Raw genomic sequence first — 57,039 nt, forward strand, 5'->3', positions numbered from 1 at the left:
CCTGCTTCCTGGTTCCCACCGATACGCCCGGTTACCGCGTGGCAAGTATCGAGCAGAAGCTGGGGCAGAAATGCTCCGACACCTGCCAGATCGTGCTGGAGGATGTGCGGGTGCCCGAGGATGCCATGCTGGGCGCCGAGGGCGAAGGCTACCGCATCGCACTCGCAAACCTGGAATCCGGCCGCATTGGCATCGCCGCGCAGGCCACCGGCATGGCGCGCGCGGCATTTGACGCAGCCCGGATGTATGCAGGCCAGCGCGAGGCCTTTGGCACCGCGATCATCAACCACCAGGCGGTGGCTTTCCGGCTGGCCGACATGGCGACCCGCATCGAGGCGGCGCATCAGCTGATCCTGAGTGCCGCGCGGCTCAAGGATGCCGGCCTGCCCTGCCTGAAAGAGGCCAGCATGGCCAAATTGTTTGCCTCTGAAATGGCCGAACGGGTATGCTCGGATGCCATCCAGATTCACGGCGGTTACGGCTATCTGGCCGATTTCCCGGTGGAACGCATCTACCGGGATGTTCGCGTCTGCCAGATTTACGAAGGTACCAGCGACGTCCAGCGACTGGTGATCAGCCGGGCCATCGCCGGGAATGCCCCGGGAGGCTGACGACGGAAGCTAGGGAAACAGGAAGCAACAGCGTTTGAACCAGGCCAACGAGATTCTTTTTATTGCCTCCTTGTTGGTCCTGGTGAGCATCTTTGCCGGGTCGGCTTCGAGCCGTTTTGGCGTTCCCTTCCTGCTGGTCTTCCTCGGCCTCGGCCTGCTGGCCGGCGAGGGCGGTCCCGGCGGCATCGTCTTCAACGACTACCAGCTCACCTATTCGGTCGGTTCGGCGGCGCTCGGCATCATCCTGTTCGATGGTGGCCTGCGCACACATTTCAGCACCGTGCGGCTGGTGGTGGCGCCGGCCTTCGTGCTGGCCACTGTCGGCGTGGTGGTGACGGCGGGGCTGGTTGGCGTGGCGGCGCATTACGCGCTCGGCCTCGGCTTGCTGGAATCCTTCCTGGTCGGCGCCATTGTCGGTTCGACAGATGCGGCGGCGGTGTTCTTCCTGCTCAACATGAAGGGTCTGGCGCTGCAGAAGCGCGTCAGCGGCACGCTCGAAGTTGAGTCCGGCATCAATGATCCGATGGCGATCTTCCTGACCCTGATGGCGGTCGAATTGCTGCGACACGGCCAGCCGCCCGATACCTTGCAACTTGTCGCACAATTCCTTGTCGAAATGGTGGGCGGCCTTATGGTCGGCGTGGCTGGCGGCTTCCTGCTGGTGGCGCTGTTCAACCGCGTGCCGGTCGCCGGCGGCCTCTATCCCATCGTGGCGATGGCGGCGGCGCTGCTGATCTTTTCCGGCGCCTATTTCCTGCACGCCTCGGGCTATGTTGCGGTCTATGTCGCCGGCCTGGTGCTCGGCAACCGCCGGCATCGCGGCGCGCAGGTGATCCTGCGCTTCTACGACGGCCTGAGCTGGCTCAGCCAGATCGTCATGTTCCTGCTGCTCGGCCTGCTGATGACGCCGGACCAGATGAAGCCCTATCTGGCCGGCAGCGGTGTTGTCGCCGGCATCCTGATCGTGCTGGCGCGTCCGGTGGCGGTGCTGCTCTGCCTGGTGCCGTTCCGCTACAGCTTTCGCGAGATCGGCTTCATCTCCTGGATCGGCCTGCGCGGCGCGGTGCCGATCTTCCTCGCCACCATCCCGGTGCTGGCCAAGCTGCCCAATTCCGACGTCTACGTCACGGCGGCTTTCGTCTGCGTGCTGGCCTCGCTCACCCTGCAGGGCTGGACGATTGCGCCGGTGGCGCGGTTCTTCGGTCTCGAACTGCCGCCCAAGCCTGAAGCCGTCAGCCGCACCGAACTCGACCTCGGATCCACGGCGGATCGCGATGTCGCCAGCTACCGCGTCGAGGCCGATGCACCGGCGCTGGGTTATCGCTTCACCGAGATTCCGCTGCCACGACGTTCGCGCATCATCACCGTGATCCGCGACGGCACGGTGATGGACCGCCTCAAACTCGACCACCTGGAAACCGGCGATTACATCCTGGTGCTGGCGCCGGCCGAACAGTTCTTCTCGCTCGACCGCCTGTTCACCTCACGCGAAACGAGCAAGCGGCGCAAGAAGCGCGATCGCGGCGAGGAGGTGTTCGGCGAATTCGTGCTGACCGGCGATACGCTGCTGGGCGAGGTGGCACTGCTCTACGGTCTTCCGGTCGAGGAGAAGGATCGCGGCGAACCGGTCGGCAGCTACATGCGGCGACGGCTGCGCCACCGCGCCGTGGTGGGTGACCGCGTGCGCTGGGGCCCGGTGGAACTGGTGGCGCGTGAAATCCGCAAGGATCGCGTTACCTCGATCGGCATCGAACTTGAACCGGAAGAGCATCCGATCTGGCGCGGTTTCCGTCGCGCGTTCGGTTTCGACTGACGACACAAAAAGACGAGGACAGCATGGCCGCCCCGCTGGAATTCTATTTCGATTTTGGTTCGCCCTACGGTTATATCGGCGCCCAGCGCATAGAAGCGCTGGCCAGCAAGCATGGCCGCAAGGTCGACTGGCGACCGATGCTGCTTGGTGCGGTGTTCAAGTCGGAGGGCACCCAGCCGCTGGTGCAGTATCCGATGAAGGGCAAATATTCGACCCACGACTTCAATCGCAGCGCCCGTGAACACGGCATTGCCTTCACGATGCCAACGAAATTCCCGCTCGCCACCATCGCCGCCTGCCGCGGCACCTACTGGCTGAAGGCAACCGACCCCGACAAGTCAGTGCCATTCATCAAGGCGGTCTATGCGGCCTACTTTGTCGAGGACCGCGATATCTCGTCCGCTGAAGTCCTGGCCGAGATTGCCGCCAGGCTGGGCGTCGACAGCAAGGCTTTCCTGGCCGGGATCGAGCAGCCCGAGATCAAGGCCCGCTTACGCGAAGTGACCGAAGATGCGATCCAGCAGCGCGGCGTGTTCGGCTCGCCGTTCACCTTTGTTGATGGCGAGCCTTTCTGGGGCGCGGATCGCATTGACCAGATCGACCGCTGGCTGTCGCGCGGCGGCTGGTAACGGATAAGCAAAACATAAAAAGGGAGACGCGCAGTGGCCAAGCAGATCATCTTCTACTGGGACTTCACCTCGCCGTACGCCTATATCGGCGCCAACACGATCGAGGCCGTGGCGCGCAAACACAATCGCAGCGTCGACTGGCGGCCGGTTTCGATTGGTCATCTGTGGAAGGCGATCCCGGATCGCACACCCTTTCCGAAGGTGAAGATGGACTACATGGAGCATGACTGGACGCGCTCGGCCAAACTCGCCGGCCTGCCCATTGTCACCACGCCCAACCCGTTTCCGACCGATGCCAAGCTGCCGCGCCTGCTGTTTTACCGGCTGAAGGAGCAGAATCCGACCAAAGCGGTGACCTTCGCCAAGGCAGCGTTCAAGCAATACTGGGGCGAGGGCAAGGATATCGCCGCACCCGAGCATCTCAAGGCCGTGGTTCATGTGGCCGGCGTGCCCGAAGCCGAGATCGCCAAGGCTGCCGAAGATGCCGCCGCGCGACAGGCGGTGATCGATTCCACCGCCGAGGCGATCGAAGCCAAGGCCTTTGGCACGCCAACCTTCATCGTCGACGACGAGATGTTCTGGGGCTCGGACCGCATCGATCACATCGACCGCTGGCTGTCGCAGAAGAAGTAGCCCGGCATGTCAGAAAAACCAGCCGGCACCGCGTTGGCCGTTGCCGGACTTGTGACCACCGCGCTGCTCTGGGGCATGATGATCCCCATGACGCATGCCCTGGCGACCAGGCATCTCGATCCGTTCTTCGTCTCGGCGGTGCGCTATCTGATTCCGGCGCCGCTGCTGCTTGCGCTGGCGCTGATCTACGACCGCAAGTGGCCGTTCCGCGCTCCGATGCCCTGGGCCAGGGTACTGCAGCTTGGCGCCGCAATGGCGATGTTCTCGCTCTGCTTCACCATCGGCATCATGCTGTCGGAACCGGTGCGGGCCGCCATCGTGATGAGCGCCGGCCCGCTGGTGGCGGCGCTGCTCGCGAAGCTGATGTTGCGGGCACCGCTGGCGCGTGGCTTCTGGCCGGCGGCCATTGCGGCCATGGTCGGCGCAGCGCTGGTGGCGATGGATGCCGTGAAGGCGCGTGCTTCTGCACCGGGGGAGATTGCGTATCTGGGCGAAGGGCTGCTGGTCTGCGCCATGGTGCTGTGGAGCTGGTATTCGATGCGCGCGCAAAGCTGGCTCGCGCCACTCGGCTTCAGCCAGATGCGCATCACGCTGCTGAGTTCGCTGTCCGGCGGCCTGCTGATCTGCAGCCTGTTTGGTATCCTGGCCACGATGCAGCCCGACCGCCTGCCCACCGAACTGCCGGCAGCCTCGGCGATTGGCATGCTGCTCTGCATCGGGCTCGGCGGCGCGGGTATCGCCATCCTGTTCTGGAATTATGGCGTCAGCCGCATCGGCGTGCCGGTTGCCACGCTGTATTCCAGCCTGGCACCGGTTTTCGCGGTGACGGTCTCGGCGCTGTTCTTTGGTGCCACCATCACACTGCAGCAGGTTGCCGGCGGGATTCTCATCCTCGCCGGCATCCTGCGCATGCAGTGGATGCAGGTGCGTGCTGCCAGAGCGGCAGCCCGGGCGGCGGCGCGTCAGAAGATGGTATAAGCGCCGTCGATCACGAAACTGTCGCCGGTGTGATACTGGCTGGTGTCGCTCATGATATACGTGGCGATGCCGGCGAAATCCGAACCCTGGCCCCAGCGCCGCACCGGAATGCGCGGCAGTACATTGCCGCTGAATTTCGGATCGGCCACGCCGGCCGCCGTCATCTCGGTCTCGATCCAGCCCGGCAGGATGGAATTCGCCGTCACGCCATAGCGCGCCATGCCAACGGCCAGGGCACGCACCAGCGAGAGCATCGCGCCTTTGCTGGCAGCGTATGATTCGGCGCGCGCCGCGCCATGCACACCAGCCGTGCTGGCCATGCCCACGAGGCGCCCGCCGGCCTTGTCACCATTCTGGCTGCGCTCGACCATGTGGCGGGCGGCGGCACGCAGGGTGAAGAAGGCGCCATCGAGGTTGACCGAGAGCACGCGGCGCCATTCCTCGGTGCTGAGCTCATGGAAGACGGCGCGCTTCTGGCTGACGCCGGCATTGGCGAAGCAGCCGTCGATGCGGCCCATCTTTTTCAGTGCCTCGGCCATGGCGGTTTCAACCTGTGCTTCGTCGGCGACATTCACCTTCTGCACGAGAACCTTGCGGCCATAGGCGGAGAGTTTCTTTTCTGCAGCGGCATTCTTGTCGGGATTGCCGCCCCAGATCACCAGGTCGCAGCCGGCCTGTGCCATACCCTCGGCCATTCCCAAACCGATGCCGCCATTGCCGCCGGTGACAAGGGCAACCTTGCCGCTGAGATCGAAGCCTTTGCCGGCCATGTTTCCTCCATAGTTTTTGTCGATACAGTGAATAGACAGGGCGCGAAATTAACAGGTTGCCGCGGCTGCCGCATCCTTTTCCGCCGGTGCCCCTTGCAGGCATCCGGGGCGGCTGGCATGGTCAATGGCATCACCGTCCGAGAGCGAGAAACAGAACGCCCCATGAGCGCGCTCACCAGCCAACTCGATACCCGTTCGGCCGCCTTCCGCGACAATGTCGCCCAGATGCAGGCACTGGTTGACGATCTGAAAGCCAAGGTCCGCCAGATCAAACTGGGCGGCGGCGACAAGGCGCGCGAGAAGCATCTCTCGCGCGGCAAGCTGCTGCCGCGTGACCGTGTGCGCACGCTGCTCGATCCCGGTTCGCCATTTCTTGAACTGAGCCAGTTCGCTGCTTACGACATGTATGGCGGCGACATCGCAGCCGCCGGCGTGATCACCGGTATCGGCCGGGTCAATGGCCGCGAATGCGTGATCGTGTGCAACGACGCCACGGTCAAGGGCGGCACGTACTTTCCGATGACGGTGAAGAAGCATCTGCGGGCGCAGGAGATCGCGCTGCAGAACCGTCTGCCCTGCATCTACATGGTGGATTCCGGCGGCGCCAACCTGCCGACCTGGGACGAGGTGTTCCCCGACAAGGAACATTTCGGCCGCATTTTCTACAATCAGGCCAACATGTCGGCCATCGGCATCCCGCAGATCGCCGTGGTGATGGGCAGCTGTACCGCAGGCGGCGCCTATGTGCCGGCGATGTCGGATGAGTCGATCATTGTCCGCAACCAGGGCACCATCTTCCTTGCTGGCCCGCCGCTGGTGAAAGCGGCCACTGGCGAAGTGGTGTCGGCCGAAGATCTCGGTGGCGCCGATGTGCATGCGCGCGTGTCAGGCGTCAGTGATCATTATGCGATGAACGACGCCCATGCGCTGGGCCTCGCGCGCAATATCGTCGGCAATCTGAACACGGTGAAGCAGGTGTCGGGCGATGTGCGCGAGCCGAAGCCGCCGCGTTTCGATCCGGCAGAACTCTATGGCGTGATCCCGAAGGATGGCCGCGTTCCCTTCGACGTGCGAGAGATTATCGCGCGCATCGTGGACGATTCCGAACTGGACGAGTTCAAGAAGCTCTATGGCAGCACGCTGGTCTGCGGTTTCGCCCGCATCCACGGCTACCCGGTCGGCATCATCGCCAATAACGGCATCCTGTTCTCGGAAAGCTCGCTCAAGGGTGCGCATTTCATTGAGCTCTGCTGCCAGCGCAACATCCCGCTGGTCTTCCTGCAGAACATCACCGGCTTCATGGTCGGCAAGAAATACGAGTCCGGCGGCATTGCCAAGGATGGCGCCAAGCTGGTGACGGCGGTCTCAACCGCACGCGTGCCGAAGTTTACGGTCATCATCGGCGGCTCCTACGGTGCCGGCAATTACGGCATGTGCGGCCGGGCCTACAGCCCGCGCCTGCTGTTCATGTGGCCGAATGCCCGTATCTCGGTGATGGGCGGTGAGCAGGCGGCCAGCGTTCTGGCGACCGTGAAGCGCGACGGCATCGAAGCCGGCGGTGGCAACTGGTCAAAGGACGAGGAAGAAGCCTTCAAGAACCCGATCCGCACGCAGTACGATCGCCAGGGCCATCCGTACTATGCCTCGGCGCGGCTGTGGGATGACGGTATCATCGACCCGGTCGACACTCGCATGGTGCTGGCATTGGGTCTGAGCGCTGCGCATAACGCACCCATCGAGCCGACGAAGTTCGGCGTGTTCCGGATGTGAGGCAGCGCCATGACTGATCAGATCGTACTACTCGATATCGATCCGCGCGGCGTCGCCACGGTGACGCTGAACCGGCCGCAGATTCACAACGCATTCAATGACGATGTCATTCTGACACTGACGAAAATCTGGGATGACCTTGCCGCTCGTTCCGATGTGCGCGTCGTGGTCATGAAGGGCGCGGGCAAGAGTTTTTCAGCTGGCGGTGATCTCGACTGGATGCGCAAATCCGGCCAGGCCACGCCCGAGCAAAACCGTGCCAGCACCATGAATATGGCGCGCATGCTGAAGAAGCTGAACGACTTGCCGCAGGCGACGCTCGCGCTCGTCCACGGCAACTGCATGGCCGGTGGCACCGGTCTGGCCTCGGCAGCCGATATCGTGGTGGCGACCGGGGGCGCGCAATTCGCACTGACCGAAGTGCGGCTCGGCCTGACCCCGGCGACCATTTCACCTTATGTGGTGGCGGCCATGGGGCAGCGTCAGGCGCGGCGCTATTTTCTCACTGCCGAACGCTTCACTGCTGACGAGGCCTGTCGCATCGGCCTGATCCATGAGGTGGTGGCCGACGAGGGCGCGCTGGAAACCCGCGGTATCGAGATGGTGAGTATGCTGCTGCAGGGTGCGCCGGGTGCGATCCGCGACAGCAAGCTGCTGGTTGGCCGCGTGGCCGGTCGCAGCGTGGATGAAGAGGTGATGCAGTTCACTGCACAGAATATCGCCGACCGCCGCGCCAGCGCGGAAGGCCAGGAGGGTCTGGCGGCCTTCTTCGACAAGCGCAAGCCGAACTGGGCGAAGTAGAGAGGCTGGGCAACGTGTTCCGCAAGATTCTGATTGCCAATCGCGGCGAAATTGCCTGCCGGGTCATCCGCACCGCCAGAAGCATGGGCGTGGCGACGGTTGCGGTCTATTCCGATGCCGATGCCAATGCACGGCATGTGGCGATGGCCGACGAAGCTGTGCATATCGGTCCCGCTCCGGTGCGCGAAAGCTACCTGCTGCCCGACCGCATCATCGAAGCCGCCAAACGCACCGGTGCGCAGGCGATCCATCCGGGCTACGGCTTCCTCTCTGAAAATGCCGCCTTCGCCAGGGCGTGCAAGGAAGCCGGGCTGGTCTTCATTGGTCCGCCACCCTCGGCGATCGAGGCGATGGGCCTGAAGGGCGCCGCCAAGGCGCTGATGGAAAAGGCCAGGGTTCCGGTCGTGCCGGGCTATCACGGTGACGACCAGACGCCTGAGCTGCTGGCGAAGGAGGCCGAACGCATCGGCTATCCAGTGCTGATCAAGGCGGTGGCGGGCGGCGGCGGGAAGGGCATGCGCCGCGTCGACAGTGCCAGGGAATTCGCTGCAGCTCTGGCCGGCGCGCAGCGCGAAGCCGCCAATGCCTTTGGCGACCAGAAGGTGTTGTTGGAAAAATACCTGATCAAGCCGCGCCATATCGAAATCCAGGTCTTCGCTGACAGTCTTGGCAATGCCGTGCATCTGTTCGAGCGCGACTGCTCGGTGCAGCGCCGCCATCAGAAGGTGCTGGAAGAGGCCCCGGCGCCGGGCATGCCGCCAGAGATGCGCAAGGCGATGGGCGATGCGGCCGTGGCTGCCGCCAAGGCGATCGGTTATGTCGGCGCCGGCACGGTGGAGTTCATCGCCGATGTCTCGGATGGACTTCGGCCCGACCGCTTCTACTTCATGGAAATGAACACACGCCTGCAGGTCGAGCATCCGGTAACCGAAATGATCACCGGGCAGGATCTGGTGGCCTGGCAGCTGGGCGTGGCTGCCGGCGGCAAACTGCCGCTGGCGCAGGACCAGCTGAAAATCACCGGCCATGCGGTGGAAGCCCGTATCTACGCGGAAGATCCGCAGAAGAATTTCCTGCCCTCCGTCGGCACGCTGCATCGCCTGCGCGCGCCGGCAGAGGATACCCATGTACGCGTCGATACCGGCGTGCGCGAAGGCGACTCTGTCACGCCGTTCTACGATCCGATGATCGCCAAGCTGATCGTCTGGGATGCTGACCGCACCTCGGCTTTACGCCGCATGCGGCAGGCGCTGGGTGAATATCAGATCGCCGGTGTCACCACGAACACGACTTTCCTGATCGAACTGGTCAGCCACCACGCCTTTGTCGGCGGCGATCTGGATACCGGATTCATCGAACGCTTCCGCGCCGATCTGCTGCCGCCGATTGAACCGGCACCCATTCATGTGCTGGCGCTGGCGGCTCTCGCCGTGACGCTGGAGCGTCGTGCATCTGTGACGCAGGCAGCCAGCAAGAGTGGCGATCCGTGGTCGCCGTGGTCCGCAGTCGATGGCTGGCGTCTGAACGATCAGGGCTGGGACGAGTTGCTGATGCGCGAGCGCGACAGCGACATCCTATGCCGCATCGAATACCTGTCCGGTGGTGCGCTGCGCGTGCATGCCCGCGATGCCGAAACCGTTGTGCAGGGCGTGATCGACAGCGAAGGCGGACTTGATGCCGTGATCGACGGCCGTCGCCAGCGCGCCGGCATCGTGCGTCGTGACGACGATCTGGTGGTACTGCTGCCGGGTGAAACGCATCGCCTGTCGATTATCGATCCGCGCGCCGCCGGCGATCTGGATGAAGCCGGCAGTGGCCTGCTGAACGCGCCGATGCCTGGCAAGATCGTGCAGGTCCTGGTGGAAGAAGGCGCCAGCGTCGAGAAAGGCCAGCCGCTGATGATCCTGGAAGCGATGAAGATGGAACACACCATTTCCGCGCCGGGCAGGGGCAAGGTCGCCAAGGTGAACTTCAAGGCCGGCGAGCAGGTACCGGAAGGCGCGTCGCTGCTGCAGATCGAGGCGGAGGGCTGAGTATGGCGCTGCCCACAAGAGTTACACTCTGGGAAGCCGGTCCGCGCGATGGCCTGCAGAACGAACCCGGCGTGGTGTCGACCGAGGTGAAGGTCGAACTGATTGACCGCCTTGTCGATTGCGGCGTGACGCATATCGAAGCGACCAGCTTCGTGTCACCGAAATGGGTGCCGCAGATGGGGGACCATGAGGCGGTGATGGCGCAGATGAAGCGCCGTCCGGGTGTGACCTATCAGGTGCTGACGCCGAACATGAAGGGCTATGAAGGTGCGCGCGCCGCCGGCGCCGAGGCGATCGGCGTGTTCGCCGCTGCCAGCGAGAGCTTCTCGAAAAAGAACATCAACTGCAGCATCGAGGAAAGCATCGAGCGCTTCCGCCCGGTGGTGGAGGCCGCGAAGCGTGATGGCGTGAAGGTGCGTGGTTTCGTCTCGGTTGTGGTCGGCTGTCCCTTCGAGGGCGATATCGCCCCGGAGCAGACGGCGAAGGTGACCAAGCAGCTTTACGATCTCGGCTGCGACGATATCGGCCTGGGCGACACTATCGGCGTCGGCACACCGGCCAAGGTGAAACGCATGATCGAGGCCTGCGCCAAACTGGTGCCGCTGGAAAAACTGGGCGGTCATTTCCACGACACCTATGGACAGGCGCTGGCCAATACGCTGGCCGCGCTTGAATGTGGTCTCGCGCGGCATGATGCATCAGTGGCCGGCCTCGGCGGCTGCCCTTATGCGCCGGGCGCCACCGGTAACGTCGCCACCGAGGACGTCGTCTACATGCTGGACGGCATGGAGATCGAAACCGGTATCGACCTGAAGAAGCTGGTGCAGACCGCCTGGTGGATTTCCGACCGGCTGGGCCGACCGCCAGCCTCGCGCGTGGCCCGCGCCCTCAAGTCGAAATGCCTGTGAGCCAAGAAGGTATGAGCCCGTCGTGCCGGTCCATCTGCTGAAAATCGCCGTCGGCATCGACAGCATCGAACATTTCCAGGAGCGCATGAAGGTCCGTCGCAAGGCCGGGAAGACCTTCACGCATTATACGCGCCATATGCCCAAGCGGTCAGAAGAGGTGCTGGACGGCGGCTCGCTCTACTGGATCGTCAAGGGCCATATCGCTGTGCGCTGCCCCATCGTCGGCCTGGAAGAGGCCGTGCTGGAGAACAAGGGGCCACACTGCGGTATCGTGATGAAGACGCAACTGATCCCGGTGCTGCCGCTGCCGCGCCGGCCGCACCAGGGCTGGCGTTATCTCGAAGCCGAAGATGCCCCGCCCGATGTCGCGACTGCAGGTAAGGGCACCGACAAACTGCCGCCGAAGCTGCTGGCCGAGTTGCGCGATCTCGGTTTGCTGTAATACCAAAGCCTGTATTTTCCAGTTGGGTGATTCGATATGACCGTTCAGCGGCCGCGCATCATTGTCGTCGGCAACGAAAAGGGCGGTTCTGGCAAGTCGACCACGTCGATGCATATCCTGATCGCCCTGCTGCTCGAGGGCGGTCGGATCGCCGCCATCGATCTGGATGGCAAGCAGCGCACGCTGACGCGGTATCTGGAAAACCGGCGCGCCTTCATCACCAGGCATAACCTGCGGCTGGCGATGCCTGACTATCGCGTGATCATCGAAAGCGAACTGGGCGTGAAGGCCGATGCAGCGGCGGAGGAGGCGGCGCAGTTCGCCGCCACGGTTGACGAGCTTTCCGCACAGCATGACTTTATTCTGGTGGACTGCCCGGGCAGCGACACAAATCTCGCCCGCATCGGCCATTCCTATGCCGATCTGCTGGTGACGCCGGTAAATGACAGTTTCATAGATGTGGATTTGCTGGCCAGCGTCGACCCGGACACGCTCAAGGTGATCAAACCGAGTCGATATGCCGTTATGGTTTGGGAACAGCGCAAGCAGAGATTCGCGCGCGACCGCCAGAACGTCGACTGGGTCGTGATCCGCAACCGGCTGTCGCATCTCGATGCACGCAACAAGCGTAATGTCGGTCACGTACTTGAATCGCTGGAGAAGCGGATCGGCTTCCGTTTTCTGCCTGGCTTGTCGGAACGTGTTATTTTCCGCGAACTTTTCCTCAGCGGACTGACTTTGATGGACCTCGATCGGGCAGGACCGCAGGGCACGTCAGCGGGCCTGAGCATGGCGCAGGCCGCAGCACGGCAGGAAGTGCGCGCGCTGTTGCTTGGTCTGAATTTGATAACTGCGGACTGAATTGCCTGAAACCGCGGCATGCTGCACTGCACAAGCGGATTTTTTGCGACCACAAGATATGGAAAGCGGGCCGCTTTCCCTTGGAGGAGGCTGCCTATCTGTGCTTTAACGAGCCTGCTATTCGGGCTTGATCCGACCGTATTTTACAGGGGAGAAAACATGAAGACGACACTTTCGCTGCTCGCCGGTGCCGCATTGATCCTGACCGGCACTGCGGTCCAGGCCCAGGACTTTCCGAACAAGACCGTCACGATGGTGGTGCCCTTCGCCGCCGGTGGTCCGACCGACACCGTCGCCCGTCTGATCGGTCAGTCGATGGGCACGGCGCTGAAGCAGCAGGTCATCGTCGAAAACGTTGGCGGCGCCGGCGGTACGCTGGGTGCCGGCCGCGTTGCCCGCGCAGCCCCGGATGGCTACACCGTGCTGCTGCATCACATCGGTCATGCCACCAGCGCCACGCTGTATCGCAAGCTGCCCTATGACACCATCAACGATTTTGAGTCGATCGGCCTCGTCACCGACGTGCCGATGACCATCGTCGCCAAGAAGGATCTTCCGCCGAAGGACTTCAAGGAACTGATCACCTATGTGCAGCAGCAGAAGGACAAGGTGTCCTACGGCAATGCCGGCGTGGGTGCGGCCTCGCATCTCTGCGGCCTGATGTTCATGAGCGCGCTGAAGACCCAGATGACCACCGTGGCCTATAAGGGCACCGGCCCGGCCATGAACGACCTGCTGGGCGGTCAGATTGATCTGATGTGCGACCAGACCACCAACACCACCGGTCAGATCAAGGGCGGCAAGATCAAGGCCTATGCCGTCACCACCAAGACCCGCGTGCCGTCGCTGCCCGACCTGCCGACCATGGACGAAGCTGGCATGAAGGGCTTTGAAGTGTCGATCTGGCACGGCATGTACGCTCCGAAGGGGACGCCGAAGGCCGCGATCGACAAGCTGAGCGACGCGCTGAAGGTTGCGCTGAAGGACCCGATGGTCGTGCAGCGCTTCGCCGAACTCGGCACGGAGCCGGTGGCGCAGGATCGCGCGACCCCGGCGGCGCTGAGTGCGCATCTGAAGGCTGAGATCGCCAAATGGGCGCCGGTCATCAAAGCCGCCGGCGAATACGCCGACTGATCGTCGTATAGCATTCGCGTAAACTTGGGGCGTCCCGCCTTTTTCCGGCGGGGCGCCCCTTGTACAAAGTCTGCCAGTCAGTTGTGTACAGGGGGAGAAAATGTCGGGTTTAGGCATTCGCAACCAGAAGGACTTCTATTCTGGTCTGCTGTTTATCTTGTTCGGGGTGGCCTTCATGTGGATCGCCCGGGATTACAATTTCGGCACGGCCCGCCGCATGGGGCCGGCATTCTTCCCCGTCATCCTGTCCGGCATCCTGATTGCCATCGGTATCGCCATCGCGGTGCGGGGCGTCACCGTCGCCGAAGAACCGATGCGCGGTTTCACGCTCAAGGGCCTGGTGCTGGTGATCATCGGCACGCTGCTGTTCGGTTTCCTGGTCCGCTCGGCCGGCGTGCCGATTGCGACCGCCGCGCTGGTTGCCGTCAGCGCTTATGCCAGCCAGCGCTTCAACTGGAAGCCGACGCTGGTCCTCGCAATCGGCATGGCGGTTTTCTGCACGGTTGTCTTTATCTACGCCCTGGGCCTGCCGATGCCGGTCCGCGGACCGTGGCTTGGCGGTTGAGAAGGATTGAGTAAATGGAACTGTTTGCCAATCTTTATACCGGCTTTGAAGTCGCTCTCACCCCGCTCAACCTGCTCTATTGCCTGGGTGGCGTTTTTGTCGGCACGCTGATCGGCGTCTTGCCGGGCCTTGGCCCGACGGCCACGATTGCGATGCTGCTGCCGGTCACCTTCGGGCTGCCGCCGGTCTCGGCGCTGATCATGCTCGCCGGCATCTATTACGGTGCCCAGTATGGTGGCTCAACCACGGCCATCCTCATCAACCTGCCTGGTGAATCATCCTCGGTGGTGACGGCGCTGGACGGCTATCAGATGGCGCGTCAGGGCCGGGCGGGGCTTGCGCTATCGACAGCTGCGCTGGGGTCCTTCTTCGCCGGCACTGTGGCGACCTTCCTGCTGGCGCTGTTCGCGCCGCCGCTGGCCGAGATCGCACTGAAATTCGGTCCGGCCGAATATTTCTCGCTGATGGTGATGGGCCTTGTGGCCTCGGTGGTGCTGGCGCATGGCTCGCTGATCAAGGCGATTGCCATGATCCTGCTCGGCCTGCTGCTCGGCCTGGTCGGCACCGACGTCACCTCGGGCACGCCGCGCTTCACGTTCGACGTCCCCGAACTGGCCGACGGCATCAACTTCGTGATCGTCGCCATGGGCATGTTCGGCCTCGGTGAGATCATCCGTAACCTGGAGAATGAAGAGACCCGCGACGTCTTCAGTCGCAAGATCACCGGCCTGCTGCCGACCTGGCAGGATATCAAGTCGATCACCGCACCAGTGCTGCGTGGCACCGCGCTGGGGTCCGCGCTCGGCATCCTGCCGGGCGGCGGCGCCATGCTGTCCTCTTTTGCCGCCTATTCGCTGGAAAAGAAGATCTCGAAGAACTCGAAGAACTTCGGCAAAGGCGCCATTGAAGGCGTGGCAGCGCCGGAATCAGCCAACAACGCTGGCGCGCAGACCTCCTTCATTCCGATGCTGACGCTGGGCATTCCTTCCAATCCGGTGATGGCGCTGATGATCGGCGCGATGATCATCCAGGGTATCCAGCCTGGCCCGCAGGTGATGACCGAACAGCCGGCGCTGTTCTGGGGCATCATTGTTTCGATGTGGGTTGGCAACTTCTTCCTGGTCGTGCTGAACCTGCCGATGATCGGTCTGTGGGTGCGTATGCTGACCGTGCCGTATCATCTGCTGTATCCGGCCATCCTGGTCTTCTGCGGAATCGGCGTCTTCTCCCTGAACAACTCGACCTTCGACGTTTATCTCATGGCGCTGTTCGGCATCCTTGGCTACGTGCTGTCGAAACTGGATTGCGAACCGGCGCCGCTGCTGCTCGGCTTCATTCTTGGCCCGATGATGGAGGAATACCTGCGTCGCGCCATGGTGCTGTCGCGCGGCGACCCGATGGTCTTCGTCGAGCGCCCGATCAGCGCCACCATGCTGGCGCTCGCGGTGATCGGCCTGATCGTGGTGTTGCTGCCCTCGATCCGCAAGAAACGCGAAGAGGCCTTCACGGAAGAAGGCTGAATCAGCAGTCAGCCCCGAAATCGGGAACGCCGCCGGTGCAAACCGGCGGCGTTTTTGCTTTGCTGCGATTGTGCAGTTGCGGCATGAGTTGGATTGTATGGTTGTCCGACCACTTTCATCTGGTATTGTTGCCGCGACGGCTGGGAATTTCCCGGGCGTCAGGGAGAGCTAAATCATCGCTAAAAAGCGAGATTCCGCCGCGGCATAGCCGTGCGGCAACCGGAGGAAACACAATGCGATACGCGATTGCCATGATGGCGGTTCTCGCCGTCGGTGCGGCGACCAGCCCGGCGCAGGCCGCCGATCCAATCAAGATCAAGTTCAGCCATGTGGTCGCCGATGCGACGCCGAAGGGCAAGGGCGCCCTGGAATTCAAGCGTTTGGTCGAGGAGCGGCTGCCTGGCAAGGTCGTCGTCGAGGTATATCCGAACTCGCAGCTGTTTGGCGATGCCAAGGAGATGGAAGCCCTGCTGCTCGGTGATGTGCAGTTCATCGCCCCGTCACTGTCGAAGTTCGCCAAGTTCACCAAGAAACTGCAGGTTTTCGATCTTCCCTTCCTGTTTGACGATATCAATGCGATCGACCGCTTCCAGAAGGGCAAGATTGGCCAGGGCCTGCTGACCTCGATGGAAAGCAAGGGTTATACCGGCCTCGGCTACTGGCATAACGGCATGAAGCAGCTGTCGGCCAACAGGCTGATGCGCGTTCCGGAAGATGCCAAGGGACTGAAATTCCGTATCCAGCCATCAGATGTTCTGGAAGCGCAGTTCAAGGCGCTGAATGCCAATCCGCAGAAGATGGCATTTGCCGAAGTCTACCAGGCGCTGCAGACCGGCACCGTCGACGGTCAGGAAAACACGTGGTCGAACATCTATTCGCAGAAATTCCACGAGGCCCAGAAATACATCACCGAGACCAATCATGGTGTGATCGACTACATGGTGGTCACCAACACCAAATTCTGGAAGGGCCTGCCGGCCGATGTCCGCACCGTACTTAGCAAGTCTATGGATGAGGCGACTGCCTATTCCAACAAGCTTGCCGAGGACATCAACCAGGCCGACAAGAAGAAGATCATGGACTCCGGCAAGACCCAGATCATCACCCTGACCAAGGACCAGCAGGCGCAGTGGCGCAAGGCAATGGCCCCGGTCTACAAGCAGTTCGCGCCTGATGTGGGGCAGGACCTGATTGACGCCGCGCTGTCTTCCAACAAGTCCAGCTAGGCGTCGCATATCGTCGCGAGGGGGCGCGACCATATGATCGAAAAGATCATGAACCGGCTGGAGGAGGGTCTGATGATCCTCCTCCTCGTCGCCATGACGCTGCTTACCTTTTCACAGGTCGTGCTGCGTTACGTCTTCAATTCCGGCTGGGGTTGGGCGCTCGAAGCCACCACCTACATGTTCGGGTGGCTGGTGATGATCGGCATCTCCTACGGCATCAAGGTCGGTTTCCATATCGGTGTCGATGTGCTGGTCAAGCTGCTACCGCGACCCGGCCAGCGGATTGCCGGCCTGATCGCAGCCCTGCTGTGCCTGACCTATGCGGTGATCCTGTTCATCGGCGGCTACCAGTATTTCGACACCATGCTCATGCTGGATGTCGAGGCGGAGGATATTCCGCTGCCGCGCTGGTTGCTGGTTGTCATCGTGCCGATTGGCTTTGGCCTGCTTGGTTTCCGGCTTTTGCAGATGACCTGGCGTATCCTGACCGGGCGGCTGGCGGGCTTCAATCTCGGCGACGAGGCGGCCGAGGTGTTGCGGGCCAATCTCGCCGGGCCGGATGCCGGCTCTGACGGAGCAGCCCGATGAACACGCTGTTCCTGTTCGCGGTGCTGTTCCTTCTGATGATGATGGGGCTGCCGATCAGTATTTCGCTCGGCCTCGCCAGCGTGCTGACTGTTCTGCTGTTCGCCCAGGATTCCCTGGCCTCGCTGTCGCTGAAGTTCTTTGCGACAATGGAATTGTATACGCTGCTGGCGATCCCGTTCTTTATCCTGTCCGGCGCCTTCATGACCACCGGCGGCGTGGCCAGGCGGATGATCAACTTCGCCATCAGCTGTGTCGGCCATACCTATGGCGGCCTTGCCATCGCGTCGGTGATTGCCTGCATGCTGTTTGCCGCCGTATCCGGTTCCTCGCCGGCCACGGTGGTTGCGGTCGGTTCGATCGTCATCGCCGGTATGGTGCGCACCGGCTACACCAAGGAATATGCGGCCGGCGTGATCTGCAATGCCGGCACACTCGGCATCCTGATCCCGCCATCGATCGTGATGGTGGTTTATGGTGCCGCGACCGAAACTTCGGTTGGCCGCCTGTTCATGGCCGGCGTGGTTCCCGGCTTGCTGCTTGGCCTGATGCTGATTGCGGCGGTCTATATCTCAGCACGGATGCTGAAACTGCCGCGGCAGGAAAGGCATTCCTGGGCTGAAAGACTCAGCACCGGCAAGGAAGCCATCTGGGGGTTGATGCTGATCGTCATAATCCTTGGCGGTATCTATGGCGGCGTCTTTACCCCGACCGAAGCGGCGGCCGTCGCCGCGATCTATGCTTTCGTGGTGGCCGTGTTCATCTACAAGGATATGAGCTTCTCGCAGGTCCCGCATGTCGTCCTCGAGGCGGCGAAAACCACGGTGATGCTGATGTTTATCATCTGCAACGCCTTCCTCTTTGCCCATGTGCTGACCACCGAGCAGATTCCGCAGGCAATCACCGCAACGATTATCCACTGGGGTCTGCCGCCCTGGGCCTTCTTGATCGTCGTCAACATCCTGCTGCTGATCGCCGGCAACTTCATGGAGCCGTCGGCCATTATCCTGATCCTGGCGCCGATCCTGTTCCCCATCGCCATGGAACTCGGTATCGATCCGGTCCATCTCGGCATCATTATGGTGGTGAATATGGAGATCGGCATGATTACGCCGCCAGTCGGTCTGAACCTGTTCGTCACGTCCGGAATCACCGGCATGCCGATCCTGCAGGTGGTTCGCGCGGCATTGCCCTGGCTGTCGATCCTGCTGGTCTTCCTGATCATCACAACCTATGTGCCGATCATGTCGACCTGGCTGCCTGACCTGCTGTTCGGTCCTGCCAGCAAATAACCCGGCAGTCGCGGTTTTCAGGGGGTTTTGCTTTACCCGGTCCCCCCCTATATCCTTACGGCATGGACAGTAAGGATCGCCTGCCGGCAAAATCCACGACCAAGGAGGTCGAGGCGTTTCTGCGTCAGGCCGCTTTGGCCCCCAAAGCCACTCCTGCCGCAAATGGCCGTGGCCGCCTGGTCTTTGCCATGGATGCCACTGCCAGCCGCCGCGCCACCTGGGATGAAGCGCAGCGCATCCAGGCCGACATGTTCCGCACCACGGCGTCGCTTGGCGGGCTCGATATCCAGCTCGTCTTTTTCCGTGGCCTTGGCGAGTGCAAGGCTTCGGGCTGGGTATCGGAAGCCAATGCCATGCTACGGCTGATGCGGCAGGTTGAATGCGTCGGCGGCCACACCCAGATCGAGCGTGTGCTGAAGCATACGCTGGCGGAAGGGCGCGAAGGCAAGATCAATGCGCTGGTCTATATCGGCGATTGCCTGGAAGAAAGCCCCGATGATGTCGCGATGCGGGCCGGTGAACTCGGCCTGCTCGGCGTGCCGATCTTCGCTTTTCAGGAAGGCGGGGAGCCGCGCGCCAAGGCCTGCTTCCAGGAGATGGCCCGGCTGACGCGCGGGGCCTATTGCAGCTTCGATGCCTCCAGCGCCGCGACATTACGCGACCTGCTGTCGGCCGTCGCCGTCTATGCGGCCGGCGGCTATCGCGCGCTGGAAAATTTTGCCGCCGGGTCCGGGCGCGAAGTACGCGCCCTGATCGGCCAGATGCGATAACACCGATGGCTGCCTTCTTCGCGCTTGGCATTGTTGGTCTGATCCTTTTGCTGCTGGGGGCGCGCGGCTTTCTCAATGCAGATCCGAAATTCCTCGCGAAAGTTCTCAAGATTGCCGGCGCGGTGATCTGCGGCGGTCTTGCCGTGTTCTTCCTGATCCGCGGCCGCATCGACGCCGCCCTTATGCTGGGCGCGGCGGCGGCTGCCTCGCTGGGTTATCTGCCGCGCGGCCTGCTGCCATTCAATCTCGGCAGTCTGTTCGGCGGTCGCGGCCTCGGCAGCGGCTGGCAGCGCGCCCGCACCGGTAACGACGATCTCGACGGCACGACAAGTGGCAGCGGCCAGCAGTCCACCGTCGAAACCGGCTGGCTGCGGATGCAACTCGATCATGCGACCGGCCGGATGGATGGCGATGTTCTGCAGGGCCGCCATGCCGGGCGGCGGCTGTCGTCACTCAGCTTCGAGGAGCTGATTCTGCTGCTGCGCGACTGCCAGAGTCACGACAACCAGGCAGCGGCTTTGCTGGAAGCTTATCTGGATCGCAGCATTGGTGAAGACTGGCGTGAACGCGCCACGCAGGGTGATGCAGGTGAGGCGGCGTCGCCAGCCGCCAATGGCGCGATGACGCGCGAACAGGCCTGGGAGGTGCTGGGCCTGCAGCCCGGCGCCAGTGCTGCCGACATCCGCGCCGCGCATCGCCGGCTGATGAAGAAATTTCATCCGGATCAGGGCGGCTCGACCTATCTGGCCGCGCAGATCAATCGCGCCAAGGATCTTCTGCTCGACGGTTGATCAGCGCAACTGCGTCCGCCAGTCGGCGGGCAGTTCGATCACTGTCGTATCGCCATTCGCCTTGCTGTAGCGGCACAGCAGATGCGCCGGTGCCTGCTTCATATGCGGCTGCGGCCACATACCGCCGACCAGCACCAGAACCACATCGCCGAGATCAATCGGCTGTGCCAGGGCAGCCGCATCGAGCAGGCCGCTTTCCGCCGCGCATTGCCGGCCGGCCTCCGCGAACAACTCCTGCCAGGCTTGCGGAGTCGAAGCTGCGGCATGACCGGTGCAAGCAAGGAAAATGGTCAGGGCGGCGAAGCAGCGGTGAAGAGGCATGGTCCGATCAGAGCTGTGCATTGTGGCAATTTTCAGTTGGCAGGCAGTGTTAACGCGATTGCCGGGATACAATTCCATGATTTCCGTGCCGGGCGCGTCTGATTAAGGTCTCACCATTGCCAGTGGGATCGAGACGCCATGTCAGCCATCGCCAACAAAGCCGTCATCCAGCGTCAGTTGGACGCTTACAACGCCAGAGACATCGAAGCCTTCATGGCCTGCTGGGCAGTGGATGCGAAAATCTACGCGCATCCCGATACGCTGCTGGCCGACGGCGCAGCGGCGATCCGTGCGCGACATGAAGTCCGGTTCCGTGAGCCAAACCTGTTCGGCCGGCTGATCCAGCTGATGAGCGCGGGTAATACCGTGGTCGACCGCGAAGTGGTGACGCGCACATTTCCGGAAGGGCCGGGGCAGGTGGATGTCATCGCCATTTACGACATGGCGGATGGCAAGATTGCCCGGGCCTGGTTCGTCATGGAGATGCCGGTGCTGGACGGCGACCGGGGCGGGACATCAGGAGGAAATGGTGCCGGATGAGGGGATTGAACCCCCGACCTTCGGTTTACAAAACCGCTGCTCTACCGCTGAGCTAATCCGGCTCCCGTCATTGGCCGTCTGTTTACGTGACCCGTCGCGATCCGGCAAGCCGGCAGCCGTATCAGGACAGCGATTCCAGTGCTCCGCAGCACTCACCCTGCCGGAGCCGGCAGGCGAGCGGCAATCTCGGCGGCGGCGGATTTCAGACGGCTAAGATGCTGATCGACCATCTGCTCCCGCGTGGTGGCTCCCGCCGCCCAGGACAGGCTGAGGCTGGCCAGCACGCGTTTGCCCTGCAGCACGGGCACGGCGATGGCGCCGGCATGGCTGCGCTCGGCGAGGCCCCAGCGACCGTAGCCGGCCTCGCGCACGGCATAGCCCCGGGCCCGGTCCCTGGCCAGGTCAGCCAGCACCGCTGATGGGTTGCGCGCCGCGCGATCATAGGGATCGCCGGACCGGCTCAAACGCAGCAGGATCGCCCGGCGTTCAGCGGCGGGGCTGAAAGCCAGATAGATACGTCCCATGGCGCTCATCAGCATGTGGACGCGGAAGCCGATACGGTCGCGGTTCACCATGTAAGGCGTCTGGTGCCGGCTGCTTTCCAGAATTTCCATGACGCCGTCCTTGTAGACGGCGATATCGGACGGCCAGATCACATCGCGGCAGAGCCGGTCCAGCACCGGCGCGGCCTGTTCGGCAATGGCATCCTCCTCGCCGAGATTCTGCCCGAAAAACCGCACGCTGGCGCTGACGCGATACCGCCCGTCGCTGGGCGAGCGGCGTGCGACACCGCCTTCCTGCAGAGTCTTCAGAATGCGCAGCAATGTGGGCTTTGCCAGGCCGGTCTCGTCGTACAGCTCCTGCAGGCTGGCGCTGCGATGCTGGTGCAACGCCTTGAACACCTCCAGCCCGCGGGCCAGCGCCCGCACCGATTTCACCCTGGTCTGCACGCGCACCTCCGTTCGTTCAGTGTTACACCAGGTGAAACATTGGCGGAAGAGAGTTCTGCTTGCCCTGACCCGGGTCCACACTCGGCCGGATAAGCCGCGCGAGACGGCCGCACAGGGAGGAAGCACCATGATCAGTCGCCGATCCATGATGGCGTATACGGCCGCAGCGGCAGCCACGACATCGGTCGCAGGCCGGGCCATAGCCCAGATTGCGGCTCAGCCGACACGGATTGTCTTTCCCTTTGCTGCAGGCGGCTCGGGCGATGCTCTGGCGCGCATGCTGGCAGAAAGGCTACGCATCGGTCTCGACCAGCCGGTGATCGTCGAGAATCGCGCCGGTGCTGCCGGCCGGATCGGCGTGCAGGCTGTGAAGGGCGCCGCGCCCGATGGCAAGACCCTGCTGATGACACCGATCGCGCCCGTCGCGGTCTACCAGCATGTTTATTCGAACCTGGGCTACGATCCGGTGACTGATCTGGTGCCGGTCTCGCAAGTGGCGACGATGGAATTCGCACTCGCTGTCGCGAATAACATCAACGTGTCGTCGATCAAGGAGCTGATGGCCTGGATCAAGGCCAATCCGTCACAGGCCAATTACGGCACGCCGGGCGCCGGCACGCTGCCCCATTTCTTCATGGTTCTGTTCGGCCAGGCTGCCGGCCTTGACCTGCAGCATGTCACCTACAAGGGCTCGATGGCGGCGATGGCTGATCTGGCTGGCGGACAGATCGCGATGGTTCTCACCACGGTGCCGGATGTCATGAGCCTGCACCAGGCAGGTAAGGTTCGTGTCATTGGGGTATCGGGCGAAAAGCGGTCGATTTTCCTCCCTGAAGTGCCGACCTTCATCGAGAGCGGGTACAGGATCAAAGGTGACTCCTGGTATGCGGTCTATGCCCCGGCCAATACGCCGGCAGACATCGTGGCTCGCATCAACAGGATCATGGTTGATGGGTTGAAGTCGCCGGAAATGGCGAAACAACTCATGGCGATTGGCCTGCAGGCAACCGGGACGACTGCGGCTGAGTTGCGCGAGATTCAGAAGCGGGATTCCGCGTTCTGGGCGCCGGCCGTCGTCGCGTCGGGGTTCAAACCGGAAAACTGAGCAGCGCAGAGTACGACAATGAGTGTGAGTGCGTGGTGATGGCTGGCGTGCGGAATATCCTTTTCATCATGGCCGACCAGCTGCGGGCCGACTATCTGTCCTGCGCCGGACATCAAACTCTGCAGACGCCGCATATCGACGGGCTGGCGAAGCGCGGCGTGCTGTTCGACCGGGCCTATTGTCAGGCGCCGGTCTGCGGTCCGTCGCGCATGTCGTTTTACACCGGCCGCTACATGACCAGTCATGGCGCCACCTATAACGGCGTTCCGCTGCGTGCTACAGAACTGACGATGGGCGATTATCTGCGTCCGCTGGGTTACCGCGTCGGGCTGGTCGGCAAGACTCATATGAAAAGCGACGATGACGGGATGAAGCGGCTCGGTGTCGACCCGAAGTCCTCGCTTGGTGTGCTGATCTCCGAATGCGGTTTCGAACCTTTCGAGCGCGATGATGGCCTGCATCCGGATCAGTTGCTGGACCCCGATCTGGCTTACAATGCCTGGCTGCGGGCGAAAGGCTATGCTTCGGAAAATCCGTGGCATGACTATGCCAACGCCGGCGAGGGGCCAGGGGGTGAAATCCTTAGCGGCTGGTACATGCGGAACTCGAATCTTCCCGCGCGCATTCGCGAGGAAGATTCGGAGACGCCCTACATGACCGACCGCGCGATGGATTTCATTCGCGCCTCCGGCGATCAGACCTGGTGCCTGCATCTCAGTTACATCAAGCCGCACTGGCCCTATATCGCGCCGGCGCCGTATCACAACATGTACGGTCCGGGCCAGATGCAGTCGGTGCGGCAAAGCGATGCCGAACACCGCAATCCGCATCCGGTGGTCGCGGCCTTCATGCAGCATGAAGAGTCGGTGAACTTCAGCCGCGCCGATGTGCGCGACATTGTGATCCCGACCTATATGGGCTTGGTGAAGCAACTGGACGATCATCTTGGCCGCCTGTTCGCTTTCCTCGAACAGTCCGGCCGCATGAAGGACACGCTGATCGTGCTGACCAGCGATCACGGCGACTATCTCGGCGATCACTGGCTCGGCGAGAAGGAGCTGTTCCACGAGGAAAGCGTGCGCATCCCGATGATTGTCTATCATCCCGATGATGCCGCCGATGCGACGCGCGGCAAGGTGGACCATGCCTTTGTCGAAGCCATCGATCTGGCACCGACCTTCCTGGATGTGGCAGGTGGCGTGCCGCAGCCGCATCGGCTGGAGGGCGCTTCACTGCTGCCGCGCCTGTTCGGCCAGGCGACGCCGCTGTGGCGTGAGGCGGCGTTCAGCGAGTGCGATTACGCCTTCCGGCCGGCCCGTCACATCCTGGGCTTGCCGCCGGATCGCGCCAGGGCCTACATGGTCCGCACCGATCGCTGGAAATACATCGCCTATGAGGGCTTCCGGCCGCAGCTCTTCGATCTGCAGGACGATCCCCACGAATATGCGGATCTTGGCGAAAGCCCGGCCCATGCCGGGCTGCGTGAAGAGCTGGCGGCGCGATTGTTCACATGGATGCGGCAGCGCCGCATCCGCACCACCCTGTCCGATGCCGATGTCGAAAAGCGCACCGGGACTGCCAAAGCCCGGGGAATCCTCTTCGGCGTCTGGTAGGGGGCACGTTGCCGGGAAAAACCGCTTTTCCGGTATATAAAATTTGCCCTGCCGCTGGCACACGGCGCTTGATAATCATTCGCAAGAAGGCTAGAACTGACCCTGCGAATGATTTGCAAGGACAGGATGCCGCGTGTCGATGCGTGAGTTTGCCGGGACCGAAAGCAGAGTCGAGCAGGGTAGGTCGGGTCACTGGCCGACCAGTATCCAGGAGCTCAGCGAAGGCGAGCGCCTGGTTCTGTGGGCCTTCCGCCGCTGGGTCTCGGGCCATGAGCATCTGCCGATGCTGGCGCGCGAATTCGACCGCCAGTTTCGTCAATCCGAAGCCCGCCCGGCGCTGATCGCGCTGGATGCCGCACTCGTCGGCCTGACGCGCCATGCCCGCCGCACCATCGTCTATCATCAGCCCTGCTGCGCCTGCCTCGGCGCTGACGAGGTCTGCCTGATTTCCATCGTCGCCGCCCTCCAGAATGGCGCCACCACGGCCGCGCGCGCCATGGCGCAGTGGCTGGTGCGCAGCGACGGCGTCGATGCCTTCACCACGGCGCTGGACGATTTCGCCGATTGCCTGAACGGCAGCGGCCACGATCTGCCGTATCGCACCCGTCCTCACAACGGCACCCGCCCGGCACGCCCGGTCGCGATGCTGGTGCACTGAGGCGAGGGCGCGATGTATATCTGCCTCTGCCATGGTTTCACCGACGGCGACGTTCGCGGCGCCATCAGCCATGGCTGCAAGTCGGTTGCCGCCGTCTACCGCCATCTCGCCGATCGCCCGCAATGCGGCAAATGCGTGCCGGACGTGCGCTGCATGCTGCATGAACATCGCGAGGCGCAGCACGGCGCGGCGGCACTGATCCCGGCCGGCGCGATGGCCGTAATGGAAGGGGCCGATTGATGACCAGCAGCAGCACGCTCGAACTCGCCCTGTTTGCCGCAGCCAGCCTTGGCATTGTGCTGTCGTCGCGTGTCGTTTTGCGCATGATGCGCAGTCGCGCGGCTATTGCGAGGAAGTCGCACAGAATCTGAGTTAAAGCACTGTTATCTTTGCGAATAACTCCCAGTTTCACGCATTTTTCTTGAGCCTTTGAAGCACCGGGCGTATGCCTCCCTGCATGCCGCGCACTCGTCAGCGAGTCGCGATGTTTTCAGCATGAGGAGGCCGCCGCATGAAAGGCGACAAGAAAGTTATCCAGCATCTCAACACTGTGCTGAAGAACGAACTGACCGCGATCAACCAGTATTTCCTGCATGCCCGCATGTGGAAGAGCTGGGGCTTCGAGCGGCTCGGCCATCACGAATACAAAGAGTCGATCGAGGAGATGAAGCACGCCGACAAGATCATCGAGCGCGTGCTGCTGCTGGAAGGGATCCCCAACCTGCAGGATCTCGGCAAGCTGAAGATCGGCGAGACGGTTCCCGAAGGCCTGCAGGCCAATCTCGATCTCGAGCGTAAGGGCCGCGGCGATCTCATCAATGCCATCGCGCATTGCGAGAGCGTGCAGGACTACGTCAGCCGCGACACGCTGCGCGACATCCTGCGCGACACCGAAGAGCATATCGATCATCTCGAGACCCAGCTGGGTCTGGTCGAAAAGGTCGGCGTGCAGAATTACCTGCAGTCGCAGATGGGCGACGGCTCGCCGTCGTAATCGCGATTGCGATCAACACAAAAAAGGCCGGAGTTGATCTCCGGCCTTTTTTATTTGGTCGATCGACAGGTGGTGATGTTTAGCTGCGCACGCACTCATACAGCGCGACAGCAGCAGCCGCCGACACGTTGAGGCTTTCCACCGCGCCAGTCATCGGCAGCTTGGCCAGGAAGTCGCACTTCTCGCGCGTCAGCCGGCGCAGGCCGTCGTCTTCGGCACCCAGCACCAGCGCCACGCGACGGATGTCGTGGACTGCCTCGGCCAGGCTCTTGTCGGTTTCCATTTCCAGGCCGACGCGCCAGAAGCCGTATTCGGCCAGCAGGTCGAGCGCGCGCGCCAGATTGGTGACGCGGATCAGGGGCACGACTTCCAGGCCGCCGCTGGCAGCCTTGGCCAGCGCGCCGGTCGCTTCCGGCGCATGGCGGTCGGTCACGATCACGGCGCGCGCGCCGAAGGCGGCGGCAGACCGCAGGATGGCACCGACATTGCGTGGATCGGTCACATGGTCGAGCAGCAGCACGACTTCGCGCTGGGCCTCTTCGTCGGCAACCTCTTTCAGCGATTCAACGCCGGGATCGTCCAGCGGATCAGTCAGCATCGCGATACCCTGATGCACCGCGCCGGGCGGCAGCAGGCTGTCGAGCTTCATCCGGTCGATGATCTCGGGCTGCGCGCTCAGGCGGGGCAGGCGGTCGCTGAGCGCCTCGTGGGCGTCGCGGGTCAGCAGCAGGCGACGGATCAGGCGCTCGTCATTCTCCAGCGCGGCCAGCACGGCATGGCTGCCATACAGCCAGACCGGCAGGTCGCCGCGATGATCCCGGTGGCGGGGCGAGAATGTGTCGCCGCCATGGCTGCGGTTACCGTGACGCTCCGCCCGGTCGCCTTCCTGGTATGTCGCGCGCTCCTGGCGCTCGCGCGGGGGGCGGCCGCCCTCGGGTCGACGGGGCGCGAAATCGCCACGGGGCTGGCCCCCCTGCCGATCATTGGGGCGGTCATCCCGGCGATCATCGCGCCGGTCATCTTTGCGGCCTTCATGGCGTTTGCCGGCTGCGGCCGGCCGGCCCCCACCAGATCCATAGGGAGCGCGCTCGGCCTGGCGGCCGCCGTCCGGGCGTCCACCCTCGGGGCGTCCACCTTCAGAACGGTTGTCGCCGCGGCCCGGTTTTCCCTGGGAACCGTAGGGGCGGGGCTTGCTGCCCGGCTTGCCGCTGGGCTTTCCGCCTGGCTTTCCGGCAGCCGACGGGCCACCGGCACGATTCGGGCGCTGGTCACGGGAGGAGGGGTCCCGGCCGCCACCCTTGGTGGCGGAGCGGGTGGGGTTTCGGGCATCTGGCTTGCGTCTGGACATGGCGCCCCTTATAGTTCGGCCCGTCAGAAGCAACAACATTGCCGCCGGCCCTAAAAGTTCGGGGATCGGGGGGCGATGGTGGTGCTTTTGTCGCGTTTATCCATTGACGGACGGATATCCCTTCAGTAATTGGGGGGCCCGGTTGGAGGGGTGCCCGAGTGGCTAAAGGGGACGGACTGTAAATCCGTTGGCGCACGCCTACGCTGGTTCGAATCCAGCCCCCTCCACCATTCTCTACGCCAGCCAAAAATGCCTTAGGCATCAATGGTTTGGTAAAGTGTCTTGAGGAGTAACGCAAAGCGGCGGGTGTAGCTCAGTGGTAGAGCCCCAGCCTTCCAAGCTGGTTGCGAGGGTTCGATTCCCTTCACCCGCTCCAGCTTGTTGGGCGGACTGAGTTGAGTAGAGCGAGGTCCGCCTCGGCAGACGGTCTGATGAACGGCGCTTCTGATGAGCGCGGCGCAGACCGGATGCCAACTGTCAAAACTGGCCGGGGTTCCGTAGGGAACTTCGGCACCGAAATTTGGTCCGAGAACAGGATAGAGCAATGAGCAAGGCAAAGTTTGAGCGTAACAAGCCGCACTGCAACATTGGCACGATCGGCCACGTCGATCATGGCAAGACGTCTTTGACGGCTGCGATCACGAAGGTCCTTGCGGAGAGCGGCGGCGCGTCGTTCACGGCGTACGACCAGATCGACAAGGCGCCGGAAGAGAAGGCGCGCGGCATCACGATTTCGACGAGCCACGTCGAGTACGAGACCGCGAACCGCCACTATGCGCACGTCGACTGCCCCGGCCACGCCGACTATGTGAAGAACATGATCACCGGCGCCGCGCAGATGGACGGCGCGATCCTGGTGGTGTCGGCCGCTGACGGCCCGATGCCGCAGACGCGCGAGCACATCCTGCTGGCCCGCCAGGTTGGCGTGCCGTCGCTGGTGGTGTTCATGAACAAGTGCGACATGGTGGACGACGCCGAACTGCTCGACCTGGTCGAGCTGGAAGTGCGCGAGCTGCTGTCGAAGTACGATTTCCCGGGCGATGACATTCCGATCGTGCGCGGTTCGGCGCTGGCGGCGCTGGAAGACAGCAACAAGGAACTGGGCCACGACGCGATCCTGAAGCTGATGGCTGAAGTTGATCGCTACATCCCGCAGCCGGAGCGTCCGAAGGACAAGCCGTTCCTGATGCCGGTGGAAGACGTGTTCTCGATCTCGGGCCGCGGCACGGTTGTGACCGGTCGCGTTGAGCGCGGCATCGTGAAGGTCGGTGAGGAAGTCGAGATCGTCGGCCTGAAGGCCACGGTGAAGACGACCGTGACCGGCGTTGAAATGTTCCGCAAGCTGCTGGACAGCGGCGAGGCGGGCGACAACATCGGCGCGCTGCTGCGCGGCGTGCAGCGTGAGGACGTCGAGCGCGGCCAGGTTCTGGCCAAGCCGGGTTCGATCACTCCGCACACCAAGTTCACGGCCGAAGCCTACATCCTGACCAAGGAAGAGGGCGGTCGCCACACCCCGTTCTTCACCAACTACCGCCCGCAGTTCTACTTCCGCACCACCGACGTGACCGGTGTGGTGTCGCTGCCGGCCGGTGTCGAGATGGTGATGCCGGGCGACAACGTCTCGATGGAAGTCGAGCTGATTGCCCCGATCGCCATGGATGAAGGCCTGCGCTTCGCGATCCGCGAAGGCGGCCGCACCGTCGGCGCCGGCGTCGTCGCCAAGATCGTCGCGTAAGCGGCGATCGCGGTCTGACGCGCAATGCAGGGGCGTAGCTCAACTGGCTAGAGCACCGGTCTCCAAAACCGGGGGTTGGGGGTTCGACTCCCTCCGCCCCTGCCAGCGCGGCAGACGTAAACGAGTTAGAGTTTAGGATAACAAGGTAATGGCGAAAGTCAGTCCGATCGAGTTCTTCCGGCAGGTCCGGCAGGAGACCGCAAAGGTCACCTGGCCGAGCCGTAAGGAAACCCTGATCACCACGGCTATGGTGTTCGTGATGGGACTGGTCGCCGCAGTGTTCTTTTTTGTGGTCGACACGATCCTGCGCTACGGCGTGCAGCTGATCCTCGGCCTGGGGAGCTAAAGACGATGACGGCGCGCTGGTACATCGTCCATGTCTACGCGAACTTCGAAAAGAAGGTCGCGCAGGCGATCCGCGATGGCGCGGCACAGAAGGGTATGGCCGAGCATTTCGAAGAAGTGCTGGTGCCCACCGAGGAAGTGGTGGAAGTCCGCCGCGGCCAGAAGGTGAATGCCGAACGCAAGTTTTTCCCCGGCTATGTGCTGGTGAAGATGAACCTGACCGACGAGACCTATCACCTCGTCAAGAATACGCCGAAGGTTACCGGCTTCCTGAGCTCTGGCGGCAAGCCTGCCCCGATCACGGAAGCCGAGGCGCAGCGTGTGGCCAACCAGGTGAAGGAGGGCGTGGAACATCCCAAGCCGTCCGTCACCTTCGAAGTTGGCGAACAGGTGCGTGTGGCCGATGGCCCGTTCACGTCGTTCTCCGGCGTGGTGGAAGAAGTGGACGAAGAGCGCGCCCGCCTGAAGGTGGCGGTGTCGATCTTCGGTCGCGCCACCCCGGTGGAACTGGAATACAGCCAGGTCGAGAAGCTCTGACCTGACTGCTTGAGTACCCGGGCAGAGCATCGCCCGGTTCACCGTGTGGGAGACTGCTAAGGTCCTTGTTCGCCGGACCGACCCGTCGCACCACGCAATCCGCTAACGAGGGACCCCTTCAGCAAACAGGGCGCTCTCTCAGGCAGGAAAGGAAAGAGTATGGCGAAGAAGATTGATGGTTACATCAAGCTGCAGGTTCCGGCCGGTAAGGCCAACCCGTCGCCGCCGATTGGTCCGGCTCTGGGCCAGCGCGGCGTCAACATCATGGAATTCTGCAAAGCGTTCAACGCGCAGACCAAGGAACTCGAGCAGGACATGCCGATCCCGGTGGTTATCACCGTGTATTCGGACCGCTCGTTCACCTTCATCACCAAGACCCCGCCGGTGACCTACTTCCTGAAGAAGGCCGCCAACATCAAGTCCGGTTCGAAGACGACCGGCCGCGGTGACAAGGTCGGCTCGGTGACGATGGACCAGGTGCGCGAGATCGCCAAGGCCAAGATGAAGGATCTCAACGCGCACGACGTTGATGCGGCAGCCCGCATGATCGTTGGTTCGGCCCGCTCGATGGGCCTGGACGTTAGCGGCGAATAAGGGGAGATCCGAACATGAGCACCAAAGGCAAACGTTACATCTCCGCCGCCAAGTCGGTGAACCCCGACCATCGCTACGGCCTTGAAGAAGCCGTGAAGATGGTGAAGGCCAATGCGAAGGCCAAGTTCGACGAGACCATCGAGATTGCGATGAACCTCGGCGTCGATCCGCGTCACGCTGACCAGATGGTCCGCGGCGTGGTGACCATGCCGTCGGGCACCGGCAAGACCGTGCGTGTCGCCGTCTTCGCCAAGGGCGCGAAGGCCGAGGAAGCCAAGAAGGCTGGTGCCGACCTGGTTGGCGCCGACGACCTGGCCGAGATCATTAACACCGGCAAGATCGAATTCGACCGCTGCATTGCCACGCCTGACATGATGGCTGTGGTCGGCAAGCTGGGTAAGGTGCTGGGCCCGCGCGGCCTGATGCCGAACCCGAAGCTGGGCTCGGTGACCATGGATGTCGCGGGCGCCGTCAAAGCGGCGAAGGGCGGCCAGGTTGAGTTCCGTGTCGAGAAGGCGGGCCTGATCCAGGCCGGTATCGCCAAGGCATCGTTCACCGAGGCGCAGATCCTCGCGAACGTGAAGGCCTTCCTCGATGCCGTGAACAAGGCCAAGCCGACCGGCGTGAAGGGTCATTACGTGAAGAAGATCGCGCTCACCTCGACCATGGGTCCGGGTGTGCGTCTCGATCTGGCTGATGCGATGGGCGGCGGCGACAGCAAGGCTGCTGCCTAACATCGAACGAGTTTCGCCGGGCCTTCCCTAGGGAGGGCCCGGCGGAGCGGTATTTCGGGAAACCGCAATACCGCAACCTGTCCGAGACTGCAGGCCCCCGGAAGCTTTCGAGCCGAAGGGTTTAATGGGAATGGCCACCTGCATAGACGGGGAAGAGAATTTTCGATGCGCCTGCCCAAGGAGAAATCCTGGGTTGGCTCCGCGAAGGTTCGAGCCCTGGGACAGGCGAACCGGGTGATCGGTTTGCCGCAGACGGTGAGGTCGGAAACGACTGAACCGTGGCGACCAGTCGATCGCTCAAGTGCCAACCAGGATCAGGGCAACCTGATTCCTTGTTTAGGAGACGAACAGTGGATCGTGCTCAAAAACAGGAGATGGTGACCACCCTCAATAAGGTCTTTAACCAGGCCGAAGTTGTCGTGGTAACCCAGAACGCCGGTCTGACCGTTGCTCAGGTAACTGAGCTGCGTCGTCAGATGAAGGCGGCTGGCGCCAGCTTCAAGGTCGCGAAAAACCGTCTTGTCTGCCTCGCCCTCGAGGGCACCCCCTACGCATCCCTGAAGAGCCTCTTCAAGGGTCCGACCGGCATTGCTTATGCAAATGATCCGGTCGCAGCAGCGAAGGTTGCCGTGGAGTTCGCCAAGAAGAACGAGAAGTTCCTCGTTGTTGGCGGCGCCATGGGTGAAACCGTCCTGAATGCTGAGGGTGTGAAAGCCTTGGCGACCTTGCCGTCGCTCGACGAACTGCGCGGCAAGATCATCGGCCTGCTCAACGCGCCTGCGACCAAGGTCGCCGGCGTTGTGCAGGCGCCGGCTGGCCAGTTGGCCCGCCTGCTCAATGCGTATGCCACCAAGGGTTAAGGCCGCAAGCCGAACCGTAACTGTCTAACCAGGTATCGAACCTACAAACTTAGGAGTCACTAAAATGGCTGATTTGAACAAGATCGTTGACGAACTGTCGACGCTGACCGTCCTCGAGGCTGCCGAGCTCGCCAAGCTTCTCGAAGAGAAGTGGGGCGTCTCCGCCGCTGCTCCGGTTGCTGTTGCCGCTGCTGGCGGTGGCGCTGCTGCCCCGGCTGCTGAAGAGCAGACCGAGTTCAACGTGATCCTCGCCGATGCCGGCGCGAACAAGATCAACGTGATTAAGGAAGTCCGTGCGATCACGGGCCTGGGCCTCAAGGAAGCCAAGGATCTGGTCGAGGCTGCTCCGAAGGCCGTCAAGGAAGGCGTCACCAAGGACGACGCCGCCAAGATGAAGGCTCAGCTGGAAGCCGCTGGCGCCAAGGTCGAAGTCAAGTAATACGCGTAACGGCGAGGGGGCGGGTCCGGTGTGGACCTGCCCCCGAGTTGCCCTGAAGAGGGGCTGCCCTATATCAGGGGCTCATTTAAAGAACACACCCCGGCCGCCGCGGAATTTGGCGGGTCGAGCAGTACCGGATCTCTGGGCGCGGCGATCGCCCGGCGGGATTAATAGGCCCGCGAAATTTATCGCTGGTCCGGCACTGCGCAGCGTGACAGACGCTGCCTATTAGAGATTTGGGACAGACATGACCTTGTCGTTCACCGGCCGCAAGCGCGTTCGCAAAAGCTTCGGACGCATCCCGTCCGTCACCTCGATGCCCAACCTGATCGAGGTCCAGAAAAGCTCCTACGACAGTTTCCTGATGATGAACGACGCTGGCGACCAGCGTCCCGACGCCGGCCTGCAGGCCGTGTTCAAGTCGGTCTTCCCGATCAAGGATTTCAGCGACACCTCGTCGCTCGAATTCGTCAAGTACGAGTTCGAACCCCCGAAATATGACGTCGACGAGTGCATGCAGCGCGGCATGACCTTTGCCGCGCCGCTGAAGGTGACGCTCCGCCTGATCGTCTTTGAAGTCGATCCCGATACCCAGGCCAAGTCGGTCAAGGGCATCAAGGAGCAGGATGTCTACATGGGCGATATGCCGCTCATGACCGACAAGGGCACCTTCATCATCAATGGCACCGAGCGCGTCATCGTTTCGCAGATGCATCGCAGCCCGGGCGTGTTCTTCGACCACGACAAGGGCAAGACCCATTCGTCGGGCAAGTATCTCTACACCGCTCGTGTCATTCCCTATCGCGGCTCGTGGCTGGATTTCGAGTTCGACGCCAAGGACATCGTGCATGTCCGCATCGACCGTCGCCGCAAGCTGCCGGTCACCACGCTGTTCTTCGCGCTCGGCCTGACCCAGGAAGAGGTTCTGGATTCCTTCTACAAGAAGGTGATCTACAAGCGCGACAAGAAGGGCTGGCGCGTCGACTATAACTCCGAGCGTATGCGCGGCATCCGCGTCAACAACGACCTGATCAATGCCAAGACCGGCAAGGTGATGGTCGAGGCCGGCACCAAGATCACTCCGCGCTTGGCCAAGAAGCTGGCGGAAGAGGGCCTCAAGGAGTTGCTCGTCTCGCCGCAGGACATGGTCGGCAAGTTCAACTCGCTCGACATCGTCAATGAAGAGAGCGGCGAAATCTATCTCGAGGCGGGCGAGGAGCTCGACGTCAAGAAGATCGAGCTGCTGGAAGCCGCCGGTATCGAGCAGATCTCGGTGCTCGACGTCGATCACGTCACCATCGGCGCCTACATCCGCAACACCATGGTTGCCGACAAGCACCAGGGCCGCGAGCAGGCGCTGTTCGAAATCTACCGCGTGATGCGTCCGGGCGAGCCGCCGACGATGGACACCGCCGAGGCGCTGTTCCACGGCCTGTTCTTCGATTCAGAGCGCTACGATCTCTCGGCCGTGGGCCGCGTGAAGATGAACGCCCGCCTCAACCTTGAGGCTGACGACACGGTTCGCGTGCTGCGTACTGAAGACATCCTGGCCTGCGTTCGCACCCTGACCGAGCTCAAGGACGGTCGTGGCGAAATCGACGACATCGACCATCTCGGCAACCGCCGCGTCCGTTCGGTCGGCGAGCTGATGGAAAACCAGTACCGCATTGGCCTGGTGCGCATGGAGCGTGCGATCCGCGAGCGTATGAGCTCGGTCGAGATCGACACGGTGATGCCGCATGACCTGATCAATGCGAAGCCTGCCGCTGCCGCCGTCCGCGAGTTCTTCGGTTCCAGCCAGCTCTCGCAGTTCATGGACCAGACCAACCCGCTGTCGGAAATCACCCACAAGCGTCGTCTTTCGGCGCTTGGCCCGGGCGGTCTGACCCGCGAGCGCGCCGGCTTCGAAGTGCGCGACGTGCATCCGACGCATTACGGCCGCATCTGCCCGATTGAGACGCCGGAAGGCCCGAATATCGGTCTGATCAACTCGCTGGCCACCTATGCCCGCGTCAACCAGTACGGCTTCATCGAGAGCCCGTATCGCCGCGTGCGCGACGGCAAGGTCACCGACGAGGTGATCTATCTGACCGCGATGGAAGAGGGCAAATACACCATTGCCCAGGCCAATGCCGAAATCGACGGCAAGGGCAAGCTGATGGGCGATCTGGTCTCGTGTCGCCGCAACGGCGATTTCGTGATGGTGCGCCCTGAAGGCATCGACTTCATGGACGTGTCGCCGAAGCAGCTGGTTTCGGTCGCCGCGGCGCTGATCCCGTTCCTCGAGAACGACGACGCCAACCGTGCGCTGATGGGCTCGAACATGCAGCGCCAGGCGGTTCCGCTGGTGCGCGCTGAGGCGCCGCTGGTCGGCACCGGCATGGAAGAGGTCGTGGCCCGCGATTCCGGCGCCACCATCGTCGCCAAGCGCACGGGTGTGGTCGACCAGATCGACGGCACCCGTATCGTCGTCCGCGTGTCGGAAGAGACCGACATGTCGAAGTCGAACGTCGACATCTACAAGCTGCTGAAGTTCCAGCGCTCGAACCAGAACACCTGCATCACCCAGCGTCCGCTGGTGAAGGTGGGCGATCAGGTCCAGGCCGGCGACATCATCGGCGACGGTCCGTCGACCGAGCTGGGCGAACTGGCGCTGGGCCGCAACGTGCTCGTCGCCTTCATGCCCTGGAACGGCTACAACTTCGAAGATTCGATCCTGATCAGCGAGCGTATCGCCAAGGACGACGTCTTCACCTCGATCCACATCGAGGAATTTGAAGTGATGGCCCGCGACACCAAGCTGGGCCCTGAGGAAATCACCCGCGACATTCCGAACGTGGGCGAAGAAGGCCTCAAGAACCTCGACGAAGCCGGCATCGTTTACATCGGTGCCGAAGTGCATCCTGGCGACATCATGGTCGGCAAGATCACGCCGAAGGGCGAAAGCCCGATGACGCCGGAAGAGAAGCTGCTGCGCGCCATCTTCGGCGAAAAAGCGTCCGACGTTCGCGACAGTAGCTTGCGCGTGCCGCCGGGCGTTTCCGGCACGGTCGTGGAAGTGCGCGTGTTCTCGCGTCACGGCGTTGAGAAGGACGAGCGCGCGCTCGCCATCGAACGCGCCGAGATCGAGCGTCTGGCCAAGGATCGCGACGACGAGAAGGCGATCATCGAGCGCGCCATTTATGGCCGCCTGAAGGAGCTGCTGGTCGGCAAGCAGGCCGACAAGGGCCCGAAGAGCTTCAAGGACGGCGGCAAGATCACCGACGAAGTGCTGGCCGAACTGACTCCGGGCCAGTGGTGGCAGATCAGCGTCAAGCACGAAAAGTCGATGACCGACATCGAGGCGCTGAAGAAGCAGTATGACGCGGCGACCAGCCGCATCCAGAAGCGCTTCGAGGACAAGGTCGAGAAGCTGCAGCGCGGCGACGAACTGCCTCCGGGCGTGATGAAGATGGTCAAGGTCTTCGTGGCCGTGAAGCGCAAGCTGCAGCCGGGCGACAAGATGGCCGGCCGTCACGGCAACAAGGGTGTCGTGTCGCGTATCGTGCCTGAAGAAGACATGCCCTACCTCGAGGACGGCCAGCCGGTCGACATCGTGCTGAATCCGCTGGGCGTGCCGTCGCGCATGAACGTCGGTCAGATCCTTGAGACGCATCTTGGCTGGGCTTCGGCCGGTCTCGGCCGCCAGATCGGCGAGATGCTCGACAAGGTCAACCGCAATGCGGCCAAGGCGGCCGACCTGCGCACGATCATGAAGGGCATCTACTCGAAGCAGGAATATGCCGACAAGATCAACGATCTGTCGGATGAGCAGGTGCTCGAACTGAGCTCCAACCTGCGTCGCGGCGTGCCGATGGCCACGCCGGTCTTCGATGGCGCGCATGAGCCCGACATCGTCGAGATGCTGGAGAAGGCCGGTTTCCACATCTCTGGTCAGTCGACCCTGGTTGATGGCCGCACAGGCGAGGCATTCGATCGCAAGGTGACCGTCGGCTACATCTACATGCTGAAGCTGCACCACCTGGTCGACGACAAGATCCATGCCCGTTCGATCGGCCCCTACAGCCTCGTTACCCAGCAGCCGCTGGGCGGCAAGGCCCAGTTCGGCGGTCAGCGCTTCGGCGAAATGGAGGTCTGGGCGCTGCAGGCATACGGTGCCGCCTACACCTTGCAGGAAATGCTGACTGTGAAGTCGGACGACGTGGCTGGCCGCTCGAAGGTTTACGAGTCGATCGTGCGCGGCGACACCAACTTCGAGGCAGGTATTCCTGAATCGTTCAACGTGCTGGTCAAGGAAATGCGGTCGCTCGGCCTGAATGTCGAGCTGTCGCAGCGTTCCTACTGATCGCCACGAAACATTTCCTCCGATAGGAGACGATAGATATGAACGAACTTAGCAACGTTTTCGGCCAGCCGCAGAACGCCCAGGCTTTCGACCAGATCCAGATTTCGATCGCTTCGCCGGAGCGCATTCGCTCCTGGTCCTACGGCGAGATCAAGAAGCCTGAGACCATCAACTACCGCACCTTCAAGCCGGAGCGGGACGGTCTGTTCTGCGCCCGCATCTTTGGTCCGATCAAGGACTACGAGTGCCTGTGCGGCAAGTACAAGCGCATGAAGTATCGCGGCGTGATCTGCGAGAAGTGCGGCGTTGAAGTCACGCTCTCCAAGGTGCGTCGCGAGCGCATGGGCCATATCGAACTGGCCTCGCCGGTTGCGCATATCTGGTTCCTCAAGTCGCTGCCCTCGCGCATCGGCCTGATGCTGGACATGACGCTGAAAGATCTCGAGCGCATCCTGTATTTCGAGAACTACGTCGTGGTGGAGCCGGGCCTCAGCCCGCTGAAGCAGTTCGACCTGCTGACGGAAGAGCAGCTCTTCCGCGCCCAGGAAGAATATGGCGATGACAGCTTCGTTGCCAAGATCGGCGCGGAAGCCATCCGCGACCTGCTGATCGCGCTCGACCTGGAAAAGGCCCGTGAAGACATTCGCCAGGAGCTGGCCGAGACCACGTCGGAACTGAAGCCGAAGAAGCTGGTCAAGCGCCTCAAGCTGGTCGAAGCCTTCATCGATTCCGGCAACAAGCCGGAATGGATGGTCATGACCGTGATCCCGGTGATCCCGCCCGAGCTGCGCCCGCTGGTGCCGCTGGATGGCGGCCGCTTCGCCACGTCGGATCTGAACGATCTGTATCGTCGCGTCATCAACCGTAACAACCGCCTGAAGCGCCTGATCGAGCTGCGTGCGCCGGACATCATCGTCCGTAACGAAAAGCGCATGCTGCAGGAAGCTGTCGACGCCCTGTTCGACAACGGCCGTCGTGGCCGCGTCATCACCGGCGCCAACAAGCGTCCGCTGAAGTCGCTCAGCGACATGCTGAAGGGCAAGCAGGGCCGTTTCCGCCAGAACCTGCTCGGCAAGCGCGTCGACTATTCTGGCCGTTCGGTCATCGTGGTCGGCCCGGAACTGAAGCTGCACCAGTGCGGCCTGCCGAAGAAGATGGCGCTCGAACTGTTCAAGCCGTTCATCTACTCCAAGCTTGAGCTGCGCGGCCTGGCCGCCACCGTCAAGATGGCGAAGAAGATGGTGGAGAAGGAGCGTCCGGAAGTCTGGGACATCCTGGAAGAGGTGATCCGCGAGCACCCGGTTCTGCTGAACCGCGCGCCGACGCTGCATCGTCTGGGCATCCAGGCCTTCGAGCCGACCCTGATCGAAGGCAAGGCGATCCAGCTGCATCCGCTGGTTTGCGCCGCCTTCAACGCCGACTTCGACGGTGACCAGATGGCGGTGCACGTGCCGCTGTCGCTGGAAGCCCAGCTCGAAGCCCGCGTGCTGATGATGTCGACCAACAACATCCTCAGCCCCGCGAACGGCAAGCCGATCATCGTGCCGTCGCAGGACATCGTGCTCGGCCTGTATTACACCACCATGGAGCGCCCCAGCCCGCTTGGCGATGTCGTCAAGATCAAGGACATGAACGCGCTGCTGAAGGCCTGGGCCGATGATGACGTGATCATCTATGACCCCAAGACCAAGGTGGAAGTGCCGAAGACGGCCGTGAAGGCCGAGCTGGAGCGCATCGTGCAGGGTGGCGCCATCGTCGAGCGGACTCCGGTCTTCACGACGATCGCCGAAATCCAGCAGGCGCTGGACTCCAAGGCGATCACGCTGCATCACCGCATCAAGGCCCGCCTGAACACGGTGGACGGTGAAGGCAATCCGATCATTGTCCGCGTCACCACCACGCCGGGCCGTATGCTGCTGAGCGAGATCCTGCCGCGTCACAAGAACGTGCCGTTCCGCGTGATCAACCAGCAGCTGACCAAGAAGGAGATCACCAACGTCATTGACGTGGTGTATCGCCATTGCGGTCAGAAAGAGACCGTCATCTTCTGCGATCGCATGATGGCGCTCGGCTTCACCCGCGCCTTCAAGGCCGGCATTTCCTTCGGCAAGGACGACATGGTCGTGCCGTCGTCGAAGCTGAAGCATATCGACGACACCAAGAAGCTGGTCGGCGAGTATGAGCAGCAGTACCAGGACGGTCTGATCACCCAGGGCGAGAAGTACAACAAGGTGGTCGATGCCTGGTCGCAGTGCACCGATCGCGTCGCCGACGAAATGATGAAGGTCATTCAGACCGACATCGACGAGGTCAGTGGTCAGCGCAAGCCGATCAACTCGATCTGGATGATGGCTCACTCGGGCGCCCGCGGTTCGGCCGCCCAGATGAAGCAGCTCGCCGGCATGCGCGGCCTGATGGCCAAGCCGTCGGGTGAAATCATCGAGACGCCGATCATCTCGAACTTCAAGGAAGGCCTCACCGTGCTCGAGTATTTCAACTCGACCCACGGCGCCCGCAAGGGTCTGGCCGACACGGCGCTCAAGACGGCGAATTCGGGTTACCTGACCCGCCGTCTGGTCGACGTGGCGCAGGACTGCATCATCACCGAGGAAGATTGCGGCACCGAGCGCGGCCTGACCGTGCGTGAGGTTGTCGAAGGCGCCGAAGTGATCGCCACGCTAGGCGAGCGCATCCTCGGCCGCGTGCCGAGCATCGACGTGAAGCATCCGCTGTCGGGCGAAGTGATCGTCCCGGCCGGCCACCTGATCGAAGAACGCGATGTCGACCGTATCGAGACGGCCGGCGTTGAAAGCATGCTGATCCGCTCCGTGCTGACCTGCGACAGCGAGACCGGCGTCTGCGGCAAGTGCTATGGCCGCGATCTGGCCCGTGGCACCAAGGTCAACATCGGTGAGGCTGTCGGCGTGATCGCCGCGCAGTCGATCGGTGAGCCGGGTACCCAGCTGACCATGCGTACCTTCCACATCGGCGGCACCGCCCAGGTGGCGGAGCAGTCGAGCCTGGAGGCCGCCTATGATGCGACCATCAAGATCGCGAACCGCAACCTGGTGACTGACAGCCAGGGCCGCTTCGTGGTCATGGGCCGCAACTGTGAAGTCATCCTGGTCGATGCCAATGGTCGCGAACGCGCCCGCCACAAGGTGCCGTACGGCGCCCGCCTGGTGGCCGACGAAGGCGGCAGCGTCAAGAAGGGTCAGCGTATCGCTGACTGGGATCCGTACACCCGCCCGGTGATCACCGAGCGCGAGGGCGTCGTGAACTATCGCGACCTCGTCGAAGGTGTGTCGATGCGCGAAGCCACCGATGAGTCGACCGGCATTTCCTACAAGGTCGTCTCCGACTGGAAGCAGAACCCGAAGGGCAACGAGCTGCGTCCGCGCATCACGCTGCGTGACAGCAAGGGTGAAATCCTCATGCTCGTCAGCGGTGCCGAGGCCCGCTACTACCTCTCGGCCGACGCCATTCTGTCGGTTGAGGATGGTGCGCAGGTGCATGCCGGCGACGTGCTGGCGCGTATCCCGGTGGAAGGCACCAAGACGCGCGACATCACCGGCGGTCTGCCGCGTGTTGCCGAGCTCTTCGAAGCCCGTCGCCCGAAGGACCATGCGATCATCGCGGAAATCGATGGCCGCGTTGAGTTCGGCAAGGATTACAAGGCCAAGCGCCGCCTGATCCTGAAGTCGGCCGAAGAGGGCGTCGATCCGGTCGAATACCTGATCCCGAAGGGCAAGCAGATTGCCGTTCAGGAAGGCGACTTCGTCCGCGTTGGCGACCATCTGCTCGATGGCAACCCGGCGCCGCACGACATCCTGAAGGTGCTCGGCGTGGAAGCGCTGGCCAACTATCTCGTGAACGAGATCCAGGAGGTCTATCGTCTGCAGGGCGTGAAGATCAACGACAAGCACATCGAGGTGATTTGCCGCCAGATGCTGCAGAAGATCGAGATCATCGACCCGGCCGAGACCACCTTCCTGATCGGCGAGCAGGTCGACCGCAGCGAGTTCGAAGAGGTGAATGCCAAGACCGAAGCCGAAGGCCGCAAAGTGGCCAAGGGCATGCCGGTCCTGCTCGGCATCACCAAGGCGAGCCTGCAGACCCGGTCGTTCTTCTCGGCGGCCTCGTTCCAGGAGACCACCCGCGTGCTCACCGAAGCTGCCGTCGGCGGCAAGGTGGACAAGCTGATCGGCCTCAAGGAAAACGTGATCGTCGGTCGCCTGATCCCGGTCGGCACCGGCGCCATCATGAACCGCATGAAGGGCCTCGCCGCCCAGCGCGATCGCGATTTCGCCGATGCGCTGGAAAGCGAACTGCAGGCTGCCGTCGGCGACGCCGCCGAATAAGCTTTCGGTTCATACCCGATAGAGAGGGGCGGCCCGCAAAGGCCGCCCTTTTGCTTGAGGGGCCCTTTTGCTTGCTGGCTGTCGAGAATCACCCTAAGCCATAAGCATGGACTGGCAGGATGAAGGCGTTGTCTTAAGCGTTCGCCACCACGGCGAGAGCGCCCGGATCGTGACCCTGCTGACCGAAAGCTATGGCCGCCATGCCGGGCTGCTGCGTGGGAGCGGAACCGGCAGGGGCGGTGCGCTGCAGCCCGGCCAGCTCGTCGGCGCTGAATGGCGTGCTCGCCTGTCGGAACAGCTCGGCTATTACACGCTGGAAGCCCTGAAGCACCCCGCCGCACTGATGCTGGACGATCCGGCGCGGCTGGCAGCGTTGCGCGCCGTTTGCGCCTTAGTAGATGCAGCATTGCCGGAGCGCGAACCGCATCCCAATCTGTTCGGCGCCACCAAGGCGCTGTTTGCCCTCATGGCGGAGATGGAGGATCCCGGCGACTGGGGCGCGCTCTATGTGCGCTGGGAAACCGGCCTGCTCGCCGAGATGGGCTATGGCATCGATCTGGAAAGCTGTGCCGCCACCGGCGCCACCACCAATCTGACGCATGTCTCGCCGCGCAGTGGCCGCGCGGTCTCGGCCGAGGCCGCCGCGCCTTACGCCGATCGTATGCTGAAGCTGCCGGCCTTTCTGGTGCCGGGCAGGGCGGAGGCCGAGTCGCTGCCAAACGATTCGCTGCAGGCCGTTCTGGATGGTCTCGCGCTCACCGGGCATTTCCTGGAAAACCGCCTGTTCGCCCAGCTCCATGCTCCGGTGCCGCAGGCCCGCGCGCGCCTGATCGAGGTCGTGCGCAATCAGGGCCAAAAGTAGAAAGGCCGGCCAAACCGGTGTAGAAAGCGCGTCATGAGCAAGCATCTGCCCCCCAAAGACGTCCCCGAAGATATCCGCAACGTGCCGCTGCCGGATGCGCTGTCCGAGCGCTATCTGGCCTATGCGCTCAGCACCATCACCTCGCGCTCGCTGCCCGATGCGCGCGACGGGCTGAAGCCGGTGCAGCGCCGCGTGCTGTTCGCCATGCGGCTGCTCAAGCTGGACCCGGCCTCGGGCTACAAGAAATGCGCCCGCGTCGTCGGCGACGTGATCGGTAAGTATCACCCGCATGGCGACCAGTCGGTGTATGACGCGCTGGTGCGCCTGGCGCAGGATTTCGCGCAGCGCTATCCGCTGGTCGACGGCCAGGGCAATTTCGGCAATATCGACGGCGATAACGCGGCGGCGATGCGATACACCGAGGCGCGCCTGACCGAAATCTCCAATGTGCTGCTCGCCAATCTGGACGACGACACGGTCGATTTCCGCCCCAATTACGACGGCGAGAATGACGAGCCGGTCGTGCTGCCCTCGGGTCTGCCGAACCTTTTGGCCAATGGCGCCACCGGCATCGCGGTCGGCATGGCGACCTCGATTCCGCCGCATAATCTGCCCGAGCTGTGCGATGCGCTGCTGCACCTGATCAAGCATAAGAACGCCAGCATCGAAAAGCTGGTGGAATATGTGCAGGGTCCGGATTTCCCGACCGGCGGCATCCTGGTCGAACCCTTAAGCGCGCGGATCGAAGCCTACAAGACCGGCCGCGGCAGTTTCCGCCATCGCGCCGTCTGGCAGCAGGAAGAACTGCCGCGCGGCATGTGGCAGATCGTCGTCACCGAGGTTCCGTACCACGTACAGAAGTCGCGGCTGGTCGAGCGTATCGCTGAACTGATCACCGACAGGAAGGCGCCGCTGCTGGACGACGTGCGCGATGAATCGACCGAGGATGTGCGCCTCGTCCTGATCCCGAAGAACAAGACCGTCGATCCGGCCGTGCTGATGGAAAGCCTGTTCCGCACCACCGATCTGGAAACGCGCTTCCCGCTCAACCTCAATGTGCTGGACGGTGGCAAGCTGCCCAAGGTGATGAACCTGCGCGAGGCGCTGCAGGCCTATCTCGATCACCGCCATGACGTGCTGGAACGCAAGAGCCGGTATCGCCAGGGCAAGATCGAACATCGCCTCGAAGTGCTCGACGGCTATCTGATCGCCTATCTCAACCTTGACGAGCTGATCGAGATCATCCGCCGCGAAGACGAACCGAAGCCGGCGATGATCAAGCGGTTCAAGCTGAGCGATGTGCAGGCCGAAGCCATTCTCAACATGCGCCTGCGCAGTTTGCGCAAGCTGGAAGAGATGGAGCTGCGCGGCGAGCATAAGGAACTGTCGAAGGAACTGGCCGGGCTGAAGCAGCTGCTGGCCAGCGACGAGCTGCGCTGGCAGGCGATTGCCGGCGAAATCCAAGAGCTGAAGAAGCAGTTCGGCCCGAAGTCGGCGCTGGGCAAGCGTCGCACGCGGATCGGCGATGCGCCGGTGATCTCGGAAGAGGCTTTCGAGGTGCTGGTCGAGCGCGAGCCGATCACAGTGATCTGCTCGGCCAAGGGCTGGATTCGCGCCATCAAGGGCCATGTCGCCGACGATGGCACTGCTTCGTTCAAAGAAGGTGATAAAGGCCGCTTCTGGCTGCATGCCGAAACCACCGACAAGCTGCTGCTGTTCGGCACCAATGGCCGTGCCTATACGATCAATTGCGACAAGCTGCCGCGCGGCCGTGGCCATGGCGAGCCGGTGCGCCTGATGATCGACCTGGGCAACGACCAGGATATCGTCACGCTGATGAAGTATCAGGGCGAGCGCAAGTTCATGGTCGCCAGCAGCGACGGTCGCGGTTTCGTCTGTCCCGAAATCGAGATGCTGGCCGCCACCCGCACCGGCAAGCAGATCCTGAACGTGCAGGCGCCAGCTGAAGCGTGCGTCATGACGCAGGTGGAGGGCGATACGGTGGCGGTGATCGGCGACAATCGCAAGCTGCTGCTGTTCCCGTTGAGCGAGCTGCCCGAAATGACCAAGGGCCGCGGCATCACCTTGCAGAAATACAAGGATGGCGGTCTGGCCGATGCCCGCACCTTCACGCTGAAGCAGGGCCTGAGCTGGATCGACTCTTCAGGCCGCACCAAGACCGAGACGGACATCAAGGACTATCGCGGCGAACGCGCCCAGGCGGGCCGCATCGTCTTCCGCGGCTTCAACAAGAACAACCGCTTCTCTTAAAAACGATGATCGAGGAAGGCCGGGGAGACCCGGCCTTCATTCTGTCTGGAGGACACCATGGCCACGCCCGAAATCAAAAAATACTGGCAGAATTTCGTCGACGGCGAATGGTGCGATGGTGCGACGAACGAGCGCATCGTCGTCGAGAATCCGGCGACCGGCGAGATGCTGGCCGAAGTGGCGCGCGCCATGCCGGCCGATGTTGATCGCGCCGTGGCGGCGGCCCGCAGGCGTTTCAATGCCCGCACGCTGATCGACATGCGGCCGATGGCGCGCGGCGCGCTGCTGCTGGAGATCGCCGCGCAGATGCGTGCGATGGCCGAAGAGATCGCGCTGGCCGAATGCCTGGATAACGGCAAGACGCTGGCGGCCGGAAAGAACGAGGCGATGGCCGCCTCGCGCTACTTCTCCTACTACGGCGGCGCCACCGACAAGATCGAAGGCCGCATGATCCCGCTCGGCGCGGGCTATGTCGATTACACCGTTCCGGCGCCCTATGGCGTATCCGTTCAGATCGTGCCGTGGAATTTCCCGCTGCAGATCGCCGCGCGCTCCGTCGCCTGCGCCTTGGCAACCGGAAATACCGTGGTGCTGAAATCGCCGGAGCTGTCGCCGCTGTCCTGCTATTTCATCGCCGAAGCCTGCAAGCGCGCCGGCGTGCCCGATGGCGCGGTGAATGTGCTGTGCGGGTATGGCCACGATACCGGCGCGGCGATGGTGTCGCACAAGGATGTCGACCATATCGTCTTCACCGGCTCGCTGAAGACCGGCCAGTTCATCCTGCGCGCCGCGGCCGAGCGCATCATCCCTTGCGTCATGGAACTCGGCGGCAAGTCGGCCGGGATTGTCTTTCCCGACGCTGATCTCGACCAGGTGGCGGCGAGCACGGCGATCGGCATTTTCACCAATGCAGGCCAGGTCTGCTCAGCGGCGTCGCGCCTCGTGGTGCACCGTTCGCGCCATGACGAGGTAGTGGCGAAGATTGCCGCCAAAGCCAGGGCGCTCAGCATTGGCCCCGGCATCGACGGCAAGGATCTCGGCCCGCTGATTTCCGGTGCGCAGCGCGACAAGGTGGAAGCCATGTGCCTGGCCGCGCAGCAGGAAGGCGCCGAGGCAGTCACCGGTGGCCGTCGCGTCGATGGCCTGCCGGGATACTTCATGCAGCCGACGGTCTTTACGGGTGTAAAACCCGACATGACCATGGCGCGCGAAGAAGTCTTCGGCCCGGTGCTGACCGTGCAGGTCTATGATGATCCGGACGAAGCCATCGCGCTGGCCAACGGCACTGACTACGGCCTCTGCGCCGGCGTTTACACGAAAGACCTGCGGCAGGCGCATTGGGCGGCTGACCGGCTGGTGGCGGGACAGGTCTTTGTGAATGAATGGTTCGCCGGCGGCATCGAGACGCCGTTCGGCGGCACCAAGCGCTCGGGTTACGGCCGCGAGAAGGGCCAGGAAGCGCTGCTCAGCTATGTGCAGACGAAGAATGTTGGCATCCGCATCGATGGCAGCGGCGGCGGTCGTCCCGGCGGCTGATTGGGACCTAGCGCGCGCGGCTGAAAATGCTGGTCATCGTGCGGTCGCCCTTATGCGAGGTCCAGTCGACCTGAAGCCGGTCACTGTCCAGCAGTGACAGTCTGATCCCGGCATTGTTTTCATGCGTGCGCGTACGCACCAGCCGGTCGCCCTCGCGGGTCAGCAGCCAGGCGTTGTCATCCGGCTTGTCGCCATTCACGCCCAGCCCGGTGCGGTAGACGCCCTTATAGGTTCCGTTGTCGCCTGGTTCTATGACGGCAGCCGCGAAGCGGCCATTGGTCCAGGTGCCCTGCCACAGCCCGCTATAGCCATCCTGGGCTGGAAGTTTCGGCAGCTTGATGCGGAACGTCGCCGCCGTGTGTCTGTCGGTCTCGCTGCAACTCGGCTTCTTCCCGGTTTCGAAGAAATACTGCAGGCACGGTCCGAAGCGCCGCGCGAATTCCCAGCTCTGGCCGCCACCATGACCCTGCATGTCGTGATAGCTCGGCTGGTTGATGATGAAATTCGCCACGCCGAGTTCGGTCAGGCGCTTTTCGGCATAAGGCCCGCGTACATTGGGCTGCTGGGTTTCAAACCAGTCGTCGCCGGTGAAGAAACCTGCGGCCACATGGATGCCGCTGTCTTTGTATTTTTCCCAGAGCTCGCGGATGTAAGTGTCGTTCTGGCGCCATTCACGGCTCTTGCCGGCGTCGCCGAACGCAGCGGGCGAAAGCGGCAGGATGCCATGGATATTCGGCTTCAGGCTGCCGGTGTGGATCACGGCGAAGGCGCCGCGCGACTGGCCCATCAGGATGATGCGGGGATAGGCGCGCACCTCTGGCTTCTCCAGCACATGCAGGATCAGCGGCGTGGTGAGGTCATGTGTCGCGCCGGCGACGGGTTTGCCTTTGCCGACGCCAATGATGGGATGCCGCTGCAGGTGATAGCTGTCCCATCCTGCTTCGGCGAAATACTGCATCACCGGCGGCACCTTCTCCGGTGCCAGCTTGTCGGGACTGTAGCCGTGATTCCAGATCACCAGGCCCTTGGCTTTTGCCGGACCATAGGGGTGTTTGCTGAGATCTGACCGGCCAGGGAAGACGGCCGGGTTGAACCAGTAGTCGCGATCCTCGGAAAAGTTCTGCGCCTTGGCAGGGTGGGCGCAGATGACCAGCAGCAGGGCGAGCGCGAAACATCCCGCCCATACTGGCTGCAGTCTTGCTGTCGTCATCGATGCGCCCCCCGACGCCTGCTGCCGGGATTATGGCGTCAGGTGATCATCGGCGGTCAAGCAAATTGCATGATAGTCCGGGCCTGCATACCGGGGTTCTCGTCAGCCCGCGGCTTTCAGCTTGTCGCGGTCATAGCCGGCCACCCGCTTGTAGCTGTCGGTGATCGCGGTCAGTTCGGCCGGGCTGATCACGTCCTCGATGCGCGTGAAGGGTTTATCGCCGGTACGTTCGTAGACCTCGCGCAGAATGGCATCCGGCGGATTGGTGCGGTTGGTCAGCACCACCTGCGTGGTCGCCGGCAGGCGTTTTGCTTCATAGGCTGCCAGGGCCTCGCGCGGATCGGCATTTTCGGCCAGCAGGTCGGCCAGCAGGCGGCAGTCGAGAATCGCCTGGCCGGCACCGTTGGACCCGCGCGGCACCATCGGATGCGCCGCATCGCCCAGCAGCGTGACGCGACCCTCGGTCCAGTGATCGAGCGGCTCCTGATCGACCATGGGAAATTCCAGCACCGTGTCAGCCTTACGGATCATGTCTGGCACATCGAGCCAGTCGAAATGCCAGTCGGCGAAAGCAGGCAGGAAATCGTCCAGGCTGCCCGGCCGGCTCCAGTCGCGCTTGCGGTAGGTCTGTGTCTCGATCTCGGCCACCCAGTTCATCAGCTGGTTGCCTTCGGCGTCGACATTCTCGCGGATCGGATAAATCACCATCTTGCCGTGGCTGAGCCAGCCGGCGCGCACCATGCAGGCACCCGACAGGATCGACTTCATGCGAGTGACGCCGCGCCACATGTTGACGCCGGAATAGCGCGGCTCGCCTTCGGAGCGGTGCATTTGCTTGCGGATCGCCGAATGAATCCCGTCGCAGGCGATGATCACGTCGGCCTGCTGGTCGGGCAGGGCCTCGCCGGTCTCGGAATTGCGGAACTGCGCGATGGCCTTGCCGGCATCCTGGCTGAAGCCGGTGCACTGCCAGCCGGCATGGATGCGATCCTTGCCGATCCGCTGTTCGACCGCAGCCAGCAGGATCATCTGGAGATCGCCACGATGGATCGAGAACTGCGGCCAGTCATAACCGGCTGCACGACCCAATGGCTCGCGATGAATCAGCTGGCCGAAGCGGTTGAAGAATGCGGCGTCTTTTGTGGTGACCGCCGCTTTTGCCAGTTCGGCTTCCAACCCGAGGCGGCCGAGTTCCTTTGTGCTGTGCGGCAGCAGGTTGATGCCGACGCCGATAGCCCTGATCTGCGGGGCCATCTCGAAGATGCGGCAGGCGATGCCGCGTTCATGCAGGGCTAGGGCGAGCGTGAGCCCGCCGATGCCGCCACCGACAATCAGAACTTCCATACGGACACTCTTACTCGGGTTGAATCTTCGCTTCGTCGATCACCTTGGTCCAGCGCGCCAGGTCCTTCGCGGTCAGCTGCGCCAGCACATCCGGCGCGCCGGTCTTCACCACCATCCCCTGCTTCTGGATCAGTTCACGCACGCCTGGATCGGCGAGGATCTGGTTCACCTCGGCATTCAGGTGCTTCACCATGTCTGGCGGAGTCTTGGCCGGCGCATACATGCCGTACCACAGGTCAACCTCGAAGCCGCTGACGCCCTGTTCGGCCAGCGTCGGAATCTGCGGCGCCATGGCCGAGCGTTCGGCGCCGGTCAGGCCCAGCACGCGGATACGGTTATCGGCCAGGAACGGCAGCGCCGTATGGACTGGCATGATCATCGCCCCCACAGTGCCGCCCAGCAGATCCTGCACCGCACCACCCGAGCCCTTGTAGGGAATGTGGTTGATGTTGATGCCGGCGGCGAGCTTGAAGGATTCCATCGCCAGATGCTGCGGCGTGCCGTTGCCGGGCGAGGCATAGTCAATCTTGCCCGGCTGCGTTTTGGCCAGCGCGATGAATTCTTTCAGATTGGCGGCTTTTACCGAAGGATGAGTGACCAGCACGAGCTGGCCCAGGGCCATCATGCCAACGGGTGCAAAGTCCTTCACCACGTCGTAGGGCACGTTCTTGTAGAGAGGCGGCGTCATTACGAAGGTATTGGCCGTCACCATCAGGGTGTAGCCGTCTGGCGCGGAGGTGGCGACCACCTGGCTGCCGATGTTGCCCGACGCGCCGACACGGTTCTCGACCACCACCGGCTGGCCCGAACGCTGTTGCAGTTGTTGGCTCACGATGCGGGCCAGACTGTCCATGCCGGTGCCGGGCGAAAATGGCACAACGATCTTGACCGGCCGCTGGATCAGGGATTGCGCACTCGCTGGCAGCGACGACAGCGTGAATGAAGCAGCAGTGGCGGCGATCAGGTTGCGGCGGGACAGTGTGAACGTCATCTGGTTTTCCTCCGTGGGCGCGCCGCTTCATGATGGCGGGTCGCTGTAATCGGCATACGTCTGACGAATATTCCTGACAGACGGTCCTGTCAATTCACGAAATAAGACGCTTGCACTGCGTCGACGGGCAGGGCAGGGAGAAGGGTATGGCGAAATCCCGGCGTCCCAAGTCAACCGCAGCGCACCCGTTGCCTGAGATCTACGAGCGTCCCGGATTCCAGATCCGGCGGGCTCACCAGAACTCGGTTTCGGTTTTTGTCGAATGCCTGAAGCCGTTTGACCTGACCCCGACCCAGTTCGGTGCGCTCACCATGGTTCGTCGCTGGGGGCCGGTCAGCCAGATCGACCTCGCGCGGAGTCTGGGCTTCGACCGTTCCACCACGGCCCTGGTTGTGCGCTTGCTGGGGGAGCGGCGGCTGATCGCGCGCAGTCCCAACCTGGAGGATCGGCGCAAATTCGCCCTGACGCTGACGCCGGCGGGGCGACGCCTGCTGGATGCCAGCCAGAAGGCTGCCGAGGAGGCGCGCCTTGCTCTGCTGGAGCCGTTCACGAAGGCTGAGGCGGCGGAGTTCCTGCGCCTGCTGCGCCGGTTTAATGAGGCGTTTGACGGCGTTTCCCGGGCCCCCCGGATGGTGCGCAACCCCGGTGGTACGGAGGATGGCGGGAAAGCGCCTAGTTTTACGGCGGAGTCGCGCAAAAGACGGCTTGCAACCACCCCTCGCTCCAACTAGATGTAATTTCATACTAAATAGCATACTAAAAGTAGAGAATGGGCGGGGATGTGGCGAGTGGGCCCGCAGCAGGTCAGGGGCAGGACCAGCTCGAGGCGACAGGGTGTATTTACGCGCTCATCGACCCGCGCGATCACTGCATTTTCTACGTCGGTCAGACCCGCGATCTGGATGCGCGCAAGCGCACGCATTTCGCCGGCGGGCATTCGCTGTCGGGCGCGAAAATCAAGGTCCTGCGCAGTAACGGTCTTCTGCCGCTGGTCGTCGTGCTGCAGGCCGACCTGCCATTGCGGCGGCTCGGCCTTGCCGAAGCTTTCTGGATTGATCTACTGCGCCAGCGCGGCGGTGAATTGCTGAACATGACGCGCAGGGCGGCCGACACCCGACGGCAACGGGCGGAAAGCACCGGCGCCGCAGGCTTCGGCGCACCGCGTGTTGCGCCGCCTGGCTATGACGAGGGGCGGAACCAGCCGCTACAGCAGCTGCGTGAACTGCGCCGGCAGCAGCGCGTGCGCGAGCTGAACCTTCCGCTCAATGCCGGGAAACCCTGGACGTCAGGTGAGGATGCAGCGTTGCAGGCTTTGGTGCGTCACGGCCTGAGAGCCAGCGATATTGCCCGGCGCTTCGGGCGCTCACGGGATGCGGTGGCAGCCCGGCTGATCCGCCTGGGCCTGGTCGCGGATGAGCCCCGCGAGTAGGGGCGCGAAAATGAAAAGGCCAGTGGGTCACCCCACTGGCCGGGTCATCGGATGCGGCGTTCAGAGTACGCCAAAGATATAGAGAAGAATCAGGATCGGAATCGGGATACCGAGTAGCCACAACAGAATGGCACGCATGAGGGCAGGCTCCGTTTTTGTTGTCGTAACTACTTCATAAACGGCTGATGCGGCATTTCGTTTCACCTGCATTCGCGGTCTAGGCAGCGGTCGCGCAAGCCTGTCAGATAGCGCTGGTATCTTGCCGAGTCTGGCGGTTTGTACTATAATTGTTCTCTTTTGTCTGGTGTTTTACCGATCCGGGCGTGGAGGCATGGTCACAGGAGCGGGATGGGGCGATGAAAGCGGATTTTTTGTTGATTTTCAGGTGTTTTTGCAATTCTGAGCTGGCTAAAACAGGACGAAACTGGCTCAAACAGGACGAAACTGGCTCAAACAGGACGAAACTGGCTCAAACAGGACGAAACTGGCTCGTAACTGGCCCGGTCTGGCCGCAAGCGGTCGTGTCATGCTGATCGATTATTTGCAGGCCGCGTTTCTCGGTGTCGTCGAGGGGTTGACCGAATTCATTCCGGTCTCCTCGACCGGCCACCTGATCCTGCTGGTCGACCTGCTGGGCTTTGAGGGCCCGCCCGGCAAGGTCTTCGAGATCGCTATCCAGCTAGGCGCCATCCTGGCCATCTGCATCGTCTACTGGTCGCGGCTGTGGAGCACGCTGTCCGGACTGGGCCGTGACGATCGCGCCAACCGCTTCACCGTTAATGTCCTGCTCGGCTTCCTGCCAGCGCTGGTGATCGGCTTCTTCGCGCATGGCTTCATCAAGGGCGTGCTGTTCAATCCCTGGGTCGTGTCGATCGCGCTGATCGTCGGAGGCATCGTTATCCTCGCCATCGAGCGGTTCGTGGGCGAGGGCGAGGTCGAGAGCGTCGATGATTTCAAATTACGCCTCAGCCTGAAAATCGGCCTGCTGCAATGCCTCGCCATGATCCCGGGCGTATCGCGGTCCGGCGCCACGATCATGGGCGCTCGCCTGCTGGGTGTGCGGCCAGCCGCTGCGGCCGAATTCTCGTTCTTCCTCGCGGTTCCGACCATGGCGGCGGCGACGGCCTATGACCTGTTCAAGAATCGCGACACCCTTACGCTCGACGGCGCCGGGCTGATCCTGACCGGATTCATCGTGGCTTTCCTCTGCGCCCTGCTGGTGGTGCGTTCCGTCATTGCCTTCATCAACCGCTACGGCTTTGTACCCTTTGCCTGGTACCGCATCGTCATCGGCACCGTGATGCTTGCGGTTCTGACACTGCGTTGAGCAGAATGGCGGCAACGAAAAAACGACCGGAGGAAACCCCGCATGGGAGAAGGGCTGCCGCCATCCGTCTACGCGGCCTTTAAACGGACCGCCGAGGCGCATCCGCAGAACAGTTTTCTCTGCGTGCCGTCCAGACCCGACCGTGCCTATGCGCCCGACGGGCTGGAACTGAGCTACGGCGCCGTTGCACTGATCGTCGACGATCTGGTGACGCGCTATCGTTCCGCCGGCTATGGCCTTGGGCATCGGGTTGGCCTGCTGCTGGAAATGCGGCCGGAATTCCTCTTTCACTATCTGGCGCTGAACGCCCTGGGTTGCGGCATCGTGCCGATCAATCCCGATTACCGGCATGATGAGATGCTGTATCAGATGCAGCATTCCGAGGCCGACCTGGTGGTCGGCGTGCCGCATCGCGTCGATGACCTGAACGCCATGGCGCGCGATCGCAGCGAAAAACCGCTGCCGGTTTTCGATTGCACGGCCTTGCCTGAGGTTTTCCCGGCCCCGCAGATCAGGGCCGCGAGCGGCAGTATTGGCCACGATACGGAATGCACGCTGCTTTATACGTCGGGTACGACCGGCCGTCCCAAGGGGTGCATTCTCACTAACTTCTATGCACTTACCGCCGGGGCCTGTTATCGCGATCTCGGCGGACTGCTGACGGTGAGACCGGGCGAGGACCGCTTCTACAATCCGTTGCCGCTGTTCCATATGAACCATGCAATGGTGACTGCCAGCTGCGCCATGCTGACGGCGAACTGCCTGATCCTGACCGAGCGCTTCAGTCCGACGCGCTGGTGGCAGGAAGTGGCGCAGACCCGGGCCACCATTATCCACTATCTGGGTATCGTGCCGCCGCTGCTGCTCAACCAGCCGGTCACCACGGACGAGAAGCAGCATCGCGTGCGCTTCGGTCTTGGCGCCGGCGTCGAGCCGCAGCTGCACAAGACTTTCGAAGACCGTTTCGGTTTCCCGCTGGTCGAGGTCTGGGGCATGACCGAAACCGGTCGCATCTTTTCTGATTGCCACGAACCGCGTGAGATCGACACGCGCGCCTTTGGTCGGCCGCAGCCTGGTTTCGAGGCGATGGTGGCGGGCGCTGATGGAAAGGAACTGCCGCGCGGTCAGGAGGGCGAACTGCTGGTGCGCCATTCGGCCGCCGACCCACGTCGCGGTTTCTTCTCCGGCTATCTGAAGAATGACAAGGCGACGGCCGAGGCCTGGGCCGGCGGCTGGTTCCATACCGGTGACGTGGTGCGGCAGTCCGACAGCGGCATGCTGTATTTCGTCGATCGCATGAAAAACATCATCCGCCGCTCGGGCGAGAATATCGCGGCGGCCGAGATCGAGGCCTGCCTGCAGGCGCATGACGCCGTGGCGCAGGTGGCTGTTCTGGCCGCGCCCGACGAACTGCGCGAGGAAGAGGTGATGGCCTGCATCGTGCTGATGGATGGCCATGCCGCCACAGCGGATCTTGCCGATCAGCTGTTCGCCTGGTGCTTCGACCGCCTTGCCTATTTCAAGGCGCCCGGCTGGCTGCTGTTTGTCGACAGCCTGCCCACCACTGGCACCCAGAAGGTGCAGAAGACACAGATTTTCAAAGCCGGTGAGGATCCCCGGCAGCGCCCCGGGATTTATGACTTCCGGGCCCGCAAGAAACGGTAAAATGTCGCAGCCGGCCGGGCTTGACCGGGCCGGTGCTGCGGTCTTTCTTGCGCTCGACTAATAGCGTGACGACAGGATTTGAGGGCATGGAGACGATGACGGTTCTGAAGGCGATGAGCGAACGACGCGACGGCGATGCCCGCGCTGTGGCGCTGTGGCTGTTCGCTGTCGCCGGCCTGGTGGCGCTGATGGTGGTGATCGGCGGCTTGACCCGCCTGACCGAGTCCGGTCTTTCGATGGTGGAATGGAAGCCGATCACCGGCTGGCTGCCGCCGCTGTCGGAAGCGGCCTGGATTGCCGAGTTCGAGAAATACAAGCAGTTCCCTGAATACCAGAAGATCAACATCGGCATGACGCTGGAGGGGTTCCAGAACATCTACTGGCTGGAATACATCCATCGCGTGCTCGGTCGCCTGATCGGTCTCGCCTTCGCGGTTCCGATGCTGCTGTTCTGGATTTCCGGCCGCATTCCCGCCGGTATGAAGCCGCATCTGGTGGCGATGTTCCTGCTCGGCGGCAGCCAGGGCGCGCTCGGCTGGTTCATGGTGGCGAGCGGCCTGGTCGATCATCCCGATGTCAGTCACTATCGTCTGACCGCGCATCTCGGGCTGGCCTTTTTCATCTTCGCTTATCTGCTCTGGGGCGGTCTTTCGCTGCTGCGCTATGGCCGCATGGTCTCCGGTCGCGGCGGCGGCCTCGCGGCGGCGCTGACGGTGCTGGTGTTCGTCCAGGTACTGTCAGGCGGCTTAGTGGCCGGCATGAATGCCGGTCTGGCGCACAACACCTGGCCGCTGATGGATGGCGCTTTCATCCCTGACGGCCTGCTGATCGCCAAGCCCTGGTGGACCAACTTCTTCGAGAATGCCATGACCGTGCAGTTCCAGCATCGCATGCTGGCTTACTGCGTGTTCGTTCTGGCCGTCGTCACGGCCCTATCGCTGAAGGGCAAAGCGGCGACCGGGCTGCGCCATGGGCTGCTGACGGCGGTGCTGGTACAACTCGGTCTTGGCATCGCCACGTTGCTGGCGCATGTGCCGGTGTCACTCGGCACGCTGCATCAGGCCGGCGCGGTGGTGGTGCTGGGCATGTCTGTCGCGCTTTGGCATGACCGGTCTTTGAGCCGCGATGACTGACATCGTCCTGCTCTACTGCACGACATCGACTGTCGCCGAAGCCGAGGCGATCGCGCGGAAGGTGGTGGGCGAGCGGCTGGCCGCCTGCGCCAACATCATCCCCGGCATGCGCTCGGTTTATTGGTGGCAGGGCAAGCTGGAGCAGGGCGAGGAAGCCGTGCTGATTCTCAAGACCGGTCCCGATCTGGTCGACGCCGCCACGGCCGCCGTGAAGGCCGCCCATAGTTACAGCGTGCCCTGCGTGCTGTCGTTGCCGGTAGGGCAGGGCGGCAATGCCGAGTACATCGCATGGCTGCTGGCTGAAACAAAACGCTAGGTCTTCGAACGGTCACAGGCCCCAGCGCACCTCTGCCGGTATTGTCCCGGCCAGTCGGTTTTGCTGGAGCCACATCGATGGACCGCGTTCTTGCGCCATTGCTGACCGGTCGGTCATTTCTGGTGTTGATGGCCCTGGCGACCATCGGCCCGGTCCTGCTGGCCGCGCTGCATCTGGGCATGCCCGGCAGCGTCGGCCTTGCCGGCAGCAACGCCTTGCGCGTACTGGAACTGCTGGCCGCACCGCATGTCTTCACCACGCTCTACCTGCTGGTCGATGCGCGTGAGCTGGTCGGCGTGCCGCGTCCGCTGCTGACTCTGCTTGCCATTCCTCTCCTGCTGATGGCTGCGACCACGGCGGTGCTGGTGTCATCCCCACTGTGGATGGTGACGGCCTTCATGCTGTTCTACACCTTCTTCGGCATGTGGCATTTCGGCCGGCAGAATTTCGGCGTCGTCGCCTTCGCCACCCGCATCTCGTATCGCAGGCCGATGGGCCGCTTCGAACGCCACGCGCTCAACGCCGGCAATGTCGCCGGGCTGCTGGCGGGCTATCACATCTTCGCACCGGTGATGTTCACGCTGAACCCGCAGACCTGGCCGCTCGACCTCAGTCGCGTCGATCCGGTCTTCTCACTGTTCCGCTATGGCGGGCTGGCGATCTATGCCGTGCTGATTCCCTGCATGCTGTATTACCTGGTGGCGAACTGGCGCCGGCATGAGCCATTCGCTCTGGTAATCTTCCTCGGTTGTGTCTTCTTCTTCCTGCCGACCTACCTTTCGACCGATCCGCTGCTGGTGCTGGTGGCCTGGGCGGTGGCGCATGGCCTGCAGTATGTGCTGATCCTTGGCCTGCATGCCGCCGGGCGGGCCACTGGAAAACCCGAGCGGTTTTTAATCTGGCCGCTGGTTCTGTTTGCGGCCGTAGTATTGGGCGGCGTGGTGCTCTGGCGCGTCAGCGGCCGGATGCAGCTTGATGGCGGTGACACCGAAATTCGGCTGGCGGTATCGTTCGTCGTCGCCATCACGCTCGTGCATTACTGGGTCGAACGGTATCTGTGGAGGTTCAGCAGCCCGGCGCGGCGCGCCTGGCTGGAGCAGAGCTTCCGTTTCCTGTCTCCGCCGAAGACGACCGGCTAGGCTGACACCATGGACCGTTTATGGATCGCCTTTGCTGCCTTGGCCGGCGCCGTCGGTGCGCTTGGCGATGCCGTTGTCCGGCATATCGTCACCAACCCGGAACAGATCGAATTCGGTGTCACGGCGGCGCGCTACGGGCTGATCCATGCCGTGGCGCTGCTGGGGGTGGCGCTGCTGTGGAACCGCGATGACTATTACGCGCCGG

General features: G+C 62.8%; 52 protein-coding genes, 4 tRNA genes and 1 pseudogene (2 of these 57 running past the window's edge). 49 read left to right on the top strand and 8 right to left on the bottom strand.

What is annotated here, in order from left to right; translation table 11 throughout:
- The 5 genes from FNB15_RS15290 to FNB15_RS15310 form a co-directional block, all read left to right on the top strand.
- A protein-coding gene (locus tag FNB15_RS15290) for an acyl-CoA dehydrogenase family protein (RefSeq protein WP_144069540.1) crosses the window boundary here: on the top strand, window positions 1-611 show its 3' portion. Its footprint begins 535 nt before the window's first position; 611 of the gene's 1,146 nt are visible here — the last part of the coding sequence; its start codon lies beyond the left edge, outside the window; it ends in the stop codon at window positions 609-611.
- Window positions 612-693: 82 nt separating this feature from the next.
- On the top strand, window positions 694-2,424 hold the full coding sequence (locus tag FNB15_RS15295; protein ID WP_246068699.1) for a potassium/proton antiporter: 1,731 nt from the start codon (window positions 694-696) through the stop codon (window positions 2,422-2,424).
- Window positions 2,425-2,447: 23 nt separating this feature from the next.
- Window positions 2,448-3,053 (top strand): 2-hydroxychromene-2-carboxylate isomerase, encoded by a 606-nt coding sequence (locus FNB15_RS15300; RefSeq protein WP_144069542.1) that lies wholly within the window; start codon window positions 2,448-2,450, stop codon window positions 3,051-3,053.
- A gap of 33 nt (window positions 3,054-3,086) precedes the next feature.
- Window positions 3,087-3,686: a 2-hydroxychromene-2-carboxylate isomerase gene (locus FNB15_RS15305; protein ID WP_144069543.1), complete on the top strand. Its 600-nt coding sequence runs from the start codon at window positions 3,087-3,089 to the stop codon at window positions 3,684-3,686.
- Window positions 3,687-3,692: 6 nt separating this feature from the next.
- Window positions 3,693-4,664, top strand: a complete 972-nt coding sequence (locus tag FNB15_RS15310) for a DMT family transporter (RefSeq protein WP_144069544.1) — start codon at window positions 3,693-3,695, stop codon at window positions 4,662-4,664.
- Here FNB15_RS15310 and FNB15_RS15315 read toward each other — a convergent pair.
- Window positions 4,649-5,434 (bottom strand): SDR family NAD(P)-dependent oxidoreductase, encoded by a 786-nt coding sequence (locus FNB15_RS15315; RefSeq protein WP_144069545.1) that lies wholly within the window; start codon window positions 5,432-5,434, stop codon window positions 4,649-4,651. The two genes, FNB15_RS15310 and FNB15_RS15315, sit on opposite strands and share 16 nt — an antisense overlap.
- A gap of 162 nt (window positions 5,435-5,596) precedes the next feature.
- On the opposite strand from FNB15_RS15315, the gene FNB15_RS15320 reads away from it, so the two are divergent.
- The 14 genes from FNB15_RS15320 (at window position 5,597) to FNB15_RS21380 (ending at window position 20,132) form a co-directional block, all read left to right on the top strand.
- Entirely contained in the window at window positions 5,597-7,204 is a 1,608-nt protein-coding gene (locus FNB15_RS15320; protein ID WP_144069546.1) for a carboxyl transferase domain-containing protein, read from the top strand.
- Window positions 7,205-7,213: 9 nt separating this feature from the next.
- Window positions 7,214-8,005, top strand: coding sequence for an enoyl-CoA hydratase-related protein (locus tag FNB15_RS15325; RefSeq protein ID WP_144069547.1), 792 nt, complete (start codon window positions 7,214-7,216; stop codon window positions 8,003-8,005).
- Between the two features lie 14 nt (window positions 8,006-8,019).
- Entirely contained in the window at window positions 8,020-10,038 is a 2,019-nt protein-coding gene (locus tag FNB15_RS15330) for an acetyl/propionyl/methylcrotonyl-CoA carboxylase subunit alpha (protein WP_144069548.1), read from the top strand.
- A gap of 2 nt (window positions 10,039-10,040) precedes the next feature.
- The gene (locus tag FNB15_RS15335) at window positions 10,041-10,946 is read left to right on the top strand and encodes a hydroxymethylglutaryl-CoA lyase (RefSeq protein ID WP_144069549.1); all 906 of its coding nucleotides are present in this window, start codon (window positions 10,041-10,043) and stop codon (window positions 10,944-10,946) included.
- A gap of 22 nt (window positions 10,947-10,968) precedes the next feature.
- A complete protein-coding gene (locus tag FNB15_RS15340; RefSeq protein ID WP_144069550.1) occupies window positions 10,969-11,388 on the top strand; it encodes a DUF1489 family protein in 420 nt (139 codons plus the stop codon).
- A 36-nt stretch (window positions 11,389-11,424) separates the two neighbouring features.
- Complete coding sequence (locus tag FNB15_RS15345) at window positions 11,425-12,249, top strand: division plane positioning ATPase MipZ (RefSeq protein ID WP_144069551.1); 825 nt, start codon at window positions 11,425-11,427, stop codon at window positions 12,247-12,249.
- Between the two features lie 159 nt (window positions 12,250-12,408).
- Window positions 12,409-13,383, top strand: coding sequence for a tripartite tricarboxylate transporter substrate binding protein BugD (locus tag FNB15_RS15350; protein ID WP_144069552.1), 975 nt, complete (start codon window positions 12,409-12,411; stop codon window positions 13,381-13,383).
- Window positions 13,384-13,483: 100 nt separating this feature from the next.
- Window positions 13,484-13,948: a tripartite tricarboxylate transporter TctB family protein gene (locus tag FNB15_RS15355; protein WP_144069553.1), complete on the top strand. Its 465-nt coding sequence runs from the start codon at window positions 13,484-13,486 to the stop codon at window positions 13,946-13,948.
- 14 nt (window positions 13,949-13,962) lie between these two features.
- Window positions 13,963-15,468 (top strand): tripartite tricarboxylate transporter permease, encoded by a 1,506-nt coding sequence (locus FNB15_RS15360; RefSeq protein ID WP_144069554.1) that lies wholly within the window; start codon window positions 13,963-13,965, stop codon window positions 15,466-15,468.
- 233 nt (window positions 15,469-15,701) lie between these two features.
- Entirely contained in the window at window positions 15,702-16,694 is a 993-nt protein-coding gene (locus tag FNB15_RS15365; RefSeq protein WP_144069555.1) for a TRAP transporter substrate-binding protein, read from the top strand.
- A gap of 72 nt (window positions 16,695-16,766) precedes the next feature.
- Entirely contained in the window at window positions 16,767-17,282 is a 516-nt protein-coding gene (locus tag FNB15_RS15370) for a TRAP transporter small permease (protein WP_221932660.1), read from the top strand.
- The gene (locus FNB15_RS15375) at window positions 17,279-18,571 is read left to right on the top strand and encodes a TRAP transporter large permease (protein ID WP_144069557.1); all 1,293 of its coding nucleotides are present in this window, start codon (window positions 17,279-17,281) and stop codon (window positions 18,569-18,571) included. The genes FNB15_RS15370 and FNB15_RS15375 overlap by 4 nt, the downstream gene beginning before the upstream one ends.
- A 62-nt stretch (window positions 18,572-18,633) precedes the next feature.
- Window positions 18,634-19,341 (top strand): VWA domain-containing protein, encoded by a 708-nt coding sequence (locus FNB15_RS15380; RefSeq protein WP_144069558.1) that lies wholly within the window; start codon window positions 18,634-18,636, stop codon window positions 19,339-19,341.
- Window positions 19,342-19,346: 5 nt separating this feature from the next.
- On the top strand, window positions 19,347-20,132 hold the full coding sequence (locus tag FNB15_RS21380) for a DnaJ domain-containing protein (RefSeq protein ID WP_144069559.1): 786 nt from the start codon (window positions 19,347-19,349) through the stop codon (window positions 20,130-20,132).
- Here FNB15_RS21380 and FNB15_RS15390 read toward each other — a convergent pair whose 3' ends face one another.
- A complete protein-coding gene (locus tag FNB15_RS15390) occupies window positions 20,133-20,453 on the bottom strand; it encodes a hypothetical protein (protein WP_144069560.1) in 321 nt (106 codons plus the stop codon).
- Between the two features lie 138 nt (window positions 20,454-20,591).
- On the opposite strand from FNB15_RS15390, the gene FNB15_RS15395 reads away from it, so the two are divergent.
- The gene (locus FNB15_RS15395) at window positions 20,592-20,993 is read left to right on the top strand and encodes a nuclear transport factor 2 family protein (protein WP_144069561.1); all 402 of its coding nucleotides are present in this window, start codon (window positions 20,592-20,594) and stop codon (window positions 20,991-20,993) included.
- Here the strand turns inward: FNB15_RS15395 and FNB15_RS15400 are convergent.
- Window positions 20,981-21,055: transfer RNA gene (locus FNB15_RS15400), tRNA-Thr, on the bottom strand. The genes FNB15_RS15395 and FNB15_RS15400 overlap by 13 nt on opposite strands.
- Window positions 21,056-21,145: 90 nt before the next feature.
- A complete protein-coding gene (locus tag FNB15_RS15405; RefSeq protein ID WP_185973572.1) occupies window positions 21,146-21,943 on the bottom strand; it encodes an IclR family transcriptional regulator domain-containing protein in 798 nt (265 codons plus the stop codon).
- On the opposite strand from FNB15_RS15405, the gene FNB15_RS15410 reads away from it, so the two are divergent.
- The 6 genes from FNB15_RS15410 to bfr all read left to right on the top strand — a co-directional run bounded on the left by FNB15_RS15410 (window position 21,888) and on the right by bfr (window position 26,313).
- Window positions 21,888-23,048, top strand: coding sequence for a Bug family tripartite tricarboxylate transporter substrate binding protein (locus FNB15_RS15410; protein ID WP_185973573.1), 1,161 nt, complete (start codon window positions 21,888-21,890; stop codon window positions 23,046-23,048). The genes FNB15_RS15405 and FNB15_RS15410 overlap by 56 nt on opposite strands.
- A gap of 47 nt (window positions 23,049-23,095) precedes the next feature.
- On the top strand, window positions 23,096-24,661 hold the full coding sequence (locus tag FNB15_RS15415; protein WP_221932661.1) for an alkaline phosphatase family protein: 1,566 nt from the start codon (window positions 23,096-23,098) through the stop codon (window positions 24,659-24,661).
- A gap of 139 nt (window positions 24,662-24,800) precedes the next feature.
- Entirely contained in the window at window positions 24,801-25,319 is a 519-nt protein-coding gene (locus FNB15_RS15420) for a hypothetical protein (protein WP_144069565.1), read from the top strand.
- A 12-nt stretch (window positions 25,320-25,331) separates the two neighbouring features.
- Window positions 25,332-25,559, top strand: coding sequence for a (2Fe-2S)-binding protein (locus FNB15_RS15425; protein WP_144069566.1), 228 nt, complete (start codon window positions 25,332-25,334; stop codon window positions 25,557-25,559).
- A complete protein-coding gene (locus FNB15_RS21480; RefSeq protein ID WP_281287783.1) occupies window positions 25,559-25,690 on the top strand; it encodes a hypothetical protein in 132 nt (43 codons plus the stop codon). Before FNB15_RS15425 ends, FNB15_RS21480 begins: the two co-directional genes overlap by 1 nt.
- 140 nt (window positions 25,691-25,830) lie before the next feature.
- Window positions 25,831-26,313 carry a bacterioferritin gene (gene bfr, locus FNB15_RS15430; RefSeq protein WP_144069567.1) on the top strand — a complete coding sequence of 161 codons (483 nt, stop codon included), beginning with the start codon at window positions 25,831-25,833 and terminating at the stop codon, window positions 26,311-26,313.
- Between the two features lie 79 nt (window positions 26,314-26,392).
- On the opposite strand, the gene rlmB is transcribed toward bfr, so the two are convergent.
- Window positions 26,393-27,661, bottom strand: a complete 1,269-nt coding sequence (gene rlmB / locus FNB15_RS15435; RefSeq protein WP_144069568.1) for a 23S rRNA (guanosine(2251)-2'-O)-methyltransferase RlmB — start codon at window positions 27,659-27,661, stop codon at window positions 26,393-26,395.
- A gap of 144 nt (window positions 27,662-27,805) precedes the next feature.
- On the opposite strand from rlmB, the gene FNB15_RS15440 reads away from it, so the two are divergent.
- The 15 genes and pseudogenes from FNB15_RS15440 to FNB15_RS15510 all read left to right on the top strand — a co-directional run bounded on the left by FNB15_RS15440 (window position 27,806) and on the right by FNB15_RS15510 (window position 46,280).
- Window positions 27,806-27,891, top strand: a tRNA-Tyr gene (locus tag FNB15_RS15440).
- A gap of 72 nt (window positions 27,892-27,963) precedes the next feature.
- Window positions 27,964-28,037: transfer RNA gene (locus FNB15_RS15445), tRNA-Gly, on the top strand.
- Window positions 28,038-28,205: 168 nt separating this feature from the next.
- Window positions 28,206-29,396: an elongation factor Tu gene (tuf, locus tag FNB15_RS15450; protein WP_144069569.1), complete on the top strand. Its 1,191-nt coding sequence runs from the start codon at window positions 28,206-28,208 to the stop codon at window positions 29,394-29,396.
- A 28-nt stretch (window positions 29,397-29,424) separates the two neighbouring features.
- Window positions 29,425-29,501: transfer RNA gene (locus FNB15_RS15455), tRNA-Trp, on the top strand.
- Window positions 29,502-29,544: 43 nt separating this feature from the next.
- Window positions 29,545-29,742 carry a preprotein translocase subunit SecE gene (gene secE / locus FNB15_RS15460; RefSeq protein WP_144069570.1) on the top strand — a complete coding sequence of 66 codons (198 nt, stop codon included), beginning with the start codon at window positions 29,545-29,547 and terminating at the stop codon, window positions 29,740-29,742.
- 5 nt (window positions 29,743-29,747) lie between these two features.
- Complete coding sequence (nusG, locus tag FNB15_RS15465) at window positions 29,748-30,278, top strand: transcription termination/antitermination protein NusG (protein ID WP_144069571.1); 531 nt, start codon at window positions 29,748-29,750, stop codon at window positions 30,276-30,278.
- 159 nt (window positions 30,279-30,437) lie between these two features.
- Complete coding sequence (gene rplK / locus FNB15_RS15470) at window positions 30,438-30,872, top strand: 50S ribosomal protein L11 (protein ID WP_144069572.1); 435 nt, start codon at window positions 30,438-30,440, stop codon at window positions 30,870-30,872.
- A 14-nt stretch (window positions 30,873-30,886) separates the two neighbouring features.
- Window positions 30,887-31,606: a 50S ribosomal protein L1 gene (gene rplA, locus FNB15_RS15475; protein ID WP_144069573.1), complete on the top strand. Its 720-nt coding sequence runs from the start codon at window positions 30,887-30,889 to the stop codon at window positions 31,604-31,606.
- Between the two features lie 350 nt (window positions 31,607-31,956).
- Window positions 31,957-32,466, top strand: coding sequence for a 50S ribosomal protein L10 (rplJ, locus tag FNB15_RS15480; protein ID WP_144069574.1), 510 nt, complete (start codon window positions 31,957-31,959; stop codon window positions 32,464-32,466).
- A gap of 64 nt (window positions 32,467-32,530) precedes the next feature.
- Window positions 32,531-32,905, top strand: coding sequence for a 50S ribosomal protein L7/L12 (gene rplL, locus FNB15_RS15485; RefSeq protein ID WP_144069575.1), 375 nt, complete (start codon window positions 32,531-32,533; stop codon window positions 32,903-32,905).
- Window positions 32,906-33,152: 247 nt separating this feature from the next.
- Window positions 33,153-37,250, top strand: a complete 4,098-nt coding sequence (rpoB, locus tag FNB15_RS15490) for a DNA-directed RNA polymerase subunit beta (protein ID WP_144069576.1) — start codon at window positions 33,153-33,155, stop codon at window positions 37,248-37,250.
- A gap of 38 nt (window positions 37,251-37,288) precedes the next feature.
- Window positions 37,289-41,560, top strand: a pseudogene (gene rpoC / locus FNB15_RS15495) (DNA-directed RNA polymerase subunit beta'); the annotation flags it as partial.
- Between the two features lie 157 nt (window positions 41,561-41,717).
- Window positions 41,718-42,473 (top strand): DNA repair protein RecO, encoded by a 756-nt coding sequence (recO, locus tag FNB15_RS15500; protein ID WP_144069578.1) that lies wholly within the window; start codon window positions 41,718-41,720, stop codon window positions 42,471-42,473.
- A gap of 33 nt (window positions 42,474-42,506) precedes the next feature.
- Window positions 42,507-44,744 (top strand): DNA topoisomerase IV subunit A, encoded by a 2,238-nt coding sequence (gene parC / locus FNB15_RS15505; RefSeq protein ID WP_144069579.1) that lies wholly within the window; start codon window positions 42,507-42,509, stop codon window positions 44,742-44,744.
- A gap of 57 nt (window positions 44,745-44,801) precedes the next feature.
- Window positions 44,802-46,280, top strand: coding sequence for an aldehyde dehydrogenase family protein (locus FNB15_RS15510; RefSeq protein WP_144069580.1), 1,479 nt, complete (start codon window positions 44,802-44,804; stop codon window positions 46,278-46,280).
- A gap of 7 nt (window positions 46,281-46,287) precedes the next feature.
- Here the strand turns inward: FNB15_RS15510 and FNB15_RS15515 are convergent, their stop codons facing one another.
- The 3 genes from FNB15_RS15515 to FNB15_RS15525 all read right to left on the bottom strand — a co-directional run bounded on the left by FNB15_RS15515 (window position 46,288) and on the right by FNB15_RS15525 (window position 49,825).
- A complete protein-coding gene (locus FNB15_RS15515) occupies window positions 46,288-47,490 on the bottom strand; it encodes a hypothetical protein (protein ID WP_144069581.1) in 1,203 nt (400 codons plus the stop codon).
- A 102-nt stretch (window positions 47,491-47,592) separates the two neighbouring features.
- Window positions 47,593-48,834 (bottom strand): flavin-dependent oxidoreductase, encoded by a 1,242-nt coding sequence (locus FNB15_RS15520; RefSeq protein ID WP_144069582.1) that lies wholly within the window; start codon window positions 48,832-48,834, stop codon window positions 47,593-47,595.
- Window positions 48,835-48,844: 10 nt separating this feature from the next.
- Window positions 48,845-49,825, bottom strand: coding sequence for a Bug family tripartite tricarboxylate transporter substrate binding protein (locus FNB15_RS15525; RefSeq protein ID WP_144069583.1), 981 nt, complete (start codon window positions 49,823-49,825; stop codon window positions 48,845-48,847).
- 146 nt (window positions 49,826-49,971) lie between these two features.
- On the opposite strand from FNB15_RS15525, the gene FNB15_RS15530 reads away from it, so the two are divergent.
- The 8 genes from FNB15_RS15530 to FNB15_RS15565 form a co-directional block, all read left to right on the top strand.
- Window positions 49,972-50,556 (top strand): MarR family winged helix-turn-helix transcriptional regulator, encoded by a 585-nt coding sequence (locus FNB15_RS15530; RefSeq protein ID WP_144069584.1) that lies wholly within the window; start codon window positions 49,972-49,974, stop codon window positions 50,554-50,556.
- Window positions 50,557-50,594: 38 nt separating this feature from the next.
- A complete protein-coding gene (locus FNB15_RS15535) occupies window positions 50,595-51,254 on the top strand; it encodes a hypothetical protein (RefSeq protein WP_144069585.1) in 660 nt (219 codons plus the stop codon).
- A 526-nt stretch (window positions 51,255-51,780) separates the two neighbouring features.
- Window positions 51,781-52,581 carry an undecaprenyl-diphosphate phosphatase gene (locus FNB15_RS15540; protein WP_144069586.1) on the top strand — a complete coding sequence of 267 codons (801 nt, stop codon included), beginning with the start codon at window positions 51,781-51,783 and terminating at the stop codon, window positions 52,579-52,581.
- A gap of 42 nt (window positions 52,582-52,623) precedes the next feature.
- Window positions 52,624-54,246: an AMP-binding protein gene (locus FNB15_RS15545; RefSeq protein WP_144069587.1), complete on the top strand. Its 1,623-nt coding sequence runs from the start codon at window positions 52,624-52,626 to the stop codon at window positions 54,244-54,246.
- A gap of 86 nt (window positions 54,247-54,332) precedes the next feature.
- On the top strand, window positions 54,333-55,379 hold the full coding sequence (locus tag FNB15_RS15550) for a COX15/CtaA family protein (RefSeq protein ID WP_221932662.1): 1,047 nt from the start codon (window positions 54,333-54,335) through the stop codon (window positions 55,377-55,379).
- Window positions 55,372-55,695, top strand: a complete 324-nt coding sequence (gene cutA / locus FNB15_RS15555; protein WP_144069588.1) for a divalent-cation tolerance protein CutA — start codon at window positions 55,372-55,374, stop codon at window positions 55,693-55,695. Before FNB15_RS15550 ends, cutA begins: the two co-directional genes overlap by 8 nt.
- 77 nt (window positions 55,696-55,772) lie before the next feature.
- Entirely contained in the window at window positions 55,773-56,834 is a 1,062-nt protein-coding gene (locus tag FNB15_RS15560) for a hypothetical protein (protein ID WP_144069589.1), read from the top strand.
- 9 nt (window positions 56,835-56,843) lie between these two features.
- Window positions 56,844-57,039, top strand: partial view of a DUF423 domain-containing protein gene (locus FNB15_RS15565; RefSeq protein WP_144069590.1) — the 5' portion only. The gene runs 191 nt beyond the window's last position; only the first 196 of its 387 coding nucleotides appear in the window; the start codon lies at window positions 56,844-56,846; the stop codon falls past the right edge of the window.

Source organism: Ferrovibrio terrae (assembly GCF_007197755.1).
Lineage (GTDB): Bacteria > Pseudomonadota > Alphaproteobacteria > Ferrovibrionales > Ferrovibrionaceae > Ferrovibrio > Ferrovibrio terrae.

Excerpts from the sequence above, each read along its gene's own strand:
- FNB15_RS15425 (WP_144069566.1), top strand. The coding sequence starts at position 25,332 with ATGTATATCTGCCTCTGCCATGGTTTCACCGACGGCGACGTTCGCGGC.
- FNB15_RS21380 (WP_144069559.1), top strand. The coding sequence starts at position 19,347 with ATGGCTGCCTTCTTCGCGCTTGGCATTGTTGGTCTGATCCTTTTGCTG.
- FNB15_RS21480 (WP_281287783.1), top strand. The coding sequence starts at position 25,559 with ATGACCAGCAGCAGCACGCTCGAACTCGCCCTGTTTGCCGCAGCCAGC.
- FNB15_RS15300 (WP_144069542.1), top strand. The coding sequence starts at position 2,448 with ATGGCCGCCCCGCTGGAATTCTATTTCGATTTTGGTTCGCCCTACGGT.
- FNB15_RS15390 (WP_144069560.1), bottom strand. The coding sequence starts at position 20,453 with ATGCCTCTTCACCGCTGCTTCGCCGCCCTGACCATTTTCCTTGCTTGC.
- secE (WP_144069570.1), top strand. The coding sequence starts at position 29,545 with ATGGCGAAAGTCAGTCCGATCGAGTTCTTCCGGCAGGTCCGGCAGGAG.
- FNB15_RS15325 (WP_144069547.1), top strand. The coding sequence starts at position 7,214 with ATGACTGATCAGATCGTACTACTCGATATCGATCCGCGCGGCGTCGCC.
- rplA (WP_144069573.1), top strand. The coding sequence starts at position 30,887 with ATGAGCACCAAAGGCAAACGTTACATCTCCGCCGCCAAGTCGGTGAAC.
- FNB15_RS15360 (WP_144069554.1), top strand. The coding sequence starts at position 13,963 with ATGGAACTGTTTGCCAATCTTTATACCGGCTTTGAAGTCGCTCTCACC.
- rplL (WP_144069575.1), top strand. The coding sequence starts at position 32,531 with ATGGCTGATTTGAACAAGATCGTTGACGAACTGTCGACGCTGACCGTC.
- FNB15_RS15345 (WP_144069551.1), top strand. The coding sequence starts at position 11,425 with ATGACCGTTCAGCGGCCGCGCATCATTGTCGTCGGCAACGAAAAGGGC.
- recO (WP_144069578.1), top strand. The coding sequence starts at position 41,718 with ATGGACTGGCAGGATGAAGGCGTTGTCTTAAGCGTTCGCCACCACGGC.
- FNB15_RS15560 (WP_144069589.1), top strand. The coding sequence starts at position 55,773 with ATGGACCGCGTTCTTGCGCCATTGCTGACCGGTCGGTCATTTCTGGTG.
- FNB15_RS15545 (WP_144069587.1), top strand. The coding sequence starts at position 52,624 with ATGGGAGAAGGGCTGCCGCCATCCGTCTACGCGGCCTTTAAACGGACC.
- FNB15_RS15335 (WP_144069549.1), top strand. The coding sequence starts at position 10,041 with ATGGCGCTGCCCACAAGAGTTACACTCTGGGAAGCCGGTCCGCGCGAT.
- FNB15_RS15525 (WP_144069583.1), bottom strand. The coding sequence starts at position 49,825 with ATGACGTTCACACTGTCCCGCCGCAACCTGATCGCCGCCACTGCTGCT.
- FNB15_RS15370 (WP_221932660.1), top strand. The coding sequence starts at position 16,767 with ATGATCCTCCTCCTCGTCGCCATGACGCTGCTTACCTTTTCACAGGTC.
- FNB15_RS15520 (WP_144069582.1), bottom strand. The coding sequence starts at position 48,834 with ATGGAAGTTCTGATTGTCGGTGGCGGCATCGGCGGGCTCACGCTCGCC.
- tuf (WP_144069569.1), top strand. The coding sequence starts at position 28,206 with ATGAGCAAGGCAAAGTTTGAGCGTAACAAGCCGCACTGCAACATTGGC.
- rplK (WP_144069572.1), top strand. The coding sequence starts at position 30,438 with ATGGCGAAGAAGATTGATGGTTACATCAAGCTGCAGGTTCCGGCCGGT.
- cutA (WP_144069588.1), top strand. The coding sequence starts at position 55,372 with ATGACTGACATCGTCCTGCTCTACTGCACGACATCGACTGTCGCCGAA.
- rlmB (WP_144069568.1), bottom strand. The coding sequence starts at position 27,661 with ATGTCCAGACGCAAGCCAGATGCCCGAAACCCCACCCGCTCCGCCACC.
- FNB15_RS15350 (WP_144069552.1), top strand. The coding sequence starts at position 12,409 with ATGAAGACGACACTTTCGCTGCTCGCCGGTGCCGCATTGATCCTGACC.
- FNB15_RS15395 (WP_144069561.1), top strand. The coding sequence starts at position 20,592 with ATGTCAGCCATCGCCAACAAAGCCGTCATCCAGCGTCAGTTGGACGCT.
- FNB15_RS15540 (WP_144069586.1), top strand. The coding sequence starts at position 51,781 with ATGCTGATCGATTATTTGCAGGCCGCGTTTCTCGGTGTCGTCGAGGGG.
- rpoB (WP_144069576.1), top strand. The coding sequence starts at position 33,153 with ATGACCTTGTCGTTCACCGGCCGCAAGCGCGTTCGCAAAAGCTTCGGA.
- FNB15_RS15310 (WP_144069544.1), top strand. The coding sequence starts at position 3,693 with ATGTCAGAAAAACCAGCCGGCACCGCGTTGGCCGTTGCCGGACTTGTG.
- FNB15_RS15380 (WP_144069558.1), top strand. The coding sequence starts at position 18,634 with ATGGACAGTAAGGATCGCCTGCCGGCAAAATCCACGACCAAGGAGGTC.
- FNB15_RS15320 (WP_144069546.1), top strand. The coding sequence starts at position 5,597 with ATGAGCGCGCTCACCAGCCAACTCGATACCCGTTCGGCCGCCTTCCGC.
- nusG (WP_144069571.1), top strand. The coding sequence starts at position 29,748 with ATGACGGCGCGCTGGTACATCGTCCATGTCTACGCGAACTTCGAAAAG.
- FNB15_RS15355 (WP_144069553.1), top strand. The coding sequence starts at position 13,484 with ATGTCGGGTTTAGGCATTCGCAACCAGAAGGACTTCTATTCTGGTCTG.
- bfr (WP_144069567.1), top strand. The coding sequence starts at position 25,831 with ATGAAAGGCGACAAGAAAGTTATCCAGCATCTCAACACTGTGCTGAAG.
- FNB15_RS15510 (WP_144069580.1), top strand. The coding sequence starts at position 44,802 with ATGGCCACGCCCGAAATCAAAAAATACTGGCAGAATTTCGTCGACGGC.
- FNB15_RS15420 (WP_144069565.1), top strand. The coding sequence starts at position 24,801 with ATGCGTGAGTTTGCCGGGACCGAAAGCAGAGTCGAGCAGGGTAGGTCG.
- FNB15_RS15535 (WP_144069585.1), top strand. The coding sequence starts at position 50,595 with ATGGGCGGGGATGTGGCGAGTGGGCCCGCAGCAGGTCAGGGGCAGGAC.
- parC (WP_144069579.1), top strand. The coding sequence starts at position 42,507 with ATGAGCAAGCATCTGCCCCCCAAAGACGTCCCCGAAGATATCCGCAAC.
- FNB15_RS15530 (WP_144069584.1), top strand. The coding sequence starts at position 49,972 with ATGGCGAAATCCCGGCGTCCCAAGTCAACCGCAGCGCACCCGTTGCCT.
- FNB15_RS15515 (WP_144069581.1), bottom strand. The coding sequence starts at position 47,490 with ATGACGACAGCAAGACTGCAGCCAGTATGGGCGGGATGTTTCGCGCTC.
- FNB15_RS15365 (WP_144069555.1), top strand. The coding sequence starts at position 15,702 with ATGCGATACGCGATTGCCATGATGGCGGTTCTCGCCGTCGGTGCGGCG.
- FNB15_RS15550 (WP_221932662.1), top strand. The coding sequence starts at position 54,333 with ATGGAGACGATGACGGTTCTGAAGGCGATGAGCGAACGACGCGACGGC.
- FNB15_RS15375 (WP_144069557.1), top strand. The coding sequence starts at position 17,279 with ATGAACACGCTGTTCCTGTTCGCGGTGCTGTTCCTTCTGATGATGATG.
- FNB15_RS15315 (WP_144069545.1), bottom strand. The coding sequence starts at position 5,434 with ATGGCCGGCAAAGGCTTCGATCTCAGCGGCAAGGTTGCCCTTGTCACC.